Source organism: Streptomyces sp. DS1-CR2 (assembly GCF_055760475.1).
Map to the genome: position 1 here is coordinate 4577025 of NZ_CM147085.1, position 55961 is coordinate 4632985.

A 55961-nucleotide genomic window follows, 5' to 3' on the forward strand; every position below is an offset into this window, starting at 1 on the left:
GACGGCGGTAGCGGCGGGGGTGCTCACCGCCGCGTTGCGGGTGCCCTCCGTCTGCTGTACGGGCGTGGCCGCGGCGGCCGGGGAGGTGAGGCCCATCGCGGTCAGTACCGCGAGGAAGGCGGTGATGAGGACGGTCCACAGCTTGATGACCTTGTTGCCGGCCATGATCCCTCACTTTCGGGTTGGGCGATTTGCGTACTTTCCTCATGATGTGTATGTGGGCTCTGTAGTGGGGGACCGACGCCCGTGGCGCGTCGATGTTCAGATGAACACCACTCGGATGGGCGCAATCGCACCGTGAGGCCGTCAATCACGCTGAATGTCACGTTCTGCGAAGAGTGATCGGAGCTCCGTGATCCGGTTCGACTGGTCGCGGGGGTGCGGGAGTTGGGCCCGGGTGCAGATCACTGATCGGTATCGACCGGTGTGTATAGTCGGGCGCCAGAGGTCCCCTACGTCAAAGAAGGACGAGGTCGCGCGGTGAAGAAGCTTCTCCTGGTCGCACTGGCCGCCATCGGCGGGCTCCTCGTGTACCGCCAGATCCAGGCGGATCGCGCCGAGCAGGATCTGTGGACGGAGGCGACTGACTCCGTACCCACGGGTTCGTGAGTATCGACGACAGTCTCTTCAGGGCCCCGATCGCATGCGCGGTCGGGGCTTTGTGCTGTCCGGGGTGAGATTGGGCATGAGGCCGCCCCGGGCTTCTTGTTCGCTTACGTAAATCATTTGCTTGCTTTGGTGAATGCCGGTGGGGTGTATGGGGCCCTGGCGGCAGGATGGTCGTCCGGCGATGAAGCGATGGCGGGGGCGGGGGCGACGAAGGGGCGCATGATGAGTCGGCGCGGAGGGCGGCGCGTGGTGCTGCGCGGGCGGAGACGGCCGGTGTCGGCGTTCACGGCAGCGATATGCGTGGTGGCCGTTCCGGCCGCGGTGGTGGTGCTGCCCGCGACCGCGGCGGCTGGGGACTCGGCTCCGTATGTCTTCGCACAAGGCGCAAAGACCGTCCAGGGTGCGGTGACCAGTACGGATGCGGCGGAGCTCAAGGCCGGGGAGACCTATCGGAGCTCCGTCGAGGCGGGGGTGAAGGGCGCCGGGCTCGGCAGTGGGTCGGGTGCGAAGGGGGCGGCCGGCACGCGCTACTACCGCGTCGACCTGGACGGATCCTCCGATACGCATGTCTCGGCGGTAGCGGTGCCGAAGGTCGGGGCGGACGTGAAGGTGGCGTTCAACGACAGCATTTCCGTGACCCTGCAGGATCGACAGGGCAATCGCTGTGACTCCGAGGTCGCGGCGTTCCGCTCCGCGGAGTACCCGAGGCCGATAGCCGCCACCGCGGAGCGGGTCGTCCGGAAGGGCGGCGGGCGCTGCCAGGATGCGGGCACGTATGACGTGGTCGTCGCGCGCAAGACCGCGCCTGACTCCACGCGGGAGCGCTGGGACCTGGAGCTGAGTGTCTCCTCGGAGCCCGCGCTCAAGTCGCCGCCTGCCGGCACCGGGCCCGGGGCCTGGCCGTCGGCTTCGCCGCGGCCGCCCGCCGGAATCCCTTCCGAACGCCGGGGCGGTACGGGCTTCAACGACGCGCGGAGCTTGCCGCAAGGCGTGTGGAAGGACCGGATCCGCCCGGGGCAGACGCTCTTCTACCGAGTGCCGCTGGACTGGGGACAGCAGCTCTTCACCGAGGCCGAGCTGGGCACTTCGGCGGGGGACACGCACCGTACGGGCTTTGTGCCGAGCGCCCTCAGTGTGGCGCTGTACAACCCGGCGCGGACGCAGGTCACTTCGAAGGACGCCTCGTACGCAGGGGAGCCCTCCGCGGCGGCCCTGGACTCCCTGCCTCCGGTCGCCTACGAGAACCGCTATCTGTCGCGCGCGGACGAAGCGGGCGTGCGGTTCGCCGGCTGGTACTACCTGAAGGTCTCCCTCACGCCGGAGATGAAGGGGACCTTCGGGAACAAGGAGTCCGGGCTGACGCTCCGTCTGACGGTCCGGGGGGACGCGGCTTCGGCGCCCGCGTATGTGCGGGATCCGGGGCCGTTCCAGGTCACTGACGCGGACCGGGCCGCCGCTGAGAGCGGGTCCGCGCAGGGCGGGGACTCACCGTTGCCCTCGGCGGGTGGGCACGGCGGCGGGCAGACCGCACAGGGCGGGTCCGGTCCGGCGAACCGCATGACAGTTGTCGGGATCGCCGGGATCGGCACGGGGTCCGTGCTGGTGCTGGGGCTCGGCGCATGGACGTACGTCGCTCGCCGGCGGGCGTCTGCTGGCTGGTAGGTGGGGCGAGCCGGGGCTCTCAGGTCTGGGTCAGCGCCCAGATGCCCACCGCGAAACTGACCAAGGCAACGAACAGCACCGGGATCGCCACCTTCGCGGGCGGTCCCGGCCGCCGTTTCCGCACCCGCCGATGAGGCGTCGGGCTCTGGGACGCGCCGCCGGGATTCGGGTGGCCGAGGAGTGGAACCTGAACGCTCTGGGCGGTGTACGTAGAGATAGAGGCGGGCGGAGGGGCCGCCGGTGCGGGAGCTGGAGCGGCGTAGGGGCGCTGCGTGGCCGGAGTCGTGGCCGGAGTGTGGGGGGAGGGCTCGTGGGGGTGCGGGCGGGTTGGCCGCGTTGGTTGTGGTGCCGGTTGTGGTGCGGTTTGTGCTGTGGGGTGGGGGTGTGGCTGGGCGGTGTACTCGGGAGCGTGGTGAGGCGCCGTGGTGGGGGTGATTGGCTGACGCTGGGGAGAGGTCTGCGCGAATGGCTGTGCGGGGGACTGCACGCGTGGCTGTGCGGGCGGCTGCGCGGGAGGAGGCGGCGGCAGGTGGAAGCTGCCGGTCTCGGACATGCTGGTGCCGGGCGTGACCGTTCCCGACGCGCGGGACCCAGGCCTGCCGGTTGCCGACGGGATCGTCCCGGTCCCGGGCGGGACGGGTTCGGACGGGGTGGGCCCGGGTGTGACGCTGGGCCCGCGCACGCCGGTCTGTGGTGCGAGGGGCTCCGGACCCTGGGGCGCGGCGGTGGCGGGGTCTTGGACGGACGAGTCCGCCAGTGGGACGTCCGGCACCGCGGGGGCATACGGCGGTGGCGGTGGCGCCGGTGTCGGGGACTCCGGTGGGAGCGCCGACAGGGACTCTCCCGGAGCGGGCTTCCGCGTCATGGAACGGCCGGTCGAGCCATGGTTCTGGGTCCGGTCGTGTATGAGACCGGGGGCGACCGCCCGGGAGGTCGTGATCGGGCCGGTCGGGGCGAACCCTGGTGGGAGCGCGCCGAGTTGGTCGAAGACCTCGACCAGTTCGTCGTCGGGTCCGGGCTCGGGAAGCAGCTCGGAGGCCGCCAGGAGGGCCTTGCGGGCGCCTGTCGCGGTACGGAAGCGCGCTTCCGGGTCAGGCTGCAGGAGGCCGGCCACGACGGTCCACAGAGGGCCGGGAATCCCCTGGGGCGCGCCAGGGGTGCCGTGATCGGTGAAGTGCTCGATCAGTGCCCTGGAGTCCGGCCGGGCGCCCTGGAGCAGATACAGGGCGACGAGACCGACGGCGAACAGGTCTGCGGGGAAGTCCGGCTCACCGCCCATCGCCTGTTCGGGGGCGAAGTAACCGGGCGTTCCCACCACATAGTCGGTCTCGGTGAGCCGGGGCTCGCCCTTGCGCATCGCGATGCCGAAGTCCGAGAGGCGCAGATGAGGCCGGGCGGTGCCGGTCGCCTCCAAGAGGATGTTGGCGGGCTTGATGTCGCGATGCACGACCCCCTCCGCGTGCACCGCGGTGAGGCCGGCGAGGAGCTGATCCAGGAGGAGGCACACGAAGGACGGTGGCAGAGGCCCGTAGTCGCCGATCAGATGCGCCAGAGAGCCGCCGGCGACGAGGTCCATGGTGAACAGGACCTTGTCGTCGTCCGCGGCCCAGCTGGCCGGGGCGAGGACGTGGGGGTGGTCGATCCGCAGTGCCTGTTCGCGCACGAAGCGGAGCAGGGTGTGGGCATCGCTCTGCAGCAGGACCTTGGCGGCCACATATCGGCGGCGCCGGTGGTCCCAGGCGCGCCATACGGCGCCCGTTCCCCCGCGACCGATCGGGTCGGCCAGTTCGTAGCGTCCGGCGAAGACCTCACCCATCGTGGTGCGTCGCTCCCCCCTCGGCCGTCACGACGCGTCCGGCCTCTCGGATGGTCCCGCGGCCCAGGACCGGCCGCGGGACTCGCGGCCGGCCCGATGTCGCTACGGTTCGGCCGGGATCAGCTCTGGTGCGCCTGATAGTGGGTTACGGCGTCGGAGGTGCGCCCGGCGCCGTAGACCCGGAGGAACTCTGCCAGTTCCGGGTGGCTCGGGGCGAGGGTGTCCGCCGCATCGATGATGTCCCCGGCCGCGGAGACGGAGCGCAGCAGCGACTGGATCTCGCGGACCACGCGCTTGACCGTGGGTGCGCCCGAACTGGTTGTTGTCTGCGCGGTGTTGGTGAGCACCGAGCCCCCCTGTGACTTCTTGATCTCGTCCATACGCTCAGTGGCCTCGGCGGCGCTGACGCTCCCGTCGGCGACCTGACCCGCCAGGTCCTGGAGCAGCTGGACACGCTGGACGACGGCCGGATTGCCTATCTTCGCGCGCTGACCGCTCATCAGCTGGGAGAGCATGGGCGCGGACAAGCCGAGAACCCCCGCGAGCCTGGCCTGGTTGAGGCCCAGATCATCGATGAGGCGACGGAAGAGCGCCCCCAGTGGCTCTCCGTACCAGTTTCGCTGGAGCTCCCGGGCTCTTGCGGTAGCTTCCTGCTGTGCGGCGTCCATTGCGTCTCCCCATCGCTTCCCCAATTACGGCGGTTCGCTGCCGCGAACCACGTGGGGCATCTTACGGAGAGTGGTCGTGGACCGGGAGCCCCAATCCTTTTGCGAGATCCGGGGGGTGACCCGGTACTCTGGTCTGCGATGCGCACCGGATCGCACTTCTTCCGGTTCGCCGCGTCGTTTTCGGGGCCTTAGCTCAGTTGGTAGAGCGCTGCTTTTGCAAGGCAGATGTCAGGAGTTCGAATCTCCTAGGCTCCACAGGTTCCACGTAGAACACGTGAACGCCGTAGGGCGGGAGACCACTGGTCTCCCGCCCTACGGCGTTACTGCTCGTTGGAGGCTCAGCCGCGGTCGTCGCGGTCGGCGGCGTCCGCCTCCGCTTCGGCCTGCTTGGCCTGGACCTCGGGGTCGAGCGCGCCCTTACTGCCGTCCACCGACGACAGGGGCGTGCTGTCCGCGACCTCGGTCGCGGCCGGCGGTTCGACCAGCCAGTCCGGGTTGGCCTGCTTGTCCCACCACTTCCAGGCGGCGAAGGCACCCCCCGCGAGGATGCCGACGACGAGGAAGCCCTTGGCGACGCGTCCCGCCCGCGCCCGCCGTTCGTGCTTGCGGACGAGCTTCTTGATCTCCTTCGGAGACACCTGCCCACGCAGGGCGGCGATCGCCGCGACGCTGCGGGCCGTCGCCTCCTCGCGGACGGGCTGGGCGGCGGCCACGGCCTGCTCGATCCGCGGCCTGGCGTAGACGGCGGCCTGGCGGGCTGCCTTCCGGGTGCGGACGGCAGCCCCCTGCGCGGCCTGGTCGACCTTTGGCGGCACATGGCTGCGGGCCTGTTCAAGATGCGGTGCGAGGTACGTGTCGTATTGGTCGCGGGTCTGCTGCGCAGCCTGCGACATCACGGGCGCGAGCCGTACGCGCGCTTCCTGCGCATACAGTGCGGCCCGGTCCTTGGCCGTCTCGGCGTAGGGCGCCACCACTTCCGCGGCGTGCAGCACGCTGTCCTTCGCCGAGCCGGTCGCGGCGCGCACGCTGTCGATGCGGGTCACGGGATCCTCCTCCTCGGTGGCGTATAGGTTTTCACCTTTCCACCCTTTATCGGATCATGCCTGCCCGGCGGCAGTGCGGCTTGCGAGGGCGGGCATTCGGGGCACAAGCCGCCTTTGGGTGTACCGGGGCACTCCGGGCAATAGCTGATCAATACGGTGCAATGGGAACTTTCGGACGACAATGCCACGGATCGCCCTGCGGCGCGCCTCTTCGGTGGCGACTCGGCCGGAAATTCTGCGGCTGCCGCCGGACGACGGGTCAACGGGGGCGTGCGAGGATCGGACCGTCACAGAAGGCAACGGAAGGCAGATCGTGGCTGAGCAGCTCTACGCCACCCTGAAGACCAACCAAGGCGACATCGAAGTCCGGCTGCTGCCGAACCACGCGCCCAAGACGGTCAAGAATTTCGTCGAGCTCGCTCGGGGCGAGCGGGAGTGGACCAACCCGGAGACGGGCGAGAAGTCCACTGACAAGCTCTACGACGGCACGGTCTTCCACCGGGTGATCAGCGGTTTCATGATCCAGGGCGGTGACCCGCTGGGCAACGGCACGGGCGGCCCCGGCTACCAGTTCGAGGACGAGTTCCACCCCGACCTCGCCTTCGACAGGCCGTACCTGCTGGCCATGGCGAACGCCGGCCCGGGCACCAACGGCTCCCAGTTCTTCATCACGGTGTCGCCGACGGTCTGGCTGACCCGTAAGCACACGATTTTCGGCGAGGTCGCCGACGAGGCCAGCCAGAAGGTCGTGGACGGCATCGCGACCGCGCAGACCAACCCGCGTACGGACCGGCCCGTCAACGACGTGGTCATCGAGTCGGTCGTCGTCGAGACCCGCTGACGCGAACCGGGCCGACGGGAACCAATACGCCCCGCTCATCCGTAAGGATGGGCGGGGCCATGTGTTGACCGCGCACGTTTCGTACGAGGGGATTCCGATGGATCAGGTGCCAGGCAGTCCGCAGAGCCCTCAGGACGCGCAGGGCACGCCCCGCTGCTATCGGCACCCTGACCGCGAGACCGGGATCCGCTGCGCCCGCTGCGACAAGCCCATCTGCCCGGACTGCATGGTCAGCGCCTCGGTGGGCTTCCAGTGCCCGGACTGTGTGCGGGGCGGTTCCGGTACGGGGCACGGCCCGGCAGCCAGCAGGCCGAGGACGATCACAGGCGGCACGATCGCGGCCGATCCGCGCCTGGTCACGAAGATCCTCATCGGGATCAACGTGGCGGTGTTCATCGCGGTCCATGTGTGGGACCGGCTGCTCTCCGACTTCGTTCTGATCGGGGCCTGGCCTCCCGCGCCCTTCGTCCCGGACCAGGGCGTGGCCGGCGGCGAGTGGTACCGCCTGGTGACTGCGATGTTCACGCACCAGGAGGTGTGGCACATCGCGTTCAACATGCTGGGCCTGTGGTGGCTCGGCGGCCCGCTAGAGGCGGCGCTCGGCCGGGCCCGCTACATCGCGCTGTACATGGTCTCGGGGCTGGCCGGCAGCGCGCTGACCTACGCGATCGCGGGGCCGAGCGAACAGTCCCTCGGTGCATCCGGGGCCGTCTTCGGACTCATGGGCGCGACCGCGGTGCTGGTGCGGCGCCTCAACTACGACATGCGCCCCGTCATCGGCCTTCTCGCGCTGAACCTGCTCTTCACGTTCACGTGGGGCAACATCGCCTGGCAGGCCCACGTCGGCGGGCTCGTCGCCGGTGTGGTCGTCGGGTACGCGATGGTCCACGCCCCCAGGGAGCGCCGCTCGCTGGTGCAGTACGGGACCTGTGCGCTCGTCCTCGCCGTGGTGGTCGTCACTGTGCTTGTGAGGACGGCCCAGCTCACTTGAGCTCGGTCTGTGGCCCACGTTGTCCACAGACGGTGCCGGATCCTGTGCACTCGGTGGGGAACAGGTGTGCCCCTTGTCGCTGGCCTGGGTTTCCCCAGCCAGGACAAGGGGCGAACATGTGGGCGAGCTGCGGTGCGTCAGTCACACCGGTGTCAACGCCCAGTGGGTTATCCACAGATCTTCCGACCTTTTCCCCAGTGTGGAAACAGCTGTGGATAACTCAGTGGATAGCTGGGGGCAGAGCTACTTCCACTGCGTGGAAACGCCGAAACCGGCCGCGATGAAGCCGAAGCCCACGACGATGTTCCAGTTGCCGAGCGCGTCCAGCGGCAGTGTGCCGTCGGTGACGTAGAAGACGACGATCCAGGCGAGCCCGATCAGGAACATCGCGAGCATCACCGGGGCTACCCAGCCCCGGTTGGTCAGCTTGATATTCGCCGCCTGCTTCGACGCCGGAGGCGGCGTGTAGTCGGCCTTCTTGCGGATACGTGACTTCGGCACGAGGGTCTCTCCTGTCGATGCGCTGCGTGGCCGCGCAGGGAACGTGGGCTGGCTCCGGGCAGCGTACAAGGGGAATCTCTGCGCTCCCCCGGGCGTCCGTTAGCGTAGTGCTTCCGCGGCGCTGAAGGAGATAAGGGTACGTTGAGCAATTCTGCCGACTCCCGGGAAGAGCCCCCCGGCGGAGGCCGCCCCCGCGTGCGCCTCCGTCCCGTGCGGCTGCTGACCGTGGCCGTGTTCGCCCTGGCCGGGCTGATCTTCTTCACCAGCTTCAACACCGCCAAGGGCACCAACATCCGCACGGACACCTCGCTGCTGAAGCTCTCCGACCTCATCCAGGAGCGCAGCCACAAGAACGGCCAGCTCGAGGAGTCCAACAGCGCGATCCGCGACGACGTCGACGCCCTCACCGAGCGCGGCGCCGGCACCAAGGCCGAGGACGCCAAGCTGTCCGCCCTGGAGAAGGCGTCCGGCACGAAGAAACTGCGCGGACAAGCCGTGTCGGTCACGCTCGCGGACGCCCCGCCGAACGCCACCGCCAAGCTCCCCGGCTACCCCGAACCCCAGCCGAACGACCTGGTCATCCACCAGCAGGACCTCCAGGCCGTCGTCAACGCCCTGTGGAACGGCGGCGCGCAGGGCATCAAGGTCATGGACCAGCGGCTCATCTCCACCAGCGCCGTGCGCTGTGTCGGCAACACCCTGATCCTCCAGGGCCGCGTCTACTCACCCCCGTACAAGATCACCGCGGTCGGGGACCCGGAGAAGCTGAAGCAGGCGCTCGCCGTCTCGCCCCAGATCCAGAACTACATGCTCTACGTCAACGCCTACGGCCTCGGCTGGAAAGTCGAGGACGACGGGGCGGTGACTCTTCCCGGTTACTCGGGCACAGTGGATCTCCACTACGCGAAGCCCGTGGAGTAGCCGCCTGGGGGAGCCTGTGTCGGTCCGAGTGGTCGTCAGGACGTTCAGCGAACTGTGCATCACGGTCGGCGCCCTGATCGTGCTGTTCGTCGCCTACGTGCTGTTCTGGACCGGCGTGAAGGCCGACGGCGCCATGGACCACCAGATCGACACCCTCCAGGACCAGTGGTCCAAGGGATCGGTGGCGGTCGAACAGCCCCGCCCTGGCCCGTCCCCGAGCCGGAGCCCCGCCCAGGACCAGAACCGGCCCCAGACGCCCTCGCCGTCCCCGTCTGCTTACAAGGACGGCAAGCCGTTCGCCGTCATGTACATCCCGCGGCTCGGTTTCACGTGGAACAAACCGGTGCTCCAGGGGACGGGCGTGGGCATCCTCAAGAAGGGCCTCGGCCACTACGCGGGCACGGCGCAGCTCGGGCAGAAGGGGAACTTCTCCGTCGCCGGCCACCGCCGCACCTACGGCGACCCGTTCAAGGACTTCCCCAGGCTGCGCCCCGGCGACGCCGTCGTCCTCACCGACGGTACGACCTGGTTCACGTACCGCATCGACACCAAGCCCTACAAGACGCTGCCCAGCGATGTCGCCGTCATCGACCCGGTGCCGCGCAAGTCCGGATACACGGAGCCGGGCCGCTATCTGACGCTGACGACGTGCGAGCCGGAGTGGGGTCACAGCCACCGGCTGGTCGTCTGGGCGCACCTTGATGCCACCCAGCCCGCGGAGGCCGGGAAACCGGAGGCCCTGCGCCGTTAGTCTGTTGCCGTACGGCGACGGAAGGGACGGCATGTACGGCTGGATCTGGCGGCATCTGCCGGGAAACACGTGGATCAGGGCTCTGATCTCGCTTCTGCTCGTCCTCGCGGTGGTCTACGTACTGTTCCAGTACGTCTTCCCGTGGGCCGAGCCCCTGCTGCCCTTCAACGATGTGACGGTGAACAACTAGTGGGCGCGAGCAGCCGCATTCTCGTGGTCGACAACTACGACAGCTTCGTCTTCAACCTCGTCCAGTACCTGTACCAGCTGGGCGCCGAGTGCGAAGTGCTGCGCAACGACGAGGTCGGGACCCGGCACGCGCAGGACGGCTTCGACGGCGTACTGCTGTCCCCGGGCCCCGGCGCCCCCGAACAGGCCGGTGTCTGCGTCGAGATGGTGCGGCACTGCGCGGAGACCGGCGTGCCCGTCTTCGGCGTCTGCCTCGGCATGCAGTCCATGCAGGTCGCGTACGGCGGTGTCGTGGACCGGGCGCCCGAACTGCTGCACGGCAAGACGTCCCTGGTGCGGCACGAGGGCAGGGGCGTCTTCGCGGGGCTGCCGAACCCGTTCACGGCGACCCGCTACCACTCGCTCGCCGCCGAACCGGACACCGTCCCGGACGAGCTCGAGGTCACCGCGCGCACCGACGACGGCATCATCATGGGCCTGCGCCACCGCGAACTGCCCGTCGAGGGCGTGCAGTTCCACCCCGAGTCCGTCCTCACGGAACACGGTCACCTGATGCTGGCCAACTGGCTGACCGTCTGCGGCGACAAGACCGCGGTGGCACGATCGGCCGGGCTCGCCCCGGTCGTGGGCAGGGCCTCGGCGTGACCGCCCTGCGCCCCGAGCGCGAGGGAGCCTCGTACGGGCAGGAACCGTACGAGGTTGCCGGTGCGTTCGAGGCGGCCGTTCAGCGGCTCGACGACCCGCTGAACGATCCACTGCCCGGGCAGCATCCCTCGCCCTGGTTCCGCGCCACGGACGAGCCTCAGGAGCCCCAGCCGTACGCGCAGCCGCAGCCGCAGGCTCAACAGCCGCTCCAGGCCCAGCCGTCGCCTCAGCCGGAGCAGGAGTGGTACGACCCTCAGGGCTACGTACAGGACTGGTACGGCGGCGAGCAGCAGGCTCCGCGGACACCGCATCCGCCGCAGGTACCGCAGGCGCGGCAGCCCGCGTACGTGCCGCCCGTCCGCGAGTACGAGGCGAGAGCGCCGCGGCCCGTCCCGGACGACGAGACCGTGGCCCTGCGCACCGCGGACACCCGGGCAGTGGCCGAGCCCGATACGGACGCATACACAGACGCAGACGCCTCCACGGGCGCAGAGTCCGACACCGAGTCCGACTCCGGCGCCCCTGAACGCGAGCGCGCCGCCGCGCCCGTGGTGACCGGTGGCCGGGCCGCGCGCAGGAAGGCCGCCAAGCATGGCGGCAGGCACTCGGCGGCGCCCGCGCAGACTCCGGAGCCCGCCACCCCGCCCCGCAGCCGTCTGGAGGCGCGCAGGGCCGCGAGGGCGAGCAGGCCGAGTACGGGCGAGGTCGCCAGCCGGGCGATCGGCGAAACGTTCATCACCATCGGCGTGCTGATGCTGCTCTTCGTCACGTACCAGCTGTGGTGGTCGAACATCCGGGCCCACCAGCAGGCGGGCAGCGCGGCGCACCACCTCCAGGACGACTGGGCGAACGGCAAACGCGAGCCGGACAAGTTCGCGCCCGGCCAGGGCTTCGCGATCATGCACATTCCGAAGCTGGACGTCGTCGTGCCGATCGCCGAGGGCATCAGCAAGACGAAGGTCCTGGACCACGGCATGGTGGGCCACTACGGCAAGGACAGCATCGAGACGGCGATGCCGAGCGCCAAGACCGGCAACTTCGCGGTCGCCGGGCACCGCAATACGCACGGCGAACCGTTCCGCTACATCAACCGGCTCCAGCCGGGCGATCCGATCGTCGTCGAGACGCAGGACACGTACTACGTGTACAAGATGACGAGCATCCTTCCGCAGACCCCGCCGAGCAACACGGCAGTCATCAATCCGATCCCGCAGGGCTCCGGGTTCACGGCTCCGGGCCGGTACATCACGCTGACCACGTGCACGCCGGAATTCACCAGTACGTATCGAATGATCGTCTGGGGCAAGATGGTTGAGGAACGGCCGCGCAGCAAGGGGAAGCCGGACGCGCTCGTGCAGTAGCGGGGCAAGTAGCAAGCAACAGGCACAGGTTCAGGGACAAGGACGGGGCACAAGCAGTGGCAGCGACGACCGACCACGACGAGCGGGCCGGCGAGGCGCCGCCCGCGCCACGACGCGGCCGCATCGTCGGCGCCGTCAGTCTCTTCGGTGAGCTCCTCATCACGGCGGGCCTGGTCCTCGGCCTGTTCGTCGTCTACTCGTTGTGGTGGACGAACGTGGTCGCGGACCGCGTCGCGCACCAGCAGGGTGACAAGGTGCGCGGCCAGTGGGCCGACCCGCCCCCCGGCCCGCTCGACACCAAGAACGGCATCGGCTTCCTGCATGTGCCGTCGATGAAGAACGGTGAGGTGCTCGTCGAGAAGGGCACCTCGTCGGAGATCCTCAACGACGGTGTCGCCGGCTACTACACCGACCCGGTCAAATCCGCGCTGCCGGCGGACGCGAACGGCAACTTCACGCTCGCCGCGCACCGGGACGGGCACGGCGCGAAGTTCCACAACATCGACAAGATCAAGAAGGGCGACCCGATCGTCTTCGAGTCGAAGGACAAGTGGTACGTCTACAAGGTGTACGACATCCTCCCCGAGACGTCGAAGTACAACGTGAAGGTCCTCGCCCCGGTCCCCAAGGAGTCGGGCGTGAAGAAGCCCGGCCGCTACATCACACTGACGACGTGCACGCCCGTCTACACGTCCACGTACCGCTACGTGGTGTGGGGCGAACTGGAGCGGATCGACAAGGTCGACAGCACTCGGACGCCCCCGGCGGAGCTGCGCTGACGGCGCCACCGGCACACGTAAGAACCCCGCATACGCAAGCTACCGAGCCAAGCCCCCGAACCACCGCACGACAGAACCCCGGCGCCGCCTCTGCGGTGCCGGGGTTCTGTCGTGACTGGCGGGCGCCTACTGGCCGGTGACGCCTCCGAAGAACCCGCCGCCGCCGTTGTCCCCGCCGCCGTTCTGGCCGGGCGGGGTGGTGAGCAGGGTGACCGTGTCGCCCTTGTTCACCTGCGAGTTGGGGCCGGGCTGGCTCGTCACGACCGTGGCGTTCGGGTCGTTGGAAGAGCCGGTCGCCAGAGCAGGGACGAGACCGAGGTCCGTCAGCTGCTTCTGTACGTCCTTCAGCTTCTTGCCGGCGATGTCACCGGGCACCGTGATCTGCTGGGCCGCCTTGGCGACCTTCAGGGCGACCGTGGAGCCGGGCTCGGCCTGGGATCCCGCCACGAGGCTTTGCGAGAACACCTTGCCGGCCTCGACCGTGGTGTTCTCCTCCTCGGTGCAGGTGCCCTTGAGGTTGTTGTCGGCCAGCTGCGCCTTCGCCTCGTCGCACGTCTTGTTGGAGACGTCCGGCACGGTGGAGAGCGTCTTCTTCTTGGCGACAGTCAGGGTGATGGTGCTCCCCTTCTGTACTTCCTTGCCGGAGATTGGGTCCTGGTCGAGGACCGTGCCCGGATCCGCGCTGGACTCCTTCGGCTTGGTCTCGACGACGAACTGGTAGTCGGGCCCCTCGAGCTTCTCCGTCGCTTCGTCGACGTTGTCGTCGATGACGTTCGGCACCGCGACCTTCGGCGCACCGGTCGACACCGTCACCGTGATGGTGTCGTTCTTCTTGACGCTGGCTCCCGCGGCCGGGCTCTGCGAGCAGATCTGGCCCTTGGGGAACTTCTCGCAGGGCGCCTTCTTCGAGGCGTCGAGCGTGAGGTGCGTGTTCTTGGCGGCGAGCCTGGCATCGGGGACCGTCTTGCCGACGAACTTGGGCGCCGCGAACGGTGTGTCGCTCCCGCTCCCGCTGTTGAACCACTTGCCGATCAGGATCGCGCCGATGAGGACGAGGACGCCCGCGAGCACGAGCAGGATCGTCGACGTACGGCTCTTGCCCTGGCTCTGACGGCGCCGGTCGGGGCGCTCGTCGTAGCCGTAGCCGCCGTCGTCCGGGCTGACCGGCGGCAGCATCGACGTCTGGCCGCCGCCGTTCTGCGGGTGCAGCATCGCCGTCTGCTGGTCGTCCGGGTGGCCGCCGTAGCCGACCGCGCCCATCGCCGCGGTCGCCGCGACCGGCTGCCCGTCGAGGCACGCCTCGATGTCGGCGCGCATCTCGTCCGCCGACTGGTAGCGGTAGTCCGGGTCCTTGGTGAGGGCCTTGAGGACGATCGCGTCCATCTCGGGGGTGATCTCGGAGTCGAAGACGCTCGGCGGCTGCGGCTCCTCGCGCACGTGCTGGTACGCGACCGCGACCGGGGAGTCGCCCACGAAGGGCGGCCGCACGGTCAGCAGCTCGTAGAGGAGACAGCCCGTCGAATAGAGGTCGGACCGCGCGTCGACCTGCTCGCCCTTGGCCTGCTCCGGGGAGAGGTACTGGGCGGTGCCGATCACGGCCGACGTCTGCGTCATCGTCATGCCGGAGTCGCCCATGGCGCGGGCGATGCCGAAGTCCATCACCTTGACCTGGCCGGTCCGCGTCAGCATGACGTTGGCCGGCTTGATGTCACGGTGGACGATGCCCGCGCGGTGCGAGTACTCGAGCGCCTGGAGGATGCCGATCGTCATCTCCATGGCACGCTCGGGCAGCAGCTTGCGCCCGGAGTGCAGCAGCTCACGCAGCGTAGACCCGTCGACGTACTCCATCACGATGTACGGGATGGAGGTCCCGTCGATGTAGTCCTCACCGGTGTCGTACACGGCGACGATCGCGGGATGGTTGAGCGAGGCGGCCGACTGGGCCTCCCGGCGGAACCGGGCCTGGAACGACGGGTCGCGCGCGAGGTCGGCGCGTAGCGTCTTCACCGCCACGGTGCGACCGAGCCGGGTGTCATGGGCGAGATAGACCTCCGCCATGCCACCACGGCCGAGCACCTGGCCCAGCTCGTACCGGCCGCCGAGGCGACGCGGCTCTTCCATGGTTACCTACCAGCCCTCTCCGTCGGTCCCGACCGTCACCCGTGCGGGGTCGGGCGGTGTGCTGTCCGGGCATACCGTACCCGGCCTGTCGTGCCTGACCTGCCCGAGACCGTCACCCGATACAGGACCGGTATCGCAACGTGCACCGATGTGAAGAACACGTGACCGGGCTCACTTCTTACTGTTGAGTACCGCTTCCATCACGCTCTTGGCGATCGGCGCCGCCAGACCGCCACCGGAGATGTCGTCACGGTTCGCGCTGCCGTCCTCGACGACCACGGCCACGGCGACCGGCGAGCTGCCGTCCTTGGCCTTCGCGTACGACAGGAACCACGCGTACGGCTTCTCGCTGTTGTTGAGGCCGTGCTGGGCGGTACCCGTCTTTCCGCCGACGGTATAGCCGGGGATCTGCGCGTTCGTACCGGTGCCTTCGCTGACGACCGTCTCCATCATCGACTGAAGGATCTGCGCGTTCTTCTCCGACAGCGGCCGGCTCATCTCCTTCGGCGTGTGGTGCTCGATCGTGTCGAGGTTCGGCGCCTGGAGCTCGCTGATCATGTACGGCTCCATGAGCTTGCCGTCATTGGCGACCGCGGAGGCCACCATGGCCATCTGCAGCGGCGTTGCCGCGGTGTTGTACTGACCGATCGACGACAGCGCCGTCTGTGACTTGTTCATGTCCTTGGAGAACACGGACGCGTTCGAACGGACCGGGGTGAACTGCTCCTTGTTGAAGCCGAACTTCTCCGCCGTCTCCAGCATCTTGTCGTTGCCGAGGTCGGCGCCGACCTTGCCGAAGACTGTGTTGCAGGAGTAGCGCAGCGCCACGCGCAGCGTCGCGTCCTCGCAGGGGATGTTGCCCTCGTTCTTCAGCGGCGTCGTGGTGCCGGGCATGATCCACGGCAGCGGCGTATCGGTCTTCTCGTCGGCGTCCGTGTAGAGGTTGTGCTCCAGCGCGGCCGCGGCGGTCACGATCTTGAAGGTCGAGCCGGGCGGGTACGTCTCGCGCAGCGCGCGGTTCGTGAGCGGCTTGTCCTTGTTCTTGTCGAGCTTGCCGAACGTGTCGCCGTCCTTCTGCAGGATGCCGGCGAACGACGACGGGTCGTACGAGGGCGTCGACGCCATCGCGAGGATCGCACCGGTCTTCGGGTCGATCGCGACGGCGGCACCCTTGCCACGGTTCTTCAGACCGTCGTACGCGGCCTTCTGCGCGTCGGCGTTGAGGGTGGTGACGACGTTGCCACCCTCCTTCTTCTTGCCGGTGATCATGTCGAGGGTGCGGCGGAAGAACAGCCGGTCGTCATTGCCGGTGAGGATGCCGTCCTCGATGGACTCGATCTGGCTCGCGCCGACCAGCTGCGAGGCGTACCCGGTGACGGGCGACCACATGGGCCCGTCCTTCCAGGTCCGCTTGTACTTGAGGTCGGTGCCGTCCGTCGCCACGGAACCCGTGATCGACTTGCCGTCGACGATGATGTCGCCGCGCGGCTGCGCGTACCGCTCGATGGCGACGCGCGGGTTCTGCTTGTCGGACTGCAGCTTGTCCGCCTGGGCGTACTGGAGCCAGTTGTCGCGGATCAGCAGGGCGAGGACGAGGAGCCCGCAGAAGATCGCGATCCGGCGCAGGGGCTTGTTCACGGTCGGACCACCTGGGTCATCTCGGCGTCGGGGCTGGGGGCGGGGGCCGGCGCCGGGCGGCGCGCGGTATCGCTGATGCGGATCAGGATGCCGATCAGTGCCCAGTTCGCGATCACGGAGGAACCGCCGTACGCGAGGAACGGCATGGTCATACCGGTCAGCGGGATGAGACCCATGACACCGCCGGCGACGACGAACACCTGGATCGCGAACGCGCCGGACAGACCCGCCGCGAGCAGCTTGCCGAACGGGTCGCGCGCCGCGAGAGCCGTACGCAGACCCCGCTCCGCGATCAGCCCGTACATCAGCAGGATCGCCATGATGCCCGCGAGGCCGAGCTCCTCGCCGAACGTGGCGAGGACGAAGTCGGAGTTCGCGGCGAACTTGATCAGGTCGGAGTGGCCCTGGCCGAGGCCCGTGCCGAGCACGCCACCGGAGCCGAACGCCCACAGCGCCTGCATGGCCTGCTCGGAGTGACCGCCGACGCCCTGCCTGCTGAGCATGTACTCGTGCATCGGGTCGAGCCACGCCTGGACACGGCTCTGCACGTGCGGCTCGAACGAGGCGACACCGACCGCGCCGACCGCCGACATCAGCAGACCGAACACGATCCAGCTGGTGCGCTCAGTGGCGACGTACAGCATCACGACGAACATGCCGAAGAACAGCAGCGACGTACCGAGGTCCGTCTCGAAGACCAGGATGAGGATCGACATCACCCAGACGACGATGATCGGTCCGAGGTCACGGCCACGCGGCAGGTACAGGCCCATGAAGCGGCGGCTGGCCAGCGCGAGCGCGTCCCGCTTCACCATCAGATAGCCCGCGAAGAACACCGCGATGACGATCTTCGCGAACTCACCGGGCTGGATGGAGAACCCGCCGATGCTGATCCAGATCTTCGCGCCGAACACGTTCATACCGAGACCCGGCACGAGCGGAAGCAGCAACAGGATCAGCGCGCCCACCATGGAGATGTACGTGTAGCGCTGCAGGATCCGGTGGTCCTTGAGCAGCATGAGCACGCCCACGAACAGGGCGATGCCGATCGCGGAGTACATCAGCTGCTTCGGGGCGTCCGGGCTGAACGACCCGTACTGCGCCTTGGCGAGATCCTGGAGGCGCTCCGACTGGTCGAGGCGCCAGATGATGACCAGACCGAGGCCGTTGAGCAGCGTCGCGATCGGCAGGAGCAGCGGATCGGCGTACGGCGCGAACCGGCGTACGACGATGTGCGCGACGCCCGCGAGCAGGCCGAGGCCGAGGCCGTAGCCCAGGAGCCCGGCGGGCAGCGAGCCGTCGATCGCCAGCCCCACGTTCGCGTACGCGAAAACGGGGATGACGACGGCGAACGCGAGGAGCGCGAGCTCGGTGTTGCGCCGGCTCGGCGCACCGATCGCGCCGATGGTCGACGTGTGTGTAGTGCTACTGCTCATGGCGTGCAAAGGCCCCCAACGGCTGCTTACTGCTTACCGCACAGCGGGACCAGCTTCTGCTCATCCTCCGAGAGGCTGGGGCCAGGTGTGGGCGACGGTGCGGTCTTGGACTTGGCCGTTCCGGACGGCGTGGGTGTCGGACTCGGCGCTGTCTTCGCCGAGGTGCGCGACGTGGTGAAAGACGTCTTGGTGGCGCCCGTGGTGCCACCCGCCTCGCCCTCGCCGGTCTTCGCGTTCTGCTCGTTCTCCGCCTGACGGCGCTCGGCGTCCTTCCTGCAGGCCGAGGCCTGCAGCGACAGCTCGCCGATCTTGTCCTTGGCGTCACCGAAGCTGCCCTCGGTGATCGTCGCCTCGACCTGCTTGCGCTGGTAGGGCGGCAAGTACTTGAGTTCGATCTCGGGGTGGTCCTTCTCGACCTCCGACAGACTCACCCACGCCAGGTCCTGGCTGATGCCGCGGTACAGGGCGACATGCGACTCGTTCGAACCGACGTAGTACTGCGTCTGCGTCCAGCGGTAGCCGCCGTACAGGCCACCGCCCACGACCGCCAGCGCCAGGACGAGGAAGAAGGATCTCTTGAACCACTTACGGCCGCGCCGCGGCTTGACGAAGTCGTCGTCCCCGTACGAGCCGAAGCTTCCCTCGGGAGCGTAACCGGCCGCGTCGCCGCTGCCGGGCGGGCCGAACTCGCCACCGCCGCCGCCCTGCCCGGGCACCTGCCTGCCCGACCCGCGGCCGAGCTCCGACGCACGGCCCGCGGGGGTCTGCATCGCACCGCCGTCGTGCAGCTGGTGCTGCTGGTTCTCGGCGACCGCGCCCACGATGACCGGAGCGTCGGACAGCTGACCGGCGAGCGTGTCACCGCTGTCGATGTCCAGGACGTCCGCCACGATCACCGTGATGTTGTCCGGGCCACCGCCGCGCAGCGCCAGCTGGATCAGGTCCTGCACGGTCTCCTGCGGGCCCTGGTAGCTGGCGAGGGTCTCCTCCATCGTCTGGTGGGAGACGACGCCGGACAGGCCGTCGGAGCAGATCAAGTACCGGTCGCCGGCCCGCACTTCGCGGATGGAGAGGTCGGGCTCGACATGGTCACCACTGCCCAGCGCGCGCATGAGGAGAGACCTCTGCGGGTGAGTGGTGGCTTCCTCTTCCGTGATGCGGCCCTCGTCGACGAGGCGTTGCACCCAGGTGTGGTCCTGCGTGATCTGCGTCAGCACACCGTCGCGCAGCAGATAGGCGCGCGAGTCGCCGACGTGCACGAGACCGAGGCGCTGACCCGTCCACAGCAGAGCGGTCAGGGTCGTCCCCATGCCCTCCAGCTGGGGGTCCTCCTCGACCATCATCCGCAGCTGGTCGTTGGCCCGCTGCACGGCCGTGCCCAGCGACGTGAGGATGTCGGAGCCGGGAACGTCGTCGTCGAGCGCGACGATCGTCGAGATCACCTCCGACGAGGCGACCTCACCGGCGGCCTGACCGCCCATGCCGTCGGCGATCGCGAGAAGACGCGGACCGGCGTAGCCCGAGTCCTCGTTCCCCTCGCGGATCATGCCTTTGTGCGATCCGGCGGCGAAGCGCAGTGACAGACTCATGCGCACCTCGCCCGTCGGCTCCGGGTACATCCGCACGGTGCCCACCCTCCGGTCGGGAGCGCGCTCAGGTCTTGGGTGACCGCGTCGGCTCGCTCGCTCCGCTGGCTCATTGTCGTACTACTTCCGCAGCTCGATGACGGTCTTGCCGATGCGGATCGGCGCGCCCAGCGGAATCGGTTGCGGGGTGGTCAGCCGGGCCCGGTCGAGATAGGTGCCGTTGGTGGACCCGAGGTCCTCCACGATCCACTGTCCGTCCCGGTCCGGGTAGATCCTGGCATGCTTGCTCGACGCGTAGTCGTCGTCGAGAACGATCGTCGAATCGTGCGCACGGCCCAGCGTGATGGTCTGGCCCTGCAGCGCCACCGTGGTACCCGTGAGGGTGCCCTCGGAGACGACGAGTTTCGTGGGGGCGCCGCGGCGCTGCCGCCCGCCTCCACCGCTGTTCTGCTGCTGGGCGCGCTGCTGCGGCGGCGGGGCCTGGCGGGCCGCGGCCTGCTGCTGGCGCCCGCTGTCACGACGCGACCCGCGCTGGGTGACGCGCGTGCCGAACAGGTCGCTGCGGATGACCTGGACGGCCACGATCACGAACAGCCACAGAACGGCCAGGAAACCCAACCGCATGACCGTCAGGGTCAGCTCTGACATTGCCCCCGCTTCACCCTTCGGCTTGCCGGTAAATGATGGTGGTACTGCCCACGACGATCCGCGAGCCGTCGCGGAGCGTAGCGCGGGTGGTGTGCTGCCCGTCCACCACGATGCCGTTGGTGGACCCGAGATCCTGGATCGTCGAGGGCGTTCCGGTCCGAATCTCACAGTGCCGGCGAGAGACGCCGGGGTCGTCGATCCGCACATCGGCTTCGGTGCTGCGGCCGAGGACCAGCGTGGGGCGCGAGATCTGATGGCGTGTGCCATTGATCTCGATCCAGTGACGCACCTGTGCGCCGGGCAGCGGTCCTGCCTGGTTACGCGGCCGGGCTCCCGCCGGGGCCTGCGCAGGGCGGCCCGGAGGCGGCCCGGCGGGCATCGGCGGCGCACTGGCCGGCGGCTGGCCGTACCCCGCGGCAGCGTTCGCCGCCGGCGGATAGCCGTAGCCCCCGCCCGCCGCCGGGGGCGCCGAAGCGGGACCCCGGCCGGGCTGCGGCGGCTGCTGGGAGGGCTGGGACTGCTGCTGGTTGGTGCTCGACGCGAGCGTGCGGCTGCGTACCCGGTACAGACCCGTGTCCAGGTCGTCCGCTTTCTCCAGGTGGACCTTGATCGGTCCCATGAAGGTGTAGCGCTGCTGCTTCGCGTAGTCGCGCACCATGCCGGACAGCTCGTCGCCGAGCTGCCCCGAGTAGGGGCTGAGGCGCTCGAAGTCCGGCGCGCTCAGCTCCACGATGAAGTCGTTGGGGACGACGGTCCGCTCACGGTTCCAGATCGTCGCGTTGTTGTCGCACTCGCGCTGGAGGGCGCCGGCGATCTCGACGGGCTGGACCTCGGACTTGAACACCTTGGCGAAGGTGCCGTTGACCAGACCCTCGAGACGCTGCTCGAACTTCTTCAGGACTCCCATGGGGCACCTCCTCCTTCGTTTTCGTCCTGGTACTGCTTACTGATCGTATCCACGCGCCGGGAAATCGGCTGGTTCCCCCTGTCAGCCCGGTCGATGAGTGTCGACCCTCACAGCTGGATCGTAGAGGGGGTCCCTGGACAGTGTCCCGCACGCGGCGGCGGAGCCGGGAGGGGACGGGGAAGGTGAGACGGAGGGGGCGCCCGAGTCCGGGGCGGCGGGAGTGTGGATGTGCGCCTTTCGCTGCGTCGGCGGCGGGGCTTGGGGCGGGGCTTCGGGGAGGGGCTCTGGGGTGGAGTGGATCTCTACGGGGGCTTCGGACCGCTGGTGGAGTGCTGTCGGACCACTGGCGGACTGTCAGCGGACTGCTGTCGGACTGCCGCGGGCTGCTGACTGTTTGCATCGGATGCGAGGTCAGCAGGGGTGGGCCTGCCCAGCAGGTGCCCGTGGAAACGGATGTGAATCCACCCTCGGCAGCGTGCTAATCTTCTGCATGTCGGAAGGCGCTCACCCCCAAAGGGCGAGGGACCGGAAGGCACACCCAATGCGCGGGTGGCGGAATAGGCAGACGCGCTGGATTCAGGTTCCAGTGCCCGAAAGGGCGTGGGGGTTCAACTCCCCCCTCGCGCACAAGGAAGAACCGACGAAACGGGTCTTCACCAGTGACGAAAGTCCTGGTGGGGGTCCGTTTCTCGTTGATCGGGCCGCTTGCTACGGCTCAGTAGTCAGCGAACAGCTCGCAAGAGTGGCATTGAACACACAAGAGCCCTCGCCTGTGACCGGTCGGTCGGGGCGAGGGCTCTGTTGTTGTCCGGCGGGTCCTTCGGATGAGCGCTGGATGCCTACGTTGTCGGTGATAGGTGGCCGGTCGGGGTCCAGGCTCCGAGCGGTTTGGTCGTCCGGCGGTGGTGGGTGCGCCTGCGCGGGCGCTGTCCGCTCAGCGCCAGGGTGTCGACCCAGTTTTTGATCTTCCGTTGGTTGGCATGAGCCAGTTGGAAGACGAGAAGCACGGTCTGAGCCGCGATGCCGCGGATCCGCCGGCCGCCGGCGGCTTCGATGGCTTCGGCGAGGGGACTTTTTGCGTAACCGTTGTACCCCTCGACGCTGTTGCGCAGCCGGAAGTAGACCTTCTGCCATTGCTCGCCCCCGTACTCGAGGGCCTGCCAGTGCTTGGATCCTTCGGCGGGAGCCAGGGTGATGCTGCGCTGGCGGCAGACCTTGAGCGGGCCCGCAGAGTTCGGCTCCGGGTCGATGAGCGGCAGCTGGACGCCTCTGCCCATGGACCGGCTCTTGATGGGGCACTGGACCTTACCGGCCTCTGCGGGACACATCACACGCTGATGGCCCTCGCTGTCCTCGTGCTCCTTGGGCACCAGGCGGTGAGCTCTGCGGGCCTCGATGAGCCGGATCCAGGTCTCGCGGTCGATACGGTCCGCGTACAGGTCGCGGGTCGCATCGATGAGCGGCTGCGGCATGGAGGGGCAGTACCAGGTCCCCTCCACCAAGATCGCGCCCTGAGTCTCGGCCTGCTTGCCGAGCTGGTCGGCGCGGTAGTCGTAGACCGGCTTGTAGCCGAGGGCGCGGATGGGCAGCTGCCACTCGCCGGGCTCGGAGTTGTTGTAGGCACGGTCCCCTGCCAGGAATCCCGGGCGGTAGCCCCGCTTGCTCAGGCGGGTGAGTGCCTTGAGCCCATTGTGGGCGGGCCGGTGGCCGGGCTTGTCGAGGGAGACGCCCAGGACGAGCGCCGGGAGGACGTCAGGGCTGGGGGTGCTGTCGTTGAGGAGAACTTGGTCATGGCGGGCGTCCGGGGTGACGACGAGCGTCGCGTCATAGCCGAACAGGTACTTCTTCTTGAGCGATGGTCTGCGTCCGGGCAGTGACACGGCGCGGCTTGCGCCCCATCATGAGTGAGTCATGGGGGGTTCGGTGCGTGTGTCCTGTCTGTGCCGTCGCGGCGGCGTGCCGCGTGTGGTGCCGGTCGCCGCTGTCCGGGCGGGTCTGTTCTCCGCCCTGGGGACCTCCGTGACCTTCACGGTCCACCACCTCGCGTTCGACTCGAGCCCTTCGTGGAGCGTGCGGCTCATCGCGGCGTTCTTGCTCTTCGCCGTTGCGTTGCCCGGATCGGGCCAGGACAAGTCCCTGGCGCGACAGTTGCTGCTCGCCTTCGGGTGTCAGGCGGTCGTGGGGTACTGGTTCGTGCGCGCCGACGGTGCCGTGTCCGTTCCTGCGCACGAAGTGTGGCCGTCGTCCGTCCATGCCGGGTGGCCGGTGGTGGCCGGCCATGTCGTGCTGACGGTCCTCGGTGCCGTGCTCCTGCACGGAATCGACACCTGCCGTCGCCGGGTGCTGTATGTGGCGGGGCGGGAATGGGAAGCGTTCCGTGCGCTGGTGCGCAAGCTGTTCGCGCCCGTCTGCACGCCGCTGGATCTGGCCGTCGCCGGCAGCGCCTGGACCTCCCGCTCCGGGCCGGGTCGTGCGGCGCCTTCCCGCACCCTCCTCGCTGACACAGTGGTCAGGCGAGGCCCGCCCGCTTCCCCGCCGCCTGCTGTCTGACGGCTGACTTCCGCTCCGCGCGCATGCGCGGTGCCGTCGTCGGCTGCCCGGCCGACAGCGGCGTTCGCGTGTGTGACCACCATGTCCATGCCGGTACGCGGCCCTCCGGACGGGTCGCGTCAGGGGGGAAGTCTCTTGTCTCGCACCATGCGTACAACTGGCGTCATGCGTAAGCCTCGTGGCGCCATCGCGCCGCATGCATCGCGCGCCGCCGCACCCGTCGTCGTCATCGAGGCTGGCCCGTACGGCCTGTCCACCGCCGCGCATCTCAAGGGGCGCGGCCTGAGTGTCAGGGTCTTCGGCTCGCCCATGGCGTTCTGGACCGAGAACATGCCCGCGGGCATGCTCCTGAAGTCGCCGCCGAGCGCGTCGGTGTTGTCCGCGCCGGAGCCCGGGTTCACGCTCGACGGCTATTGCCGGCAGGCGGGCGAGTCACGGCTGAGCGGGCACGACCAGGTGCCCGTCGAACTGTTCGTGCGCTACGGGCGCTGGTTCGCCGAGCAGGTGGTGCCCGAGGTGGAAGATGTCCGGGTGCTCGGGGTGGCCCGGCAGGCCGACGGATTCCGCGTCAAGCTCGCTTCGGGGGAGGAGGTGCGGGCGTCGTCCGTGGTGGTGGCCAGCGGAATGGACGGCTTCGCGCACGTGCCTCAGCCGCTGGCCTTGCTTGTGGCCGACGGCCTTGCCTCGCACAGCTCTCAACACGCTCACCTGAACGCCTTCGCCGGGCGCGACGTGGTCGTGGTGGGCGCGGGGCAGTCGGCGCAGGAGAGCGCGGCACTGCTGCGCGAAGCCGGGGCCAAGGTCCAACTTTTCGTCCGTGCGGAGAAGTTGGTGTTCGGCGCCGGACCGACTCCTGGTCCGCACTGGCAGCCGGACACGCCGCTCGGCCGGTCCTGGGGGCTGTACGGGGTCGTGCATCACGCGGCGGCCTTCCGTCTGCTGCCGGAGGCTGCGCGCCTGCGCCTGGTGCGCAAGGTGCTGGGTCCGTTCGGGTCGTGGTGGCTGAAGCCGCGGCTGGAAGGGGTCGTGCCCACGCATCTGGGGCAGCGCATCGCCGAAGCCCGGCGCGAGGGCGACGGCGTCGTCCTGACCACACGCGATGCACAGGGGCGCAGTCGCACCGTGGAGACCGGTCACGTCCTGGCGGCCACCGGATACCGGGTGCGCCTGGACGCGGTGGACTTCCTGGCCCCCGACCTGCGGGCTCGCCTTGCCCGCACCGGAGGATTTCCGCGTCTCGATGCGGGCCTGCGGTCGTCTGTTCCCGGCTTGTACTTCACGGGCATTCAGGCGGCAGGGACTTTCGGGCCTTTGCTGCGGTTCACCTGTGGAACGGAGTTCGCGGCACCCCGGCTCGCCGCCTCGCTCGCGGCGCGCTCCGGGTACTGACCGGCCGTGGCGGCTCAGGGGCGGAGGGCACGCGTCCGCCGCCCCTGAGTGGCGTATGTGACGCATCGTGATCAGTGCAATACGGTGTGCAGGTGATCGGACTGCGTATCGGCTCTGCGGTACCGGGGCGGCGGCGGGGCCGCACGGCCCTGCTGGTCGGCCTGGTGGTGCTGCTCGCGGCGCACTTGGCCGGCACGGTGCACGCGGCCTCCTTCGCCGGTCCGCACGTCGCACACGTCGTCGTCGGCTGTTCCCACCTCGGGGCCCATGGGGTGGACAAGACCGTCGTGCCGCGTCCCGGCCATGACCACTCGGCGGACGGTCACCTCGATCACGGGGTCGACCGGCCCAGGGCCAGTGCCGGTGACGCCACGGTCGCACCGGGCCACGAGGAGCTTGCGCCGCTCCCGGCCACGGCTGTGTTCCGACCCTTGGCCGTTGGTGCCACCGAGCGCGAGTCGTCGAGCCGCCGTCAGGTCACGGGTGGCCGGGACTCTCTCGCGCTGCACTGCGTCTGGCGTCAGTAGCCGCAGCTCCCGCACGCCTTCCTCCTGAGCCACGTCACGCCCCTGGCGTGCCGTGGCGCGGACGAGCGTGCCAGCGCGCCACTGACCACAGCAATCGCCCCCTCAGCAGAGACGGGGCGTGAAGGAGCCGTACCCGCTCATGGATCTCTCCCTGCTCACCTCGGTCCCGCCGGACCTGGGTCCGCACGCCGTCGGGGCCCTCGCCCCGGCCCCCGCAACCGCCCTTCGTCCGGCCCAGCTCGTCGGCAACACGCCCGTGCTGTGGATCGACGAGCCCTTCGCCCCGGCCGGCCTCGGCTTCCACGCCAAGCTGGAGGGCGCGAACCCCGGTGGCATCAAGGACCGCCCGGGCCTGCACATGGTCTCCGAGGCCCGAAGGCGCGGGGACCTCGCGCCCGGCGCCCCCGTCGTCGAGTCCTCCAGCGGCACGCTCGGCCTCGGCCTCGCGCTCGCCGGTCTGACCTACGGCCACCCGGTGACCGTCGTTTCCGACCCCGGTATGGAACCGGCCATGGTCCGCCTGCTCACCGCCTACGGCGCCCATGTCGAGCAGGTCACCGACCCGCACCCCGAGGGCGGCTGGCAACAAGCCCGCCGCGACAAGGTCGCCGAACTCCTCGACCGCACGCCCGGCGCATACTGCCCCGACCAGTACCACAACCCCGACAACGTGGCCGCCTACCGCCCCCTCGCCACCGAACTGATCGCCCAACTCGGCCGTATCGACGTTCTGGTGGCAGCGGTCGGCACCGGCGGCCACTCCGCCGGCACCGCGCGGGTGCTGCGCGAGACCTTCCCCGGCATGGCGCTCGTCGGCGTCGACGCGGTCGGCTCTGCGATCTTCGGTCAACCCGCAGGCCCCCGCCTCATGCGCGGCCTCGGCTCCAGCATCCACCCCTCCAACGTCGACTATGCGGCCTTCGACGAGGTCCACTGGGTGGCCCCGGCCGAAGCGGTGTGGTCCTGCCGCCAGTTGGCGCGCCGCCACTACGCGTCGGGCGGCTGGAGCGTGGGCGCTGTAGCCATGGTCGCGGGCTGGGCGGCACAGGCGTATCCGCCCGGCACCCGGGTCGCCGCGATCTTCCCGGACGGGCCGCACCGATATCTGGAGACCGTCTACAGCGACGCCTGGTGCCAGGCCCACGGCCTGCTCGGCCACCGTCCGCCGAAGGAACCCGACGAGATCGCCGAGCCGGACGAGTGCGAGTTGACCTCCTGGACCCGGTGCAGCCAGGTCCGGGACCCCCTCGACCGCACCCCGGAGGCCGCAGCAGAGGCCAACCGATGAGGGCCCTCAAGGCGCAAGTCGCCTCCTTCGACCGCCCCGTACGCCTGTTGATGGCCAACCAGTTCGCCATCAACCTGGGCTTCTACATGCTGATGCCCTACCTCGCCGACCATCTCGCCCACGGCCTCGGCCTCGCCGCGTGGACCGTCGGCCTGGTCCTCGGCGTCCGCAACCTCTCGCAGCAGGGCATGTTCCTCATCGGCGGCACCCTTGCCGACCGCTACGGCTGCAAGCCCATGATCCTGGCCGGCTGTGCCCTTCGGACCGTCGCATTCGCCCTGCTCGGCCTCGTGGACTCGCTGCCCGCACTGATCGCCGCCTCGGCGGCCACGGGCCTGGCCGGAGCCCTCTTCAATCCCGCCGTGCGCGCCTATCTGGCAGCGGAGGCGGGTGAAGAGCGCCGAGTGGAGGCGTTCGCCACTTTCAACGTCTTCTACCAGGCGGGCATCCTCATCGGCCCGCTCGCCGGCCTCGCCCTCCTCGCTTGGGACTTCCGCGCGGTGTGCGCGAGCGCGGCACTCGTCTTCGGCGCGCTCGCCCTGCTCCAGTGGCGCGCGCTTCCCGCGCGGCCGCCGGCCGACCGGAGCGCAGAACCGGCCTGGCGGGTCGTCGCCGCCGACTGGCGCACCATCGCCGCCAACCGCCCCTTCCTGCTCTTCGCCGCCGCGATGACCGGCTCGTACGTCCTGGCGTTCCAGGTCTATCTCGCGCTTCCGCTGCGGGCGCGTGAACTCTTCGGAGAGCGGACCGGGCTGGTGACCGGGGCCATCTTCGCGGTGTCGGCGCTGGCCGCGCTGTCTGGGCAGCTGAAACTGACGGCGTGGGCGAAGCGGACCCTGCCGGGGGCACGTGCCATCGCGTACGGGCTCGCGCTGATGGGGGCAGCGTTTCTACCGCTGCTTCCGGGGCCGTACGGAGGCGCACTCGGGACAGCGGTGGGCATTCTCTCGCTCACCGCGTGCGCGGCCCTGCTGGCCTGGGGCGGCGCGCTCCTGTACCCCTTCGAGATGGACATCGTCGTCCGGCTGTCGGGCGACCGGCTCGTCGCGACGTACTACGGCGCCTACAACACCGCCTCCGGCGTCGCGATCTCCCTCGGGAACCTGGCGGTGGGGGCGCTCTTCGATACCGGGGTGCGCTGGCTGCCGTGGGCCGCGCTGGCGGCGACGGGCCTCGCGTGCGCGGCCGCGGTGAGCGGCCTGCACCGGGCCGGTTACCTCGCGCCGGACCGGGACCGGGCGGTATCGGCGCCGGTGTGACGGAGTGGGGGGCCGGATCGGGAAACCGTCGGCCCGGCCCCCGACACGCGCCCACCGGCCATGGCCGCCCCGGCGGGTGCGCGGGTCTACCGGCCATGGCCGCCCCGGCGGGTGCGCGGGTCTACCGGCCGCTACAGGTGCGGGTGCAAGCGGTCCGCCACCGGCCGGTGGCTGTGCCGCCAGCCGACCGGGACCCGACGGGCGCCGAGCAGATGGGGATGGCCGGCCGGCAGCCCGGCATGCTCGTGCGCCCCTCCGTCCCCTCCGTCCTCGGCCTTGATTTCGGCCACGTCCTGGCCGATGGCTGTCCCGGCGGGCCACAGCCGAACCGCCAGGAGCGACGACACCAGGGCGACCGTGCCGAGCGCGACCACCGCCCACTGCAGCCCGGCCGCAGCCCCCAGCCATCCGGCGAGCGGGTAGGTCAGCAGCCAGCAGCTGTGCGAGAGGGAGAACTGCGCCGCGAACGCGGCCGTACGCTCCCGGGGCGGAGCCGAGCGCCGGAGCAGGCGGCCGGTGGGCGTGAGAACCATCGAGCACGCTGCGCCGAAGGCCGCCCACGCCCCCAGCAGCGCGGGCCAGCGCCAACTCGCGGCCGGCGCGGCGGTGATGGCGCCGAGAGCGGCGAACACGAGCTCCAGGAGCAGAGCGCCACGCAGCATCACCGTTCGGTCGGCGACCTTGTCCAGGACACGCGGCAGCACGAGCGCCACGGCCATCGACCCGGCGCCGTACGCACCGAGAGCCAGCGGCACGGCACCGGCCGTGAGGCCGAGGAAGTCCCGTACGTAGACGATGGAGTTCACGGTGACCATGGCGCTGGCGGCGGCGACCGCGAGGTTCAGGGCGAGCAGCGCACGTAGTTGTGGAACTTCGAAGAAGAGGCGACTGCCCGCCGTGGCCCTCGCATACACGCTGCCGTTGCGTGGCGCGCTGCTCGCCGCCGGCTTGGGCAGCGCGGCGGAGACCACCAGAGCGCCCGAAGCCAGGAAGCCGACCATCGTTCCCGTGAACAGCCAGTTGTACGTGATCACCGACAGCAGGGCGGCCGGGAGCGCCGGACTGAACAGGCTCTCCAGGTCATAGGCGAGCCGCGACAGGGACAGCGCCTGCGTGTAGTCCCGCTCCTTGGGCAGTACGTCGGGGATGACGGCCTGGAAGGTGGGGGTGAACGCCGCCGAGGTCGACTGGAGCAGGAAGACCAGGACGTATACCTGCCACACCTGGTCGACGAACGGCAGGAACAGGGCCACGCCCGCGCGCGTCAGATCGGCGCCCACCATGAGGGCCCGACTCGGCAGCCGGTCGGCGACGGCACCGATCGCCGGGGCGATCGCCACGTAAGCCACCATCTTGATGGCGAGCGCGGTACCCAGCACCGAACCGGCGTCGGCACCCGCGATGTCGTAGGCGAGCAGGCCGAGCGCGACAGTCGCCAGGGGCGTTCTTGCCGTCACTCGGAAGAACCATTCATGGTGTGATTCGAATAGCATCACGGAAACGTTGGAGCATGAAAGGCACTGGTCCGGACGGCTGCGACGTGGTGAGCCCCGTCGTCATCGATTCGCCGAAGCGGCGCCTCTTGCTGATCCCGCATGTGACTGACCACGGAATTAGCTGGACGGTACCGACAGTTCCCATGCGGCCCGGAGAGACGAGTCGTCGTGCGGCAGCGCGCTATCTGCGTCACGTCGCGCACCTGCCGACCCTCCGACTTTCGTCCCTCATCGGCCGACTCCCGCGCGGGGATACGACGAAGGGCAGTCGGTAATCGACCGCTTCACCCAGGCCGACCGCTCCCGCGCCACCAGCGGCACCGGCCTCGGACTGGCCATCACCGCCGCCATCGCGCGAGCCGCCGACGGCGAATACGGGGCCTTCAACCACCCCGACGGAGGCGCCGTCGTATGGGTCACCTTTCCCACCCTTCCGTCCCCGCCCATGTCCGCTTGATGCACCCCAAGCGCCATGCAACCGCGGTTGCATCAAGGTGGACTGACTGCTGGGAGCGTCGATGGGCCTGACCACGTCCGATCACGCGCGACCGCGCACAAGCCGCCGTACGCGCCCTAGCCGACGACCAGGCGGCAAAGCTCTCGCAGCAGCACCGCAAGGCACCCGTAGGGCGACCCGCGCCGGGACCTCGCGGTCCGGGCAGCTGCGTGCCGCGCACCTGAAGGGCGGTGCGCGGTAGATGGCCCCTCCCTGCCCTGTCCGCCTGGGCCGGGAGGGAGGCGATCGACGCCAACTACCGCCTCCGCGACGGGCACCTGCGACGCCTGGTCATGGAGACGCTCAGCCACGCGGACCACCGGGTGAGCGGGACCGCTCCACAAGACTGAGTCGCCCTCGCCCCGTTGTCTGCGACGCCGTGCTGGTTTCCGGCGGTCCTGCTCACATGGCTGATACAGGCCGTGATCGACCAATCACGTCGAGGTGTCTGACTGTCGGCGCAGGACCGCCCAGCTGCCCCAGCCGGCCTCTGACTCGGTCGCATGCCAGGTGCCGGGTAGGGCTGCGGTGACGGCGGCGGCGGGAAGGTACAGCGGTCCGTCGGAGCCGAGCTGGTTGATCCACAGCAGGATGCCGTCTGAGGTCAAGACGCGGGCGATTTCGGCGGGGAAGAGCAGCATGTCGATCGCGGCGATCACGGTGACGGAGGCGTCGGGCAGCGGCAGGGCGCTCGCGTCGGCCTGGACCCGTAGCGGTGAGCGGCCCTGGGCCTGCTGCAGCATGGCCATCGACAGGTCCACGCTGATCACCTGCGAAAATGCTGCGCCCAGCACAGAGGTGAACAGGCCGGTGCCCGAGCCGAGTTCGAGACATCGGCCCTTGTGCAGCGGTCCGCCGCGGGCAAGCGCGTCGCGCACGGGATCGTCGCGACCGGTGGCGCGGGCGGTGTCCCAGTCGGAGGCCAGCTGGTCGAACTGGTCGGCGATGAACTGCGCTGTCTCGGCTGTCCAGGGCCGGCGGCCGGCGGCCAGATCCTGGGCGAAGGCCCGGAAGGCGTCTGCCGTGCCGGGCGTCGGGATGGGTTTGTCGGCCGGGCTGGGCAGGACGCGCGGCAAGGTAGCAGTCACAGAAATACTCCAGCATGTCCGTGGTGTCTGGCGGATCGGCCCGGGGGCGGAATGGGCCCTCCACCCGCAGGTGGAGCGCCGCCCTCAGTGGTGTCCGCCGTGGGTGTCCTCTGTGTGGTGTCCGTGCTGCATGTGGTCGGCGTGGTCGTGGCCGGTGTCGGGCGAGCCGCCCATCATGCGGAGCATGGACAGCCCGCCGGTGCGCCAGAAGCGCACCAGGAGCACCGCGGCCAGGATCAGGAAGGCGATGTTGAGCCAGGTGGTGTAGTTCCAGCTCACGCCCCCCATAGGGATCTTCGCATCGGTCTGGTCGGGGATCAGGCCAAGCCCCCCGAAGGCGAATTCGACGATGTACCCGGCGACGACCATCGCGAGATAGAACGTGCCGAGCAGGAAGGCGGCCGTCTTGGCGCCGTAGTACTTCCGGTAGATGTTGAGGATCGGCAGGATCAGCAGGTCGGCGAAGACGAACGCCACCACGCCGCCGAAGCTGATGCCGCCCTTCCACAGCACCACCGCTAGCGGCACGTTGCCGATGGAGCACACGAACGAGGCGATCGCCACCAGCGGGCCGACGATCGGGCCCCACAGCTTGGCGGCGAGAGGGTGGCCGTCGAAGAAGAAGGTGCGCCAGAAGGAATCGGGAGCCCAGGCGGCGATGGCGCCGGCGATGAGCAGACCGACGACCAGGTCGCGCAGGATCGCCGCCCACTCCATGACGAACACGTGCGAGGTCGAGGTGAAACCCTCGCGGGAGAACAGGCGCCGGGCGAAGGAACCCTTGCCTGCTACGGACATGTCCATCGCGGCGTGGCCCTCCATCGACCCGGCCAGCCCGCGTTCAGCCTGCTCGCGGGCGGCGCGCAGGAGTTTGTCGCGCAGGAAGATCCGGAACAGGATAGCCAGCACGGTGATCATGATGGGGCCGCCGACGAATTCGGCGGCGGTGAACTGCCAGCCCATCAGCAGGGCCAGGATGACGCCGAGCTCGACGACGAGGTTGGTGGAGGCGATCTCGAAGGCCATAGCTGCGGTGAAGTCCGCGCCCTTGCGGAACAGTGAGCGGGCCAGCGCCACCGCCGCATAGGAGCAGGACGAAGACGCCACGCCCAGGCCCGCCGCGACGGCCAGAGTGCGGGGCCGGTCGTCGCCGAGCAGGGAGACGACAGTGGACTTGCGGATCACGGCCTGGACGACGGCCGACAGCGTAAAGCCCAGGATCAGGGCCCAGGTGATCTCCCAGGTCATGGACCCGGTGATCGACAGTGCGTGCAGTACGGCGTGCATTCGTGAAGCCTTCCCTCGAAGGCGCGGCGTACGGCCGACGGACACGCCCTCGCGCTGGTTGAGGAGCGGCCTGTCGGTCCGGTCACGGGGCGCCGCCGCAAGGGCGGCGCCCCGCTTGGGTTCAGCCGACGTGCAGGGTCAGGGCGGCGGTGTGGAGCTTGCCGCCGGTCTGAAACTGCAGAAACAGCCGCCAGTTGCCGGAGGTGGGCAGTTCGGCGTGGAAGGCGAGGTCGGGGCCGCCGTGGTCGCCGGTCACCTTGGTGGTGGGGTGCAGGTGAGCGAACGCGGCGTCGCCTTCATGGAAGGCGGTCAGGTGAGCGTAGGTGTCCAGGTAGGGCTGCAGGTCGGTGACCGGCTTGCCGTCCTTGGCGATGGAGACGGTCAGCGGGTGCGCCATGCCGGCCATGGGCTCGCCCTTGACGGTGACGGTGTACCCGTCGACCTGCGCGCTGGTCGCGGGAGCGGGCAGTGGGGTCTTCGTGGCGCTGCCGGGCACGGTGACGGTGCGCGAAAGCACGAAGTCCTTGCCCTTGCCAGGCCCGGCATCGGGGGTGAAGGAGGCGAACAGGCGCCAGGAGCCCGGTGCGAGGGCGGCCAGACCAGCGGTCCAGGTGCCGTCGGCTGCCATGGTGGGGTGGATGTGCTGGAAGCCGGTGAGGTCGGAGCGGATGGCGTAGAAGTGCATCCGTTTGGTCTGGTCGAGGGCGAAGCCGGTGACCGGCTTGCCGTCCGGGCCCGTGATCGTAAACCGGTAGGCAGCCTGTTCGCCGGATGGCAGGGGCGCGTTCTTGGAGGTGAGGCGGTAGCCGTCCTGGGTGTCGGACAGGCCGTTGCTGGAAGCCATGTGGTCCATGCCCGGCATGTCACCCATGGCTTGCGACGCGCTGGGTGAAGAGGACGCAGAGGACTTGCTGCCGTGGTCCATGCCGGGCATGGACGAAGAGTCGCTGGAGGAGCCGCACGCGGCCAGCGTCAGCGCGAGTGCGGCTGCGGCGCCGGCCGCGGCGAGGCTGCGGCGGCGCGTGGTGAAACGGGAAGAGGTGACCATCGAAGTGGGATCTTTCCGGGTGGGCGCACCACACCGGTGGCGCGCGGAAACGAGCAGGACACGGTGCCGGTTTCCGGCCTGTGGCCGGGGTCCGGGGTGCGCCTGTCACGTCCGCGCGATGCACACCTGAAGCAGGAGATCTCGTCCGTCGGCCGCTGGCCCCCGCCGCCCCCTCCCCCTGGTCGCTGCCCGCAGTTGGGTCAGCGTCCCTGGGACGAATACGGCGGCGCCTGCGATGCCGAGCAGACCGGGCCCAGGCAGGGGGGTCCGCTCTTGGGCGGGGGTCGACACGCACAGCACTCCGGGAATCCCGGAGGCGTCGGCGGCCCGGTCGGCGGGGCCAGGATCGTGAGCGGTCCGCGCATGGGTCGGCAGCGCAGCCGTGTCGTGGCCGCCGGTCATCGGCGAGGCCGCGGTCATGGCGCTATGACAGCCCTCCCCGGCCGCGGCCGGGGCGCCGTGCATGAGGAACAGCCCGAACAGCACCGCGCACACCGCCAGCAGCCGGGCGATGCCCCGCCTGCCTGCCTGCGCGCTGTCCACGGCCATACCCTTTCCTTTTCGTTCAGCCTCGTCTAGCGACGATACCCCAGCCGGGTATCGCTTGCCTGGCGGAGGTGTCCTGCACGACGCGGCCTGCGTAGCGACTGACTGGCACCTCCACTCCCCGTCCATCGTGCGGATCGTCTCCGCCTGGGGCCGCGGGATCGTCAGCCGGTGGTTCCGTATCCGAGGCATGGGCAGAGCCCCGTCGCCCCTGCGCAGTGACTGAAGAGCTACATGTCGGCGCGCTTGCGATGTGACCCGACACCCCGGCCCACCTGGGCGGCGGGAAACGATCAAGCGCATCCCGGGAAACGATCTTCGGAGGCTGCGGGTAGGCACCGGCCAGCGCATATCGTCGGTTCCCCACAAGTTCAGAAGCCCCGCAGATCTCAGATCTGCGGGGCTTCTGCGTTTTCCGGATGTGAGCGGTCCTGTGGTGAGGACAATCACACTGATTGTTGAAGGGTCCCCGGCGACGTAGGGGACGTCCCGTACGGGAGTCCTACGGGACGGGTCGTAGGGGGCGGGGGACCCTTGGTGCCTCGGTGGCGGTGCGGAGCGTCAGGCGGCGTCGGCCGAGAAGCGCGCGGCGAGCTCCTTGGCTCGGGCGTCAGCGTCCTCCAGGGCCTTGGCGCGGGACGCCTCGGCGAGCGGGATGAGCTCGCTCATCGCCGGAGTCGTGTGCGCCAGGGTCAGTTCGGGAACGATGAAGGCCACGTCCAGGCCGAGCATCGTGCCGAGAAGGTCACGCAGATAGTTCTGCACGTACTCGAAGGGCTCGCGCGGGGTGCCCGGCGCGTAGGAGCCGCCACGGCTGGCGACGACCGTGACCGGCTTCCCCTTCGCTGACGGCGTCTCGCCGGCGGTGCGCCCCATGAGGATCACCTGGTCCAGCCATGCCTTCAGGGTCGACGGGATCGAGAAGTTGTACATAGGGGCGCCGATCAGCACCGCGTCCGCCTGCTCCAGCTCCTCGATGAGCTTCCGGCGCTCGGCAAAGGCCGCGGCCTGCTCCGGGCTGTGGGTGGCGGGATCGGCGAAACCGGCGGAGGCGCCGACCGTGTCCAGGTGCGGAACCGGGTTCACGGCCAGATCGCGGTAGATCACGGTGCCGTCGGGGTGCTGCTCCTCCCAGGTCTTGCGGAACGTATCGGCGACGGTGCGGGAAGCGGAGGCGGAGCCGGGCCAGACGGACGAGTCGATGTGAAGAAGGGTGGGCATGGGGGGCTCCAAAGGTGCGGGGTGGTCGGGAAGTAGGTAGGTGGCTCGGTAGGTGTAGTTCCGTTCGTAGCTACCGTATGAACAGTAACTTACTTTTATTTAGTCCCCTACGAGGGGGCAGTACTCTGAAGGCATGGCGGGCAACGGGGAACACGAGAGCGGCTCCGTACGCGAGGCGGGGGTCCACAACCCCGACGCGTGCAAGCGGGTCGACGGCGGCATCACCCGCGTCTTCGGCCTGCTCGGCAAACGGTGGACGGGACTCGTGGTCTCCGTTCTCCTCCAGCACCCCGTTCACTTCGCCGACCTGCGCCGGGCCATCCCCGGCATCAGCGAGCGCATGCTCTCGGACCGCCTCACCGAACTTGGCGCCGCCGGCCTCGTCGTACGCGAGGTCGACGAAGGACCCCCGCTCCGCGTCGCGTACCGCCTGACCGAAGCGGGCGCCGCCCTCGAACCTGCGCTGAAGGAACTCGGGCTGTGGGCCGAGGCGTATCTGCCTGAGGGGTAGAGCGGCTGGGCGAGGGAGGGCTGTGTGCCGGTTCCGTGCTCGGGCTCCGTGCTCGGGTTCCGTGCTCCGGTTCCGCGCTCGTTTTCCACAATCGCGGGGTTATCCACAGGCTCTGACGGGTTTCGGCCGACGGCGGTACGGTCGTTGCCAGTTGATGTTCAGAGACGGGGGAGGCGGTCCGCGTGACCGAGCTCGACACTGCGGTGCCGGCACAGCGTGAGGAACCGGCGGCTCGACGGCTGCCGGCCATCGAGGGGTTCGCGGCGCGCCCCTCCTCCGGATCACCCAAGCAGGAGGGCAAGGCCCTGCGCGACCGCGTACCACGCTCCGCGCAAGCGGCCCTCACCCTGCACCCCGCTCGCCCCGACGCCGTCAGGGCGGTCGAGGAGTCCAACCTCGGCCGGATCGAAGAGCTCACGCCCATACGCGTCGGCAGGATGGCGGCGACCCCATTCGCGTTCCTGCGCGGATCTGCCGGCCTCATGGCCCACGACCTCGCACAGACGCCCATAACCGGCATCGGCGCCCAGATCTGCGGAGACGCCCACGCGGCGAACTTCGGCCTTTACGCCGACGCCCGCGGCGGCCTCGTCATCGACCTCAACGACTTCGACGAAACGGTGCACGGCCCCTGGGAATGGGACGTGAAGCGACTCGCCACCTCGCTTGTCCTCGCGGGCCGCGTAGCCGGAGCCGACGAGGACACCTGCCGGGAAGCCGCGCACTACGCGGTGGGCGCGTACCGCCGCACCATGCGCCTGCTGGCCCGACTGCCCGCCCTCGACGCGTGGAACGCCATCGCCGACGAGGAACTCGTCTCCCACACCGACGCCCACGACCTCGTCGGCACGCTGGAACGCGTCTCCGAGAAGGCGCGCAACAACACCAGCGGAAGATTCGCCGCCAAGTCCACCGAACTTGCCGAGGACGGCACCCGCCGCTTCGTCGACGCACCACCCGTACTGCGCCGTGTACCCGACGCGGAGGCGTCCGAGGTCGCTGCCTCCCTAGGCGACTACCTGCAGACACTCTCCGAAGACCGCCTGCCCCTGCTCGGCCGCTACGCGATCCAGGACGTCGCCTTCCGCGTCGTCGGCACCGGAAGCGTGGGCACGAGGTCGTACGTCGTGCTGCTCCTCGACCACCGGGGAGAGGCGCTCGTGCTCCAGGTGAAGGAAGCCCGCCCCTCCGCGCTGCTGCCGCACCTGCCCGCAGTCGGATTCGATACGCCCGCGGCCGCCCATGAGGGGCGGCGCGTGGTCCTCGGACAGAAGCGGATGCAGGTCGTCAGCGACATCCTGCTCGGCTGGACGACCGTGGCCGGACGGCCCTTCCAGGTAAGGCAGTTCAGAAACCGCAAGGGAAGCGTCGACCCTGCGGCTCTCGCTGCCGATCAGATGGACGACTACGGCCGCATGACGGGCGCGCTCCTCGCCCGCGCACATGCACACAGCGCCGACCCTCGACTGATCGCCGGCTACTGCGGCAAGAACGAGGAACTGGACGAGGCCATCGCCCAGTTCGCGGTCACCTACGCGGACCGCACAGAACAGGACCACGCAGCCCTGGTCAGGGCTGTTCGGGCGGGGAGGGTGGGGGCTGAGACGGGGGTTTGAGGTGGGGCGGTGAAGGGGGCTGGCCTTCGGGGCAGGGGCAGGGGCAGGGGCAGGGGCAGGGGCAGGGGCAAGGGTTGGACGTGTGGGCCGGTTGGGTTGGGGTGGGGTGAGTCGGCTTGGGTCTGATTCAAGGGGGTGAGGGGGGCGGCTCGGGCTGGGGCCGGTTTTGGGGTGGGCTGAATTGAGTTGATCTGGGGTGGGGTGGGAGGGGGCGGGGGGGAGGGGGAGCCCCCCCCAGAACCTTTGAAATCAGGCGTCGAGCAATGCAGCCCGGACCGTGCCCTAGGCTGGACGGGTGACGACCCCGGAAGCCGAGTCGACCCCGTCCGAGGCCCCTGCCGCTGAGCCGCAGGGGCAGCCTGCTGCTGAGGGGCGGCCCGAGGAGCGGCTTGAGCGGGCTGTCCTCGCCGCCGAGCAGGCTCTGATCGAGTACGAGATCGCGGTGGAGACGTTCCGGGTCGAGGTGGAGAACTTCTCTCGGCTGCACCACCAGAAACTCGGCCCCATGTATACGCGCCTGGACGAGCTCGAGGCGCAGATCGCCGAGGCGGTCGCCGCGCGGAGCGGGGATCCGGAGGACCGGCGTAAGGCGGACGAGGCCAGGGCGCGTGTGATGCCCATGCCCGCGGTCGAGGAACTGTTCGACCAGTGGATGGACGGGGACGGTCTCTCGCCGGAGGCCTCCGCCATGCTCACCGATCAGCCCGTGCGGCCGCCGCAGCGTGTGCGGCCGAGCGACGAGGCGCGCAAGCTCTACCGGGAACTCGTCCGCAAGGCGCACCCGGATCTGGCGCAGGACGAGAAGGACCGGGCGCGGCGCGACGAGTTCATCGTGCGGGTCAACGCGGCATACGGCCGCGGCGACGAGGCCTTGCTGCGGGAGCTGTCCGACGAGTGGGCCGCGGGGCCTGTGCCCGAGGCGCGCAAGCCCAGCCCGAGCGAGGAGCTGTACGAGCGGCTCGAGTGGCTGGCGCAGCGCAAGGAGCTGCTGACGGCGGTTGCTCAGGAGCTGGAGGAGAGCGCGATCGGCGCGATGCTGCGGATGGCGCCGGACGACCCCGACCGGCTGCTCGAGGAGATCGCGGAGCAGCTGCTCGCGCAGGTCGCCGAGCGCGAGGCTGAGCTGGAGCGGCTGATGCGCGAGCAGGCTGCCGATAGCTGAGCGGGCTGGCGAGCACGCCGCTGGCGGTTGAGTGGTTGAGCGAGCAGGTTGCCGGTGGTTGGGCGAGCAGGCTTCTGGCAGTGAGCGGCTGAGCGAGCACGCTGCGGCGGCTGGGCAGCTGGGCAGCTGGGCAGCTGGGCAGCTGGGCGGCTGGGCGGCTGGGCAGCTGGGTCGGCCGGCCCAGCCGGTAGCTGGGTGTTTGCCCCCAGCCTGAGCGTCGTCGTTCCCACTCCGCGTTTCTGACGGTCGCCCGAGCCGCTGACCCGCCCCAGTGCCTGGCGGGTCAGGCCCCTGGGCGGGGTCGGGTAGCGTCGGGGGTATGCATTTCGGATCTGGTGTGCCCACGGTTGAGGTCGGCGAGCTCGTGGACGGGGACTTTCTCCTCGATGTCCGTGAGGACGATGAGTGGCAGGCGGGTCACGCCGAGGGTGCGTTGCACATTCCGATCAGTGAGTTCGTGGCGCGTTTCGGCGAGCTGACCGAGGCGGCTCCCCAGGACGGTCGGGTCAACGTGATCTGCCGGTCCGGCAGCCGTTCCGCGCAGGTGACGATGTACCTCGTGCAGCAGGGCATCGACGCGGTGAACGTAGACGGTGGCATGCAGGTGTGGGCCGCCGCCGGGCGTCCCGTCGTGGACGACAAGGGGCAGTCGGGCTTCGTTCTCTGACCCCTGGGTCAGCCGAGGGGATGGGCCGCCAGCAGGTCGCCGAGTGTCTCCTCGTGTGCGGCTGCCGGGCCGAGGGACAGTTCGAGCTGTTTGGCCCAGGCGTGGTAGCGGTGCAGCGGGTAGTCGGTGTCGGCGCCGAATCCTCCGTGCAGATGCTGTGCGGTCTGGACGACGCGTCGTACGCCTTCCGAGGCCCAGATCTTGGCGACCGCGATGTCGCCTGCCGTGGGGAGTGCTCCGGCTGCCTGCGTGCTGATGCGCCAGGCGGCCTGCCAGAGGGTGGCCTCCATGGCGCGCAGGTCGATGTAACGGTCCGCGGCCTGGACCGCGACCGCTTGGAATGTGGCCACCGGGTAGCCGAACTGCTCGCGCTTACTGGTGTAGTCGCCGGTCAGCTGCAGGACGCGTTCGCCGAGGCCCAGTGCCAGGGCGCAGGTTCCGGCGGTGAGGAGCTGGTGGAGCCGGTCCCAGGCCTCGTCGGTCTCGATGATCTGGTGGGGTTCGAGGCGCACGGAGTCGAGGTGGAGTTCGCCGAGGCGTTCGCCGGTCGTGGAGATCTGTTCGGCGAGGGTGAGTCCTTCGTGCGGATGGGGCAGTACGGCGATGACGGTGCGGCCCTGTGGGGTGTGGGCGGGTACGGCGATGTGGTCGGCGTTGTGCGCCCAAACCACGCCGGTTTGGATGCCGTCGAGGATCCAGGTGTCGGTGTCCGTGTCGCGGCGCGCGCTGACGGAGAGTTGGGCCGGGTCGTGGCCGGTGCGCCCCGCGGAGGCGGCGGTGAGGACGAGTTCGCCGCGGGCGGCCCGGGGGAGGATCTGCTTCTTCAACTCGTCGCTGCCGTGGGTCTGTACGGCGACGGCGGCCGCGGTGTGCTCCAGGAGCGGGACTCGGGCGAGTGCCTTGGCGGATTCCCGTAGGACCAGGCAGAGCGCGATGGCGTCCAGGCCCGCGCCGCCGTGTTCGGGGGCGAGCAGGAGGCTGAGCAGGTCGGCGTCGGCGAGTTTCGACCACAGGGCGCGGTCGAAGTCGTCTGCGACCGCGCCCTGGGTGAGGGCCGGGCTCGGCACGCTGTCGGGCGCTACCGGGCCGAACACGGCCTTGGCCGCCTCGACGGCCGCCTGCTGTTCTTCGGTGAAGGTGAAGTCCACTGCCCTGTCCCTCCGTGCACCGGTTCATCGTGGCGACCCGCCAGGATCTGACGGTGCGTCAAGGTAGAACAAGTTCTACGAGAAGGGAATACGCGGAGGGAATGCGCGGAGAATGCGAGGGCAGTGGCGCGGCTCGATCGGTCAGAGATCAGAGATCAGAGATCAGCGTCAGCGGTCGAAGTCCAGTTCCACCGTCTCCGTGGCCGGGTGGGACTGGCAGGCGAGTACGTAGCCGGCGTCGGTCTCCTCGGGTTCGAGTGCGAAGTTCCGGTCCATGCGCACCTCGCCCGAGACGAGGAACGCGCGACAGGTCCCGCAGACGCCGCCCTTGCAGGCGTATGGAGCGTCGGGGCGGTTGCGCAGCACGGTCTCCAGGAGTGATTCGCCGTCGTCGACGGGCCAGGTGCCGGAGCGGCCGTCGAGCTGGGCGGTGACCGTGGAGTGCGCGAGGGTCGGCGCGGGGCGCGCGGGTGCCGCTCCGTCGTCGACGTGGAAGATCTCCTCGTGGATGCGGGTTCTTCGTACGCCGAGGGCGCGCAGTGTGCGCTCTGCTTCCTGTACGAGTCCGAAGGGGCCGCACAGGTACCAGCCGGCTATGTCGTCTACGGGGAGCAGCGCGGGCAGGAGGGTCGTCAGGCGCTCCTGGTCGAGGCGGCCGGAGCCGAGGCCGGCCTGCTGCTCCTCCCGGGAGAGGACCGTGACCAGCTGGAACCGGTCGGGGTAGCGGTCCTTCAGGTCGGCCACCTCGTCCAGGAACATCGTCGAGGCGGCGGTGCGATCGCTGCGGATGAGGCAGAACCGGGCGTGCGGTTCGCGGGCCAGCAGGGTGGCCGCGATCGACAGGACCGGGGTGATGCCGCTGCCGCCGACCACGGCGGCGTAGAGCCCGGGGGTGGGTTCGAGGATGAAGCGGCCGGCAGGGATCATGACCTCCAGGGCGTCGCCGACGGCGATCTCCTTGAGGGCATAGGTCGAGAAGGAGCCGCCTTCGACGAGGCGGACGCCGACGCGGAGCGTGCGGGGGCCTTCGGGGCCGGGCGCGGGTGAGCAGATCGAGTAGGTGCGTCGGATCTCGCTGTCGTCGGCCGGGCGGCGCAGGGCGAGGTGCTGGCCCGGCGCGTGGCGGAATTCCTCACGGAGGGCTTCGGGGACCTCGAAGGTGAGGGCCACGGAGTCGTCGGTGAGCCGGTCGACCGCCGCTACGCGGAGCTGGTGGAAGCGGGCCATCACAACTCCTTGAAGTGGTCGAAGGGTTCGCGGCAGTCGAGGCAGCGCCGCAGGGCCTTGCAGGCGGTGGAGGAGAAGCGGCTCAGCAGTTCGGTGTCCGTGGATCCGCAGTGCGGGCAGCGCAGGGGGGAGTCGCCGGCCTCGGGGGCGCCGAGGAGCGCGGCGGCGGCCGCGTCGCCAGCTGAGCGCGTGGGTGTGGTGGTGCGCGTGGGGCTCAGGGTGACGGTCACCGGTTCCTGGTCCTCCCGGACGGCGCGGGGTGGCGCTATGCCGAACTCCCGGAGCTTGCGGCGGCCCTCGTCCGTGATGTCGTCCGTGGTCCAGGCCGGTGCGAGCACCCGCCGGACGGTGACGTCCGGTATCCCGCGCTCGTGCAGGATGCGCTCGATGTCCGTGGACATGGCCTCGACGGCGGGGCAGCCGGTGTAGGTGGGGGTCAGCTCCACCTCGACGCTGCCCGGGGTGAGGCAGTGGACGGCGCGGAGCACGCCGAGCTCTTCCAGGGTGAGCACGGGCAGTTCGGGGTCGGGCACGGAGCCGGCGAGGCGGCGCAGCTCAGCTTCGAGCGGCGTCTCCGGTCGGTCGGCGGTGTCCTGAGGGAAGGCTTCGGGGGCTTTGGTCACCATGACGCCCCCGGGTGGCTGCGGTGGAGGTGCTGCATCTCGGCGAGCATCCGTCCGAACGGTTCCGTGTGCAGGCCCTGGCGTCCCGCTCCGGCGCTCCAGGCTCCGGTCCGCGGTCCCTCGGGGACGGTCAGGGTCGCCCGGTCCAGGATGGCAGTGACCGATGCGGTCCAACTGGCCTCCATCTCGGGCCAGTCGATGTCGATTCCGTCGATGGGCTGGAACATCTCTCCGGTGTGACGCCAGAGTGTGTCGCAGGCCTGCTGCATCCGGTCGTGGCTTTCGGCGGTGCCGTCCCCGAGGCGTACGGTCCACTGCTCGGCGTGGTCCTGGTGGTACGCGACCTCCTTGACCGCCTTGGCGGCGAGGCCGGCGAGCGGTCCGTCGGTCGCGGCGAGGCGGCCGTACAGGAGGCGCTGGTACGTGGAGAAGTACAGCTGGCGGGCGATGGTGTGGGCGAAGTCGCCGTTGGGCTGTTCGACCAACTGGACGTTACGGAACGCGCGTTCCTCGCGCAGGTAGGCCAGCTCGTCCTCGTCGCCGACGAGGGAGAGCAGGACCCGGGCCTGGCCGAGGAGGTCGAGCGCGATGTTGGCCAGGGCGACCTCTTCTTCGAGGACCGGGGCGTGTCCGGCCCACTCCCCCAGTCGGTGCGACAGCACGAGCGCGTCGTCGCCCAGGGCGAGCGCCGCGGCAGCGGTGAGGGTGCCGCCGGACGAGTCGGGGTTCAGGGACGTGGTCACAGGTGCTTCACCCCTTCCGGGATCTCGTAGAACGTCGGGTGCCGGTACGGCTTGTCGGCGGAGGGCTCGAAGAAGGGGTCTTTCTCGTCGGGCGAGGAGGCGGTGATCGAGGTGGACGGGACGACCCAGATCGAGACGCCTTCGCCGCGGCGGGTGTACAGATCGCGGGCGTTACGCAGGGCGAGCTCGGCGTCCGGCGCGTGCAGGCTTCCCGCGTGGGTGTGCGACAGCCCGCGCCGGGAGCGTACGAAGACCTCCCACAGCGGCCAGTCCTTCGCGTCGCTCATGCCGTCGCCTTCCCGTTCGCCCCGGAGTCTTGTGCCCCGGAGTGCTTCGCCTCGGAGCGTTTTTTCGCCGCGTGGGCCGCGGCCGCTTCCCTGACCCAGGCGCCCTCGTCGTGCGCCTGCCTGCGCTGGGTGATCCGCTGTTCGTTGCACGGTCCGTTGCCCTTCAGGACCTCCCAGAACTCCGTCCAGTCGATGGCTCCGAAGTCGTGGTGCCCGCGCTCCTCGTTCCACACGAGGTCCGGGTCGGGGAGGGTGAGCCCGAGGGACTCGGCCTGCGGGACGCAGATGTCGACGAACCGCTGGCGCAGCTCGTCGTTCGAATGGCGCTTGATCTTCCATTCCATCGACTGCGCGGAGTGCGACGACTCGTCGTCCGGAGGGCCGAACATCATCAGGGACGGCCACCACCAGCGGTCGACGGCGTCCTGCGCCATCGCATGCTGGGCCTCGGTGCCGCGGCTCAGGGCGAGGAGGAGCTCGTAGCCCTGGCGCTGGTGGAAGGACTCCTCCTTGCAGATCCGCACCATGGCGCGCGCGTACGGCCCGTACGAGCAGCGGCACAGGGGGACCTGGTTCGTGATTGCGGCGCCGTCCACGAGCCAGCCGATGGCGCCGACGTCCGCCCAGGTGAGCGTCGGGTAGTTGAAGATCGACGAGTACTTCTGGCGGCCGCTGTGCAGCTTGTCGAGGAGCTCGTCGCGGCCCGTGCCGAGCGTTTCGGCGGCGCTGTACAGGTACAGGCCGTGGCCGGCCTCGTCCTGGACCTTGGCCATCAGGATCGCCTTGCGCCGCAGCGAGGGGGCGCGCGTGATCCAGTTGGCCTCCGGCTGCATGCCGATGATCTCGGAGTGGGCGTGCTGCGCGATCTGGCGCACGAGCGTCGCGCGATAGGCGTCCGGCATCCAGTCGCGGGGCTCGATGCGCTCCTCCGCCGCGACGGCGGTGTCGAACGCTGTCTGGTACGCGGCGGTGCCCGAGGCTTGGCCCGGGGCGGTGCCGGTGGCGTCGGACGTGGCGTGGGCCGCCTGTGTCCGCGCCGCTTGGTGCGCAGCTGCTGTCGCCATCCCGGTCTCCCTCGACCTTGAGCGAATCTCCCGACCGATCGTTCGGTTCGTTGGATTCAATGGTGGGACGTGGCGCCGTAGGGTGTCAACCCTGCGAGGTCCGGCCTGTGGATAAGTCCCACTGCCAGTCCCATGGCTCTGTGCCTCGCGAGCGCGGCTGAGTACCGTGCCGGTGCGGCGGCGGGAGCGGGCCGCGGGGCGAGGAATCGGTTCGGCACACGCGCGGACCGGAGGCATCGGGAAACTCGGGGAGACGGGGCGGCATGGACGCGTACGACAAGGGCTCGACCGCCCGGCGTTCCGACCCGGAGCCGCAGCCGGGGCCGGAGCCGGGCCCTTCGCGCAGTCCGGCGCCGGATCAGGTACCCCTGCCTAACCACGAGCCCGACCCAAACCACGAGCCCGGCCCAAACCACGAGCCCGGCCCAAACCACGAGCCCGGCCCAAACCACGAGCCCGGCCCAAACCACGAGCCCGGCCCAAACCACGAGCCCGGCCCAAACCACGAGCCCGGCCCAAACCACGAACCTGAGTCGGATCTCCCGTCCCCACCCCTCGCGCCCCCGCCCCCGTCCGCCCCACCCCGTATCGGACTGTCGGCCCTCTCCCTCCGCTACCAGATCGCCGCTGCCTGCGCGCTCGTCGTGATCGCGCTCGGGGCGTGTGTGCACCTCGCGATGGTCTTTCTGCACGTTTCGCCGCCCAACACCGTCTCCAAGGAGTACGGCGGGGCCGTCGACGGCTGGATCTATCCGGAGTTCGAGCAGAACTGGAAGCTGTTCGCGCCCAACCCGCTTCAGCAGAACATCGCCGTGCAAGCCCGCGCGGAGATCCGTACGGCCGACGGCGGCACGCGTACGACCGGCTGGTACGACCTGTCGGCACAGGACGGCGCCGACATCGACGGGAATCTGCTGCCCAGCCACACGCAGCAGAACGAGTTGCGCCGGGCCTGGGACTTCTATGTGTCCGCGCACGACAGTGAGAACCGCCCGAACGGTCTGCGAGGCCAGCTCTCCGAGCGCTACATCCGCCGCATCGTCGTCCTGCGGCTGTCCCACGAGGACGGGCTGACGGTCGCCGGCAAGGCGGCCGCCGGCGAGAAGGCCACCATCGCCCGCGTCCAGGTCCGCTCGCGGACCACCAACGTGGCGCCGCCCCCGTGGAGTGACGAGAAAGTGGATCCCAAGCCTGTCTACCGGGAGGTTCTCTGGTGGACGGTGACGGCCGCGGACAGGGCACTCGACAGCAACAGCCAGAGCGAGAGCCGTAACGGCACCGGCACGCGCGCGCGTGCCGCCACCGACGGGACGGATGCCCGGTGAACCGCATAGACCGCATAGACCGGGTCACCGGGTCCGCCCTCGGCCCCTACCAGACCGCCGTCATCCGGATCGGGTTCTCCGCGACCTGGCTGCTCTTCCTGCTGCGTGAGTTCCCCAACCGCCACGAGCTGTACGGGCCCGACGGGCCGTGGAGCTGGGACATGGCGCAGCAGCTGATCGCCGGCAACGGCGCCTTCACCGCTCTGATGTGGTCGGACGGCCGCGTCTGGTTCGAGATCGTCTACGCCGCCGCGGTCGTGACCAGTGCGCTGCTGATGCTGGGCTGGCGTACTCGGGCCATGTCCGTCCTGTTCATGATCGGCGTGCTCTCGCTGCAGAACCGCAGCATCTTCATGGGCGACGGCGGCGACAACGTCATCCACCTGATGTCGATCTACTTGGTGTTCACGCGGTGCGGGCAGGTCTGGTCGCTGGACGCGCGGCGAGCGGCACGCGCGCGTGAGCACTCTGCGCGCGAGAGCGGCATCGGGCCGCCGGACCGGGTGGGGCCGGTGGCGTGGTGGCTCGCGGGGCTCGGGCTCTCCGTGATCACGTTCATGGGGGTCGTGAGCGGGGGCTGGCTGGTCGTGTTCTGGGGGCTGTGGGCCGTGCAGGGCCTGTGGTGGGCGGTGAACCGGAGGGACCCGTACAGCGAGCACCGACTGCTGCTCGACGTGATCGCGAACCTCGCGCACAACGCCGCTCTTCTCGTGATCATGGCGGAAGCGTGTCTGATCTACGCGACGGCCGGCTGGTACAAGATCCAGGGCAGTCGCTGGCAGGACGGGACGGCGGTCTACTACCCGCTCCACCTGGACTACTTCTCGCCCTGGCCGGCCCTGGGCGACCTGCTCGCCTCGCACGGGCTGATGGTGATGCTCGTGTCGTACGGGACGGTCGCCGTGCAGGTCGCCTTCCCGTTCACGCTGTTCAACCGGCGCGTCAAGAACGTCCTGCTGGTCGCCATGATGTGCGAGCACGCGGCGATCGCCGTCCTGCTCGGGCTGCCGTTCTTCTCGCTCGCGATGATCGCCGCCGATGCCGTATTCCTGCCGACGTCGTTCCTGAAGCGGCTGGGGGGATGGGTGGCACGCGCGCGCGGAGGCCTTATTTCCCGTACGGCCGGTGCTCCTGCGGTGCCGGGGCCTCGCGCAGCCGAGAGCCCCGAACAGGCCCACGTAGGCTTCTCGCCATGAGCAGGGCGAACAGCGTGGACAGGCGAGCATGAACAGACGAGCGGCATGAACAGGGTGGATGTCGCCGGCGTCGATGAATGGCGCGCCCGTGCAGAGGCGTCCGTGCTCCTCGACGGGTTCCACGCGCTCAAGCACGCCCTGCGTTTCGGCGCGCGCGTGCCCGTGGCTCTGACGACCGGCCGTGCCGCCGCGCTGGCCCTGGCCGAGGAGCTCGCCCCCGACGTGCGGGACGCCCTGGACGGGCTCCTGGTGGAGGTGCCGGAGGAGACGCTGCGCGCCCTGGTGCCGCGTCTGCATCCCACGGGGGTGGCCGCGCTGGCGGTGCGGCCAGACCGGGCGGAGAGCCTGGCCGCCGTGGCGCACCTGCCGAGGACCGCGCCCGTTGTCGTCCTCGACAACCCCCGCAACCTCGGCAACGCGGGCGCCGTCATCCGGCTCGCCGCGGGCTTCGGGGCGACGGGCGTCGTCATGACCGGCAGCCTCGACCCCTGGCACCCGACCGTCGTCCGCGGGGGCGCCGGCCTGCACTTCGCGACGGCCGTCGAGCGCCTGGCGGTGGAGGAGCTGCCGCCGGGGCCCATGTACGCGCTCGATCCGGAGGGCGAGGACATCCGGGGGACTGCGCTGCCGGACGACGCGCTGCTCGCCTTCGGCTCGGAGCGCAGCGGCCTGTCGCCCGAACTGCGCGCCCGCGCCGACCACTTGGTGTCGCTGCCGATGCGGGCGCAGGTCTCCAGCTACAACCTGGCGACGAGCGTCGGCATGACGCTCTTCCACTGGAGCACCTGCGGCACGCCGGGCGGTCCCGCGGGCCGCCCGGCCGCCTGAGCTGACGTCCCTCGGAGGCCTCAGGCCTCCTTGCGCACCTCCACGACCCGGAAGCGGTTCGCCACGAACGCTCCGTCGCACAGCGCCGCGTTGGCCGCGGGGTTGCCGCCGGAGCCGTGGAAGTCCGAGAACGCCGCCGTCTGGTTCACGTACACCCCGCCCGTGAGGTTGACGGACAGCTGGGCGCACTCTTCGAGGCAGACCTCTTCGACGCCTTCGGCGACCTCGTCGGAGGTCGTGTACGCGCCGACGGTCATCGCGCCCTCCTCGCGCACCGTGCGCCGCAGCAGGTCCAGCGCGTCCGCCGTGGAGTCGACGGCGACGGCGAAGGAGACCGGGCCGAAGCACTCGCTGAGGTAGGCGGAGTCGGATTCGGCGCCGTCCCAGAACTTCCGTGCGCCATCCTGCTTGACGATCATCGGCGTACGGACGACGGCACCGGGGAACTCCGGGTTGCTGATCTCCCGTGAGGCGAGGGCGACTTCGCCGAGGCCGGAGGCCGCCTCCAGGCGGGACTTCACGTCCGGGTTGACCAGGGCGCCGAGCAGCGCGTTCGCCCGGGCGTCGTCGCCGAGAAGGTCGCCGACCGCGGCCGCGATGTCGGTGACCACCTCGTCGTACGTCTTGGGGCCTTCGTCCGTGGTGATGCCGTCGCGCGGGATGAGCAGGTTCTGCGGGGTGGTGCACATCTGTCCGCTGTACAGGGACAGGGAGAACGCGAGGTTCGCCAGCATTCCCTTGTAGCGGTCGGTCGAGTCGATGACGACCGTGTTGACGCCGGCCTTCTCCGTGTAGACCTGAGCCTGCCGGGCGTGCGTCTCCAGCCAGTCGCCGAACGCCGTCGAGCCCGTGTAGTCGATGATCTTGATCTCGGGGCGCAGGGCGATGGTCTTGGCGATGCCTTCGCCGGGCTTCTCGGCGGCCAGCGCGACCAGATTCGGGTCGAAGCCGGACTCGGCGAGGACCTCGCGGGCGACCTGGACGGTCAGGGCGAGGGGCAGCACCGCGCGCGGGTGGGGCTTCACCAGGACGGGGTTGCCGGTGGCGAGGGAGGCGAAGAGCCCCGGATATCCGTTCCACGTCGGGAAGGTGTTGCAGCCGATGAGGAGCGCGATGCCGCGGCCGACCGGCGTGAACTGCTTGCCGAGGACGAGGGGGTCGCGCTTGCCCTGCGGCTTGGTCCACTCCGCCGCGTCCGGTGTGCGCACCTGCTCGACGTACGCGTACGCCACCGCTTCGAGCCCGCGGTCCTGCGCGTGGGGGCCGCCCGCCTGGAACGCCATCATGAAGGCCTGGCCGCTGGTGTGCATCAAGGCGTGCGCGAACTCGTGCGTACGCGCGCTGATCCGGGCCAGGATCTCCAGACATACGGCGGCCCGCGCCTCGGCGCCCGCCTCGCGCCACGCGCGCATGCCCGCGCGCATCGCGGGGAGCAGGACGTCCAGGTCGGGGTGCGGGTAGGTGACGCCCAACTCGACGCCGTACGGCGACATTTCGCCGCCCACCCAGTCGTCCGTGCCGGGCTGGCCGAGGTCGATCCGGGTGCCGGAGAGCGCGTCGAAGGCGGCCTTGCCCTCGGGCATGCTCAGGCTTCCTTGCTCTCCGTAGGCCTTGGGGTGCTCGGGGTGCGGTGACCAGTACGCGCGCGTGCGGATCGCTTCCAGCGCTTGGTCAAGGGTGGGCCGGTGCTTGGCGATCAGGTCGTGCGCAGTGGCTTCGGCGGCCATGACGGACCAACTCCTCGTCGAGGCGGCTCTTCGTCGAGCCGGCGAGCTGGGCAGGAACAGCTGGGCAGGAACAGCCAGACACGGTTAGAGTAACCGAACGATCGGTCGGGACAAGGGGGGTCCGTCGAACCTGTGGAAAACTTCGCGCCCGCCTCAGCGCCCCGACCCCCGGGACCCCGGCCGTCGCTGCGTGCGGGAGGATCGCGACCATGACAGCACCCGAGCTCGGCAGCCCCGAACGCCTTGTGGGCGTGGTGGGCACCGGCACCATGGGCCAGGGCATCGCCCAGGTCGCCCTGACCGCAGGTCACCCCGTCCGGCTCTACGACGCCGTACCGGGCCGCGCCGAGGAGGCTGCGGACGCTATCGCCGCGCGCCTGGACCGCCTGGTCGACAAGGGCAGGCTCGACGCGGCCGAGCGCGACGCCGCGCGTGCGCGTCTGAGTGCCGCCGGTTCCCTCGAGGAGTTCGCGGGGGCGGCGCTCGTCGTCGAGGCCGTACTGGAGCGGCTCGACGTGAAACAGCAGCTGTTCACGGACCTGGAGGAGATCGTCGCGGACGACTGTCTGCTCGCGACGAACACCTCGTCCCTGTCCGTCACGGCCGTCGGCGGCGCGCTGCGTCTGCCGGGCCGCCTCGTCGGCCTGCACTTTTTCAACCCCGCGCCCCTGATGCCGCTGGTCGAGGTGGTCTCCGGCGCGGCGACCGACGTAACGGCGGCCACGCGCGCGTACGAGACGGCCCGCTCCTGGGGCAAGACCCCCGTCGTCTGCGCCGACACCCCCGGATTCATTGTCAACCGCATCGCCCGCCCCTTCTACGCCGAGGCGTTCGCGGTCTACGAGGAGCAGGGCGCCCAGCCCGCCACCATCGACGCCGTCCTGCGCGAGTGCGGCGGCTTCAAGATGGGCGCCTTCGAGCTGACGGACCTCATCGGACAGGACGTCAACGAAGCCGTCACCCGCTCCGTGTGGGAGGCCTTCTTCCAGGACGTGAAGTTCCGGCCGGCCCTCGCCCAGCGGCGCCTGGTCGAGGCCGGCATGCACGGCCGCAAGACGGGCCGCGGCTGGTACGCGTACACGGACGGTGAGGACCGCCCGGAGCCGCACACCGCGCAGCCCGCCCAGGCGCCCGCGTACGTCGTCGCCGAAGGCGACCTGGGGCCTGCCGGCGAGCTTCTCGCGCTGATCCGCGAGGCGGGCATCCCGGTGCGCGAGGAGGACGAGGACAACGGCACGCGCCTGGTCCTTCCCGGCGGTGGCCAGCTCGCCCTCGCGGACGGCCAGACGTCCGTCGAGTACCGGGACGTCATCTACTTCGATCTCGCGTTCGACTATCGCGCCGCGACCCGGATCGCGCTCGCGACCTCTCAGGAAGCGTCCCCGCAGACCTTGCGCGAGGCCACCGGGCTCTTCCAGGCCATCGGCAAGGACGTCAGCGTCATCGGGGACGTGCCCGGCATGATCGTCGCGCGCACGGTCGCGCGGCTCATCGACCTGGCGCACGATGCCGTCGCCAAGGGAGTGGCCACTCCGGAGGACATCGACACGGCGATGCGCCTGGGCGTCAACTACCCACTGGGGCCCATCGAGTGGAGCAGGAAGCTCGGCAAGAACTGGGCGTACTCCCTCCTCGACGATCTGCACCTGCGCGACCCGTCCGGCCGTTACGCGCCCTCGCTCGCGCTCTACCGCCACTCGTACGCCTCCGACAAGCGGGAGGGCTCCGCATGACCACCGCAAGGCGCGACACCTATACGCCCGAGACCCTCCTGTCGGTCGCCGTGCAGGTCTTCAACGAGCGAGGCTACGACGGCACTTCGATGGAGCACCTCTCCAAGGCGGCCGGTATCTCCAAGTCGTCGATCTACCACCACGTCGCCGGCAAGGAGGAGCTGCTGCGCCGCGCCGTCAGCCGCGCGCTCGACGGCCTCTTCGGCATCCTCGGCGAGGAGCACGCGTGCGTGGGGCGTGCCGTCGAGCGCCTGGAGTACGTGACCCGGCGCATGGTCCAGGTCCTGATATCCGAGCTGCCGTACGTGACCCTGCTGCTGCGCGTGCGCGGGAACACCGACGCGGAGCGCTGGGCGATGGAGCGGCGCAGGGAGTTCGACCACCAGGTGGCCGAGCTTCTGAAGGCGGCCGCGGCCGACGGTGACGTGCGGGGCGACATCGAGGTACGGCTCGCGACCCGCCTCGTGTTCGGCATGATCAACTCGATCGTGGAGTGGTACCGGCCGGGCGGCCGGGGCATGGACGACCGCGAAGTCGCCGACGCCGTCGTGCAGTTGATCTTCGGAGGGCTGCGCAAGGAGGACTGACGTCCCCGGGGCGGTGGGCGCCTCAGGCGTCCGGCTCCAGGTCCTCCTCCTCGAACACCAGCAGCGTCCGCGTGCTCAGCACCTCCGGCATGGCCTGGAGCTTGGTGAGTACGAGCTCCCGCAGGGCCCTGTTGTCCTGCGTGTGCACCATCAGGAGCACATCGAAATCGCCGCTGACCAGCGCGATGTGCGAGGCCTCCGGGAGCCGGCGCAGCTGCTCGCGAACGGTGCGCCAGGAGTTCTGGACGATCTTGAGCGTGATGTACGCGGAAGCGCCCTGCCCGGCCCGCTCGTGGTTGACCCGGGCGCCGAACCCGCGGATGACACCGTCGTCGATGAGCCGGTTGATCCGCGCGTAGGCGTTGGCCCGTGACACGTGGACGCGCTCGGCGACGGAGCGTATCGAGGCCCGGCCGTCCATCTGGAGCATCTGCAGGATGTCGCGGTCGATGGCGTCCAGTGCGCGCGGCTGGTACTCGGGGCGGCTCTCGGGAGGGCGCGGCGGGGAGCCCGGGCGGCTGTCGGGGCCGCTGTCCGGGCCGCTGTCCGGGCCGCCGTCGGGCGCGCGGGGCGGAGTCTCGGGGTGGTCGCCGCCCGGGCCGTCGGCCATTCGTTCAGATGCCATGTCCCCCCGCCTCCCTACCATGGACGTACTGCGTCCATCCCAGGCTGTGGAGAACCGTTTGTCCACAGCCTGGAGGTGCCTGTAGCCAAAATGTGCTGACGACCGAACAATCGGTAGGTGGGGCGCATCACACCGTCGCGTCTCTCAGCCGCTTCCAACGAGGAGGTGCCGTCATGACGGTCATGGAGCAGCGGGATGCCTACCGGCCCACCCCGCCGCCCGCCTGGCAGCCGCGCACGGATCCCGCGCCGCTACTGCCCGACGCCGAGCCGTTCCGGGTTCTCGGCACCGACGCCGCGGCCAAGGCCGACGCCCGGCTCCTGCACCGGCTGTACGCGGAGGTGGTGCGCGGCCGCAGGTACAACGCGCAGGCGACCGCCCTGACGAAGCAGGGCCGGCTCGCGGTCTACCCCTCCAGCACCGGACAGGAGGCCTGCGAGGTCGCGGCCGCCCTCGTCCTGGAGGAGCGCGACTGGCTCTTCCCCAGCTACCGGGACACCCTCGCCGCCGTAGCCCGCGGCCTCGACCCCGTACAGGCCCTGACCCTGCTGCGGGGCGACTGGCACACCGGGTACGACCCGCGCGAGCACCGCGTCGCCCCCCTGTGCACGCCGCTCGCTACGCAGCTCCCGCACGCCGTGGGCCTCGCGCACGCCGCCCGCCTCAAGGGTGACGACGTGGTCGCGCTCGCCATGGTCGGCGACGGAGGCACCAGCGAGGGCGACTTCCACGAGGCGCTGAACTTCGCGGCGGTGTGGCAGGCCCCGGTCGTCTTCCTCGTCCAGAACAACGGCTTCGCCATCTCCGTACCGCTCGACAAGCAGACCGCCGCCCCGTCCCTGGCCCACAAGGCCGTCGGATACGGGATGCCCGGCCGCCTCGTCGACGGGAACGACGCGGCGGCCGTGCACGAGGTCCTCGCCGAAGCCGTGCGCCACGCGCGCGGAGGGGGCGGCCCGACCCTCGTCGAGGCGATCACCTACCGCATGGAGGCGCACACGAACGCGGACGACGCCACGCGCTACCGCGCCGATGCAGAGGTCGACGCCTGGCGCGACCACGACCCGATCCTGCTCCTGGAGCGGGAGTTGACGGATCGCGGACTCCTCGACGAGGAAGGCATACGAGCCGTGCGCGACGACGCCGAGAAGATGGCCGCCGACCTGCGCGAGCGCATGAACCAGGATCCGGTGCTCGACCCCATGGACCTCTTCCGCGACGTCTACGCCGAGCAGACGACGCAACTGCGCGAGCAGGCCGCCCAGTTGCGCGCCGAGCTCGACGCCGAGGCGGACGGGGCGGGCCGATGACCACCGTCGCCGCCAAGCCGGCCACCATGGCGCAGGCCTTCGGCCGCGCCCTGCGCGACGCCATGGCCGCCGACCCCTCCGTGCACGTCCTCGGCGAGGACGTCGGCACGCTGGGCGGCGTCTTCCGAGTCACCGACGGACTCGCCAAGGAGTTCGGTGACGCCCGCTGCACGGACACGCCGCTCGCCGAGGCGGGCATTCTCGGCACCGCGGTCGGCATGGCCATGTACGGCCTGCGGCCCGTCGTCGAGATGCAGTTCGACGCGTTCGCCTACCCCGGCTTCGAGCAGCTGATCTCGCACGTCGCGAAGATGCGCAACCGCACCAGGGGCGCCATGCCGCTGCCCCTCACCGTGCGCGTGCCCTACGGCGGCGGCATCGGCGGCGTCGAGCACCACAGCGACTCCTCCGAGGCCTACTACATGGCCACCCCGGGCCTCCATGTCGTCACGCCCGCCACCGTGGCCGACGCCTACGGCCTGATGCGCTCCGCCATCGCCTCCGACGACCCCGTCGTCGTCCTCGAACCCAAGCGGCTGTACTGGTCGAAGGACTCCTGGAACCCCGAGCACCCGACGGACGTTGAACCCATCGGACGGGCCGTGGTCCGCCGTACCGGCAGCAACGCCACCCTCATCACGTACGGGCCGTCGCTGCCCGTCTGCATGGAGGCGGCGGAGGCGGCGCGGGCCGAGGGCTGGGATCTGGAGGTCGTCGATCTGCGCTCCCTGGTGCCGTTCGACGACGAGACGGTCAGCGCGTCCGTGCGCCGCACCGGGCGGGCGATCGTCGTGCACGAGTCGGGCGGCTTCGGCGGCCCGGGCGGTGAGATCGCCGCGCGCGTCACCGAACGATGCTTCCACCACCTGGAGGCGCCGGTCCTGCGGGTGGCCGGGTTCGACATCCCGTATCCGCCGCCGATGCTGGAGCGGCACCATCTGCCGGGAGTCGACCGGATCCTGGACGCGGTCGCGCGGCTGCAGTGGGAGGCGGGCAGCTGATGGCACAGGTCCTCGAGTTCAAGCTGCCCGACCTCGGCGAAGGCCTCACCGAGGCTTCGATCGTCACCTGGCTCGTCCAGGTCGGCGACGTCGTGGCGGTGGACCAGCCGGTCGTCGAGGTGGAGACCGCCAAGGCGATGGTCGAGGTCCCGTGCCCCTACGGGGGCGTGGTCACCGCCCGCTTCGGCGAGGAGGGCACCGAACTGCCCGTCGGCTCGCCCCTCCTGACGGTCGCTGTGGGCACACCGGCCGAAGAGGAGGGTGACGACGAGGGGTCCGGGAACGTCCTGGTGGGATACGGCACCGCGGCCGCCCCCGCGCGCCGCCGCCGGGTCCGCCGACAGGGCGACCTCCCCGTGGCAGCGCCTGCGGCACCCACCCGTAATGCCCCGTCCGCCCCGGTTCCGAAGGCGCCGGCGCGGAGCGGACCCGTGCCGGTCATCTCCCCTCTCGTGCGCAAGCTCGCCCGCGAACACGGTGTCAACCTGCGCGAGTTGCCCGGGTCGGGACCCGAAGGACTCATCATGCGGGCCGATGTCGAGAACGCCATGCGGGAGACGGTGCAGGCGCGGGCCCACGTGGCGGAGGCGGAGGTCGCGGCCCCGGCTCCGGCCCAGGCCCCAGTGGGCGGGACCGCCGACGGCATCCGTGTCCCTCTGCGCGGCCTCCGAGGCGCCGTGGCCGACAAGCTCGCCCGCAGCCGCCGCGAGATCCCCGACGCGACCTGCTGGGTGGACGCCGACGCCACGGAGTTCATGCACGCGCGCGTGGCCATGAACGCGGCCGGCGGGGAGAAGATCTCCGTACTCGCCCTGCTCGCCCGCATCTGCACCGCAGCCCTGGCCCGCTACCCGGAGCTCAACTCGCGAGTCGACATGGCGGCCCGGGAGGTCGTGCAGCTCGACGCCGTGCACCTCGGGTTCGCCGCCCAGACCGAGCGCGGACTCGTCGTCCCCGTCGTGAGGGACGCGCACGTACGCGACGCTGAGTCCCTGAGTGCCGAGTTCGCCCGCCTCACGGACGCGGCGCGGGCCGGCCGGCTCACGCCAGGGGAACTCACGGGCGGCACGTTCACGTTGAACAACTACGGCGTCTTCGGCGTCGACGGTTCGACGCCGATCATCAACCACCCCGAGGCAGCGATGCTCGGCGTGGGCCGGATCATCCCCAAACCGTGGGTCCACCAGGGGGAGTTGGCGGTGCGCCAGGTCGTCCAGCTGTCGCTCACCTTCGACCACCGGGTGTGCGACGGCGGCACGGCAGGCGGCTTCCT

At 70.0% G+C, this 55961-nt stretch carries 54 protein-coding genes, 2 tRNA genes and 1 pseudogene (2 of these 57 cut by a window edge); 31 read left to right on the forward strand and 26 right to left on the reverse strand.

Annotated elements, in window-relative coordinates:
• Positions 1 to 165 carry the start of a DUF6344 domain-containing protein gene (locus ACY0PA_RS22020; protein WP_473079447.1) on the reverse strand. The gene continues 174 nt to the left of window position 1, outside the view, so 165 of the gene's 339 nt are visible here — the first part of the coding sequence; its start codon is at positions 163 to 165; its stop codon lies off the left edge, out of view.
• Positions 166 to 480: 315 nt separating this feature from the next.
• On the opposite strand from ACY0PA_RS22020, the gene ACY0PA_RS22025 reads away from it, so the two are divergent.
• On the forward strand, positions 481 to 609 hold the full coding sequence (locus ACY0PA_RS22025; RefSeq protein WP_003999697.1) for a DLW-39 family protein: 129 nt from the start codon (positions 481 to 483) through the stop codon (positions 607 to 609).
• A 273-nt stretch (positions 610 to 882) separates the two neighbouring features.
• Positions 883 to 2271, forward strand: a complete 1389-nt coding sequence (locus tag ACY0PA_RS22030; RefSeq protein ID WP_473079448.1) for a hypothetical protein — start codon at positions 883 to 885, stop codon at positions 2269 to 2271.
• Between the two features lie 19 nt (positions 2272 to 2290).
• On the opposite strand, the gene ACY0PA_RS22035 is transcribed toward ACY0PA_RS22030, so the two are convergent.
• On the reverse strand, positions 2291 to 4087 hold the full coding sequence (locus ACY0PA_RS22035) for a serine/threonine-protein kinase (protein ID WP_473079449.1): 1797 nt from the start codon (positions 4085 to 4087) through the stop codon (positions 2291 to 2293).
• A 119-nt stretch (positions 4088 to 4206) separates the two neighbouring features.
• Positions 4207 to 4755: a helix-turn-helix domain-containing protein gene (locus tag ACY0PA_RS22040; RefSeq protein WP_100597242.1), complete on the reverse strand. Its 549-nt coding sequence runs from the start codon at positions 4753 to 4755 to the stop codon at positions 4207 to 4209.
• A 182-nt stretch (positions 4756 to 4937) separates the two neighbouring features.
• Between ACY0PA_RS22040 and ACY0PA_RS22045 the strand changes: the two genes are divergently transcribed.
• Positions 4938 to 5010 (forward strand) — tRNA-Ala (locus tag ACY0PA_RS22045).
• Between the two features lie 83 nt (positions 5011 to 5093).
• Here ACY0PA_RS22045 and ACY0PA_RS22050 read toward each other — a convergent pair.
• Positions 5094 to 5798, reverse strand: a complete 705-nt coding sequence (locus ACY0PA_RS22050) for a DUF5324 family protein (protein WP_473079450.1) — start codon at positions 5796 to 5798, stop codon at positions 5094 to 5096.
• A gap of 313 nt (positions 5799 to 6111) precedes the next feature.
• Between ACY0PA_RS22050 and ACY0PA_RS22055 the strand changes: the two genes are divergently transcribed.
• Together ACY0PA_RS22055 and ACY0PA_RS22060 are read left to right on the forward strand one after the other, a co-directional pair.
• Positions 6112 to 6639 (forward strand): peptidylprolyl isomerase, encoded by a 528-nt coding sequence (locus ACY0PA_RS22055; RefSeq protein WP_473079451.1) that lies wholly within the window; start codon positions 6112 to 6114, stop codon positions 6637 to 6639.
• A gap of 97 nt (positions 6640 to 6736) precedes the next feature.
• A complete protein-coding gene (locus ACY0PA_RS22060; protein ID WP_473079452.1) occupies positions 6737 to 7630 on the forward strand; it encodes a rhomboid family intramembrane serine protease in 894 nt (297 codons plus the stop codon).
• 243 nt (positions 7631 to 7873) lie between these two features.
• On the opposite strand, the gene crgA is transcribed toward ACY0PA_RS22060, so the two are convergent.
• Positions 7874 to 8131, reverse strand: a complete 258-nt coding sequence (gene crgA / locus ACY0PA_RS22065; protein ID WP_326774929.1) for a cell division protein CrgA — start codon at positions 8129 to 8131, stop codon at positions 7874 to 7876.
• Positions 8132 to 8272: 141 nt separating this feature from the next.
• Here crgA and ACY0PA_RS22070 point away from each other — a divergent pair, with 141 nt between their 5' ends.
• Genes ACY0PA_RS22070 through ACY0PA_RS22095 form a run of 6 tightly spaced genes read left to right on the forward strand, consistent with a single transcriptional unit; the run spans position 8273 to position 12777 of the window.
• On the forward strand, positions 8273 to 9052 hold the full coding sequence (locus ACY0PA_RS22070) for a DUF881 domain-containing protein (protein ID WP_473079453.1): 780 nt from the start codon (positions 8273 to 8275) through the stop codon (positions 9050 to 9052).
• 16 nt (positions 9053 to 9068) lie between these two features.
• Positions 9069 to 9803 carry a class E sortase gene (locus ACY0PA_RS22075; RefSeq protein ID WP_473079454.1) on the forward strand — a complete coding sequence of 245 codons (735 nt, stop codon included), beginning with the start codon at positions 9069 to 9071 and terminating at the stop codon, positions 9801 to 9803.
• A gap of 31 nt (positions 9804 to 9834) precedes the next feature.
• Positions 9835 to 9993, forward strand: a complete 159-nt coding sequence (locus tag ACY0PA_RS22080; RefSeq protein WP_384264638.1) for a hypothetical protein — start codon at positions 9835 to 9837, stop codon at positions 9991 to 9993.
• The gene (locus ACY0PA_RS22085) at positions 9993 to 10637 is read left to right on the forward strand and encodes an aminodeoxychorismate/anthranilate synthase component II (protein ID WP_100597249.1); all 645 of its coding nucleotides are present in this window, start codon (positions 9993 to 9995) and stop codon (positions 10635 to 10637) included. The genes ACY0PA_RS22080 and ACY0PA_RS22085 overlap by 1 nt, the downstream gene beginning before the upstream one ends.
• Positions 10634 to 11998: a class E sortase gene (locus ACY0PA_RS22090; RefSeq protein WP_473079455.1), complete on the forward strand. Its 1365-nt coding sequence runs from the start codon at positions 10634 to 10636 to the stop codon at positions 11996 to 11998. Before ACY0PA_RS22085 ends, ACY0PA_RS22090 begins: the two co-directional genes overlap by 4 nt.
• Positions 11999 to 12054: 56 nt before the next feature.
• On the forward strand, positions 12055 to 12777 hold the full coding sequence (locus ACY0PA_RS22095) for a class E sortase (RefSeq protein ID WP_473079456.1): 723 nt from the start codon (positions 12055 to 12057) through the stop codon (positions 12775 to 12777).
• Between the two features lie 126 nt (positions 12778 to 12903).
• Here the strand turns inward: ACY0PA_RS22095 and pknB are convergent, their stop codons facing one another.
• The 6 genes from pknB to ACY0PA_RS22125 all read right to left on the reverse strand — a co-directional run bounded on the left by pknB (position 12904) and on the right by ACY0PA_RS22125 (position 21113).
• Entirely contained in the window at positions 12904 to 14898 is a 1995-nt protein-coding gene (pknB, locus tag ACY0PA_RS22100) for a Stk1 family PASTA domain-containing Ser/Thr kinase (protein ID WP_473079457.1), read from the reverse strand.
• Between the two features lie 171 nt (positions 14899 to 15069).
• Positions 15070 to 16536, reverse strand: coding sequence for a peptidoglycan D,D-transpeptidase FtsI family protein (locus ACY0PA_RS22105; protein WP_473079458.1), 1467 nt, complete (start codon positions 16534 to 16536; stop codon positions 15070 to 15072).
• Positions 16533 to 17972, reverse strand: a complete 1440-nt coding sequence (locus ACY0PA_RS22110; RefSeq protein ID WP_473079459.1) for an FtsW/RodA/SpoVE family cell cycle protein — start codon at positions 17970 to 17972, stop codon at positions 16533 to 16535. Before ACY0PA_RS22110 ends, ACY0PA_RS22105 begins: the two co-directional genes overlap by 4 nt.
• 26 nt (positions 17973 to 17998) lie before the next feature.
• Complete coding sequence (locus ACY0PA_RS22115) at positions 17999 to 19591, reverse strand: Stp1/IreP family PP2C-type Ser/Thr phosphatase (protein WP_473086394.1); 1593 nt, start codon at positions 19589 to 19591, stop codon at positions 17999 to 18001.
• Positions 19592 to 19678: 87 nt separating this feature from the next.
• A complete protein-coding gene (locus ACY0PA_RS22120) occupies positions 19679 to 20206 on the reverse strand; it encodes an FHA domain-containing protein FhaB/FipA (RefSeq protein ID WP_473079460.1) in 528 nt (175 codons plus the stop codon).
• Positions 20207 to 20216: 10 nt separating this feature from the next.
• Positions 20217 to 21113, reverse strand: coding sequence for an FhaA domain-containing protein (locus ACY0PA_RS22125; RefSeq protein ID WP_473079461.1), 897 nt, complete (start codon positions 21111 to 21113; stop codon positions 20217 to 20219).
• A 543-nt stretch (positions 21114 to 21656) separates the two neighbouring features.
• Here ACY0PA_RS22125 and ACY0PA_RS22130 point away from each other — a divergent pair.
• Positions 21657 to 21740: transfer RNA gene (locus ACY0PA_RS22130), tRNA-Leu, on the forward strand.
• Positions 21741 to 21952: 212 nt separating this feature from the next.
• Here the strand turns inward: ACY0PA_RS22130 and ACY0PA_RS22135 are convergent.
• Positions 21953 to 22993, reverse strand: coding sequence for a hypothetical protein (locus ACY0PA_RS22135; RefSeq protein WP_473079462.1), 1041 nt, complete (start codon positions 22991 to 22993; stop codon positions 21953 to 21955).
• 31 nt (positions 22994 to 23024) lie between these two features.
• Here ACY0PA_RS22135 and ACY0PA_RS22140 point away from each other — a divergent pair, with 31 nt between their 5' ends.
• The 5 genes from ACY0PA_RS22140 (at position 23025) to ACY0PA_RS22160 (ending at position 28126) form a co-directional block, all read left to right on the forward strand.
• Positions 23025 to 23663: a hypothetical protein gene (locus ACY0PA_RS22140; RefSeq protein WP_473079463.1), complete on the forward strand. Its 639-nt coding sequence runs from the start codon at positions 23025 to 23027 to the stop codon at positions 23661 to 23663.
• A 165-nt stretch (positions 23664 to 23828) separates the two neighbouring features.
• Positions 23829 to 25052 carry an NAD(P)-binding domain-containing protein gene (locus ACY0PA_RS22145; RefSeq protein WP_473079464.1) on the forward strand — a complete coding sequence of 408 codons (1224 nt, stop codon included), beginning with the start codon at positions 23829 to 23831 and terminating at the stop codon, positions 25050 to 25052.
• Positions 25053 to 25144: 92 nt separating this feature from the next.
• Positions 25145 to 25579: a hypothetical protein gene (locus tag ACY0PA_RS22150; protein ID WP_473079465.1), complete on the forward strand. Its 435-nt coding sequence runs from the start codon at positions 25145 to 25147 to the stop codon at positions 25577 to 25579.
• 139 nt (positions 25580 to 25718) lie between these two features.
• Positions 25719 to 26867, forward strand: coding sequence for a PLP-dependent cysteine synthase family protein (locus ACY0PA_RS22155; RefSeq protein WP_473079466.1), 1149 nt, complete (start codon positions 25719 to 25721; stop codon positions 26865 to 26867).
• Positions 26864 to 28126 (forward strand): MDR family MFS transporter, encoded by a 1263-nt coding sequence (locus ACY0PA_RS22160; protein ID WP_473079467.1) that lies wholly within the window; start codon positions 26864 to 26866, stop codon positions 28124 to 28126. Before ACY0PA_RS22155 ends, ACY0PA_RS22160 begins: the two co-directional genes overlap by 4 nt.
• Positions 28127 to 28257: 131 nt before the next feature.
• Here the strand turns inward: ACY0PA_RS22160 and ACY0PA_RS22165 are convergent, their stop codons facing one another.
• A complete protein-coding gene (locus ACY0PA_RS22165) occupies positions 28258 to 29583 on the reverse strand; it encodes an MFS transporter (RefSeq protein WP_473079468.1) in 1326 nt (441 codons plus the stop codon).
• Between the two features lie 313 nt (positions 29584 to 29896).
• Here ACY0PA_RS22165 and ACY0PA_RS22170 point away from each other — a divergent pair, with 313 nt between their 5' ends.
• Positions 29897 to 30079, forward strand: a complete 183-nt coding sequence (locus tag ACY0PA_RS22170) for an ATP-binding protein (protein WP_473086395.1) — start codon at positions 29897 to 29899, stop codon at positions 30077 to 30079.
• Positions 30080 to 30375: 296 nt separating this feature from the next.
• Positions 30376 to 30468 (forward strand): annotated as a pseudogene (locus tag ACY0PA_RS22175) (transcriptional regulator); the annotation flags it as partial.
• An 84-nt stretch (positions 30469 to 30552) separates the two neighbouring features.
• On the opposite strand, the gene ACY0PA_RS22180 reads toward ACY0PA_RS22175, so the two are convergent.
• From ACY0PA_RS22180 to ACY0PA_RS22200, 5 genes are all read right to left on the reverse strand, one after another.
• The gene (locus ACY0PA_RS22180; protein WP_473079469.1) at positions 30553 to 31206 is read right to left on the reverse strand and encodes a class I SAM-dependent methyltransferase; all 654 of its coding nucleotides are present in this window, start codon (positions 31204 to 31206) and stop codon (positions 30553 to 30555) included.
• A gap of 84 nt (positions 31207 to 31290) precedes the next feature.
• Positions 31291 to 32493, reverse strand: coding sequence for a permease (locus tag ACY0PA_RS22185; protein ID WP_473079470.1), 1203 nt, complete (start codon positions 32491 to 32493; stop codon positions 31291 to 31293).
• A gap of 121 nt (positions 32494 to 32614) precedes the next feature.
• Complete coding sequence (locus ACY0PA_RS22190; protein ID WP_473079471.1) at positions 32615 to 33541, reverse strand: hypothetical protein; 927 nt, start codon at positions 33539 to 33541, stop codon at positions 32615 to 32617.
• Between the two features lie 105 nt (positions 33542 to 33646).
• Positions 33647 to 34090, reverse strand: a complete 444-nt coding sequence (locus tag ACY0PA_RS22195; RefSeq protein WP_473079472.1) for a hypothetical protein — start codon at positions 34088 to 34090, stop codon at positions 33647 to 33649.
• A gap of 558 nt (positions 34091 to 34648) precedes the next feature.
• Positions 34649 to 35308 (reverse strand): FMN-dependent NADH-azoreductase, encoded by a 660-nt coding sequence (locus ACY0PA_RS22200; protein WP_473079473.1) that lies wholly within the window; start codon positions 35306 to 35308, stop codon positions 34649 to 34651.
• Positions 35309 to 35441: 133 nt separating this feature from the next.
• Between ACY0PA_RS22200 and ACY0PA_RS22205 the strand changes: the two genes are divergently transcribed.
• The 4 genes from ACY0PA_RS22205 (at position 35442) to ACY0PA_RS22220 (ending at position 39264) form a co-directional block, all read left to right on the forward strand.
• Positions 35442 to 35819: a winged helix-turn-helix transcriptional regulator gene (locus ACY0PA_RS22205; RefSeq protein WP_473079474.1), complete on the forward strand. Its 378-nt coding sequence runs from the start codon at positions 35442 to 35444 to the stop codon at positions 35817 to 35819.
• 182 nt (positions 35820 to 36001) lie between these two features.
• Positions 36002 to 37435, forward strand: a complete 1434-nt coding sequence (locus ACY0PA_RS22210) for a DUF2252 domain-containing protein (RefSeq protein ID WP_473079475.1) — start codon at positions 36002 to 36004, stop codon at positions 37433 to 37435.
• A 295-nt stretch (positions 37436 to 37730) separates the two neighbouring features.
• Positions 37731 to 38597, forward strand: a complete 867-nt coding sequence (locus tag ACY0PA_RS22215; protein ID WP_473079476.1) for a J domain-containing protein — start codon at positions 37731 to 37733, stop codon at positions 38595 to 38597.
• 337 nt (positions 38598 to 38934) lie between these two features.
• Positions 38935 to 39264: a rhodanese-like domain-containing protein gene (locus tag ACY0PA_RS22220; RefSeq protein WP_100596514.1), complete on the forward strand. Its 330-nt coding sequence runs from the start codon at positions 38935 to 38937 to the stop codon at positions 39262 to 39264.
• Between the two features lie 8 nt (positions 39265 to 39272).
• Here the strand turns inward: ACY0PA_RS22220 and ACY0PA_RS22225 are convergent, their stop codons facing one another.
• From ACY0PA_RS22225 to paaA, 6 genes are all read right to left on the reverse strand, one after another.
• Positions 39273 to 40412, reverse strand: coding sequence for an acyl-CoA dehydrogenase family protein (locus ACY0PA_RS22225; protein ID WP_473079477.1), 1140 nt, complete (start codon positions 40410 to 40412; stop codon positions 39273 to 39275).
• 168 nt (positions 40413 to 40580) lie between these two features.
• Positions 40581 to 41639, reverse strand: a complete 1059-nt coding sequence (locus ACY0PA_RS22230; protein ID WP_473079478.1) for a 2Fe-2S iron-sulfur cluster-binding protein — start codon at positions 41637 to 41639, stop codon at positions 40581 to 40583.
• The gene (paaD, locus tag ACY0PA_RS22235) at positions 41639 to 42265 is read right to left on the reverse strand and encodes a 1,2-phenylacetyl-CoA epoxidase subunit PaaD (protein ID WP_473079479.1); all 627 of its coding nucleotides are present in this window, start codon (positions 42263 to 42265) and stop codon (positions 41639 to 41641) included. The genes ACY0PA_RS22230 and paaD overlap by 1 nt, the downstream gene beginning before the upstream one ends.
• Complete coding sequence (gene paaC / locus ACY0PA_RS22240) at positions 42259 to 43005, reverse strand: 1,2-phenylacetyl-CoA epoxidase subunit PaaC (protein WP_473079480.1); 747 nt, start codon at positions 43003 to 43005, stop codon at positions 42259 to 42261. Before paaC ends, paaD begins: the two co-directional genes overlap by 7 nt.
• Complete coding sequence (paaB, locus tag ACY0PA_RS22245) at positions 43002 to 43292, reverse strand: 1,2-phenylacetyl-CoA epoxidase subunit PaaB (protein ID WP_227296143.1); 291 nt, start codon at positions 43290 to 43292, stop codon at positions 43002 to 43004. The genes paaC and paaB overlap by 4 nt, the downstream gene beginning before the upstream one ends.
• Positions 43289 to 44356 (reverse strand): 1,2-phenylacetyl-CoA epoxidase subunit PaaA, encoded by a 1068-nt coding sequence (gene paaA / locus ACY0PA_RS22250; RefSeq protein ID WP_473079481.1) that lies wholly within the window; start codon positions 44354 to 44356, stop codon positions 43289 to 43291. Before paaA ends, paaB begins: the two co-directional genes overlap by 4 nt.
• Before the next feature lie 263 nt (positions 44357 to 44619).
• Here paaA and ACY0PA_RS22255 point away from each other — a divergent pair, with 263 nt between their 5' ends.
• From ACY0PA_RS22255 to ACY0PA_RS22265, 3 genes are read left to right on the forward strand one after another with little or no spacing between them, the layout of a single operon-like run.
• Complete coding sequence (locus ACY0PA_RS22255) at positions 44620 to 45681, forward strand: DUF5819 family protein (protein WP_473079482.1); 1062 nt, start codon at positions 44620 to 44622, stop codon at positions 45679 to 45681.
• A complete protein-coding gene (locus ACY0PA_RS22260; RefSeq protein WP_473079483.1) occupies positions 45678 to 46877 on the forward strand; it encodes an HTTM domain-containing protein in 1200 nt (399 codons plus the stop codon). The genes ACY0PA_RS22255 and ACY0PA_RS22260 overlap by 4 nt, the downstream gene beginning before the upstream one ends.
• Before the next feature lie 45 nt (positions 46878 to 46922).
• Positions 46923 to 47705: a TrmH family RNA methyltransferase gene (locus ACY0PA_RS22265; RefSeq protein ID WP_473079484.1), complete on the forward strand. Its 783-nt coding sequence runs from the start codon at positions 46923 to 46925 to the stop codon at positions 47703 to 47705.
• Positions 47706 to 47725: 20 nt separating this feature from the next.
• On the opposite strand, the gene paaN is transcribed toward ACY0PA_RS22265, so the two are convergent.
• Positions 47726 to 49432: a phenylacetic acid degradation protein PaaN gene (gene paaN, locus ACY0PA_RS22270; protein ID WP_473079485.1), complete on the reverse strand. Its 1707-nt coding sequence runs from the start codon at positions 49430 to 49432 to the stop codon at positions 47726 to 47728.
• Positions 49433 to 49641: 209 nt separating this feature from the next.
• Here paaN and ACY0PA_RS22275 point away from each other — a divergent pair, with 209 nt between their 5' ends.
• Positions 49642 to 51165, forward strand: a complete 1524-nt coding sequence (locus tag ACY0PA_RS22275; protein ID WP_473079486.1) for a 3-hydroxyacyl-CoA dehydrogenase — start codon at positions 49642 to 49644, stop codon at positions 51163 to 51165.
• Positions 51162 to 51752 (forward strand): TetR/AcrR family transcriptional regulator, encoded by a 591-nt coding sequence (locus ACY0PA_RS22280; RefSeq protein ID WP_100596504.1) that lies wholly within the window; start codon positions 51162 to 51164, stop codon positions 51750 to 51752. Before ACY0PA_RS22275 ends, ACY0PA_RS22280 begins: the two co-directional genes overlap by 4 nt.
• A 22-nt stretch (positions 51753 to 51774) precedes the next feature.
• Here the strand turns inward: ACY0PA_RS22280 and ACY0PA_RS22285 are convergent, their stop codons facing one another.
• The gene (locus ACY0PA_RS22285; RefSeq protein ID WP_473079487.1) at positions 51775 to 52377 is read right to left on the reverse strand and encodes an Lrp/AsnC family transcriptional regulator; all 603 of its coding nucleotides are present in this window, start codon (positions 52375 to 52377) and stop codon (positions 51775 to 51777) included.
• Positions 52378 to 52550: 173 nt separating this feature from the next.
• Here ACY0PA_RS22285 and pdhA point away from each other — a divergent pair, with 173 nt between their 5' ends.
• The 3 genes in view from pdhA to ACY0PA_RS22300 are tightly spaced (each overlapping or abutting the next) and all read left to right on the forward strand, a layout consistent with a single transcriptional unit that may run on beyond the window.
• On the forward strand, positions 52551 to 53687 hold the full coding sequence (gene pdhA, locus ACY0PA_RS22290) for a pyruvate dehydrogenase (acetyl-transferring) E1 component subunit alpha (RefSeq protein WP_473079488.1): 1137 nt from the start codon (positions 52551 to 52553) through the stop codon (positions 53685 to 53687).
• Complete coding sequence (locus ACY0PA_RS22295; RefSeq protein WP_473079489.1) at positions 53684 to 54688, forward strand: alpha-ketoacid dehydrogenase subunit beta; 1005 nt, start codon at positions 53684 to 53686, stop codon at positions 54686 to 54688. The genes pdhA and ACY0PA_RS22295 overlap by 4 nt, the downstream gene beginning before the upstream one ends.
• Positions 54688 to 55961, forward strand: the 5' portion of a protein-coding gene (locus ACY0PA_RS22300; RefSeq protein WP_473079490.1) for a dihydrolipoamide acetyltransferase family protein. The gene runs 55 nt beyond the window's last position; 1274 of the gene's 1329 nt are visible here — the first part of the coding sequence; it begins with the start codon at positions 54688 to 54690; its stop codon lies beyond the right edge, outside the window. Before ACY0PA_RS22295 ends, ACY0PA_RS22300 begins: the two co-directional genes overlap by 1 nt.

Excerpts from the sequence above, each read along its gene's own strand:
- ACY0PA_RS22080 (WP_384264638.1), top strand. The coding sequence starts at position 9,835 with ATGTACGGCTGGATCTGGCGGCATCTGCCGGGAAACACGTGGATCAGG.
- ACY0PA_RS22265 (WP_473079484.1), top strand. The coding sequence starts at position 46,923 with ATGAACAGGGTGGATGTCGCCGGCGTCGATGAATGGCGCGCCCGTGCA.
- ACY0PA_RS22185 (WP_473079470.1), bottom strand. The coding sequence starts at position 32,493 with ATGCACGCCGTACTGCACGCACTGTCGATCACCGGGTCCATGACCTGG.
- ACY0PA_RS22140 (WP_473079463.1), top strand. The coding sequence starts at position 23,025 with ATGGGGGGTTCGGTGCGTGTGTCCTGTCTGTGCCGTCGCGGCGGCGTG.
- ACY0PA_RS22035 (WP_473079449.1), bottom strand. The coding sequence starts at position 4,087 with ATGGGTGAGGTCTTCGCCGGACGCTACGAACTGGCCGACCCGATCGGT.
- ACY0PA_RS22275 (WP_473079486.1), top strand. The coding sequence starts at position 49,642 with ATGACAGCACCCGAGCTCGGCAGCCCCGAACGCCTTGTGGGCGTGGTG.
- paaA (WP_473079481.1), bottom strand. The coding sequence starts at position 44,356 with ATGGCGACAGCAGCTGCGCACCAAGCGGCGCGGACACAGGCGGCCCAC.
- ACY0PA_RS22145 (WP_473079464.1), top strand. The coding sequence starts at position 23,829 with ATGCGTAAGCCTCGTGGCGCCATCGCGCCGCATGCATCGCGCGCCGCC.
- ACY0PA_RS22115 (WP_473086394.1), bottom strand. The coding sequence starts at position 19,591 with ATGTACCCGGAGCCGACGGGCGAGGTGCGCATGAGTCTGTCACTGCGC.
- ACY0PA_RS22120 (WP_473079460.1), bottom strand. The coding sequence starts at position 20,206 with ATGTCAGAGCTGACCCTGACGGTCATGCGGTTGGGTTTCCTGGCCGTT.
- ACY0PA_RS22195 (WP_473079472.1), bottom strand. The coding sequence starts at position 34,090 with ATGGCCGTGGACAGCGCGCAGGCAGGCAGGCGGGGCATCGCCCGGCTG.
- ACY0PA_RS22230 (WP_473079478.1), bottom strand. The coding sequence starts at position 41,639 with ATGGCCCGCTTCCACCAGCTCCGCGTAGCGGCGGTCGACCGGCTCACC.
- pdhA (WP_473079488.1), top strand. The coding sequence starts at position 52,551 with ATGACGGTCATGGAGCAGCGGGATGCCTACCGGCCCACCCCGCCGCCC.
- ACY0PA_RS22255 (WP_473079482.1), top strand. The coding sequence starts at position 44,620 with ATGGACGCGTACGACAAGGGCTCGACCGCCCGGCGTTCCGACCCGGAG.
- paaD (WP_473079479.1), bottom strand. The coding sequence starts at position 42,265 with ATGGTGACCAAAGCCCCCGAAGCCTTCCCTCAGGACACCGCCGACCGA.
- ACY0PA_RS22205 (WP_473079474.1), top strand. The coding sequence starts at position 35,442 with ATGGCGGGCAACGGGGAACACGAGAGCGGCTCCGTACGCGAGGCGGGG.
- ACY0PA_RS22280 (WP_100596504.1), top strand. The coding sequence starts at position 51,162 with ATGACCACCGCAAGGCGCGACACCTATACGCCCGAGACCCTCCTGTCG.
- paaB (WP_227296143.1), bottom strand. The coding sequence starts at position 43,292 with ATGAGCGACGCGAAGGACTGGCCGCTGTGGGAGGTCTTCGTACGCTCC.
- ACY0PA_RS22040 (WP_100597242.1), bottom strand. The coding sequence starts at position 4,755 with ATGGACGCCGCACAGCAGGAAGCTACCGCAAGAGCCCGGGAGCTCCAG.
- ACY0PA_RS22155 (WP_473079466.1), top strand. The coding sequence starts at position 25,719 with ATGGATCTCTCCCTGCTCACCTCGGTCCCGCCGGACCTGGGTCCGCAC.
- pknB (WP_473079457.1), bottom strand. The coding sequence starts at position 14,898 with ATGGAAGAGCCGCGTCGCCTCGGCGGCCGGTACGAGCTGGGCCAGGTG.
- ACY0PA_RS22285 (WP_473079487.1), bottom strand. The coding sequence starts at position 52,377 with ATGGCATCTGAACGAATGGCCGACGGCCCGGGCGGCGACCACCCCGAG.
- ACY0PA_RS22110 (WP_473079459.1), bottom strand. The coding sequence starts at position 17,972 with ATGAGCAGTAGCACTACACACACGTCGACCATCGGCGCGATCGGTGCG.
- ACY0PA_RS22160 (WP_473079467.1), top strand. The coding sequence starts at position 26,864 with ATGAGGGCCCTCAAGGCGCAAGTCGCCTCCTTCGACCGCCCCGTACGC.
- ACY0PA_RS22060 (WP_473079452.1), top strand. The coding sequence starts at position 6,737 with ATGGATCAGGTGCCAGGCAGTCCGCAGAGCCCTCAGGACGCGCAGGGC.
- ACY0PA_RS22200 (WP_473079473.1), bottom strand. The coding sequence starts at position 35,308 with ATGCCCACCCTTCTTCACATCGACTCGTCCGTCTGGCCCGGCTCCGCC.
- ACY0PA_RS22125 (WP_473079461.1), bottom strand. The coding sequence starts at position 21,113 with ATGGGAGTCCTGAAGAAGTTCGAGCAGCGTCTCGAGGGTCTGGTCAAC.
- ACY0PA_RS22295 (WP_473079489.1), top strand. The coding sequence starts at position 53,684 with ATGACCACCGTCGCCGCCAAGCCGGCCACCATGGCGCAGGCCTTCGGC.
- paaN (WP_473079485.1), bottom strand. The coding sequence starts at position 49,432 with ATGGCCGCCGAAGCCACTGCGCACGACCTGATCGCCAAGCACCGGCCC.
- ACY0PA_RS22190 (WP_473079471.1), bottom strand. The coding sequence starts at position 33,541 with ATGGTCACCTCTTCCCGTTTCACCACGCGCCGCCGCAGCCTCGCCGCG.